Source organism: Pseudomonas gingeri (assembly GCF_013386165.1).
GTDB lineage: Bacteria > Pseudomonadota > Gammaproteobacteria > Pseudomonadales > Pseudomonadaceae > Aquipseudomonas > Aquipseudomonas gingeri_C.
The window spans coordinates 55,479-113,013 of sequence record NZ_JACAOS010000016.1; the positions used below are offsets into that span (position 1 = coordinate 55,479).

Here is a 57,535-nt window from a genome sequence, read left to right on the forward strand (position 1 = left end):
CCCCATGGGCCAGGCCGGTGACGATTCGCGCCAGGACCAGCGATTCGTAGCTCGGCGCTTGCCAAGCCAGCAGGTTGCCGAGGGTGAACAGCACCATCAGCGACAGCAGCAAGAGTTTGCGCGGGACCTTGCCGGTGAGGGCGGTCAGCACCGGAGCGCCGATGGCGACACCCAGGGCATAGAGGCTGACCAGCAGGCCGGCGGACGGGAGGTCGACACCCAGGTCGGCGCCGATGGTGGGTAACAGGCCAACGATGACGAACTCGGTCGTCCCGATGGCAAAGGCGCTGAGGGTCAGCGCCAGCAAGGCAATGGGCATGGCTGCAACTCCGGTAGGTTTGATCAGGAGCGCAGTGTCGTTGTTTCACTTGTGCGGAAAAATACAGGTAATGGCACAACATATTTGATCCGGGGGCAAATATCAGGCGCCTGACGAAACCTTGAGAGCACCGTGTTCCGTGTAGATGCCGTCTTGCCCGCGATCACTTTGGTCGATGTGTTCCCTGACGAACGACGCGGTCCATGTAGGAGCCGGCTTGCCGGCGATGAGGCCCTCGAGCCTGGTAGCGTTCTTGCTGACGCCATCGCCAGCAAGCTGGCTCCTACAGGGGATCGCGCCTCAGCACGAAAGTATCGTGCTGCCCCGAGCCGCGTTTCCAGGCGATTCCTCCACCACGCCTGCATCCGTCGGGCAGGGCAAGCGAACTTTGCCGCCCCATCAGCACTCAGTCTCTTACAGAGACGGCTGATGAGGTGTCCGGTTTTGTCCAAGCTCAATATGACGCGACTGCTAACCCTGTTCCTCCTGTGCGCCAGTGGTGGGGCGGGCGCCGCGCCTGCGGTTCTGGCCGCTGCTCTACCTGCTGCGCCCACGACTACGGCACCCGCCGCCACACCCGCGAAACCCACCGTACTGGTCCAGGGCGGATTGCTCGGCACCCTCAGTTCGAGCATCGATGACGCGCAGAATCAACTCGACCTCAACGGCCATCTGCTCGATGCCTGGCGCCTGCGGGCCGATCGGGCCGCCGACGAGATGGACCAACTGGTCAACCAGGCCCGCGAGCGTTCGCCCTGGGGCGTGGTCGGCGATTTCCTGCTGTTGTCGCTGGTGTGGCTCGGCAGTTTTGCGGCCTTGGCCGCGTTGGGGCGCTTCGCCGTGCGGCGTATCAACCAGCACCGCTGGTTGCAGCCCCGTGAGCGCAGCCAGTCCGTCCTGGGCTATCTCCTGCCTTACTTGTTGCCGGCGCCGCTTTCCCTGCCGCTGACCCTCTATGTCAGCCACTTTCTGCAGGCGTCGGCGGGACGGGCACTGGCGTTGTGTCTGTGCTACGCCACCAGTTGCGGTATTTTCACTAGTGCGGCACTGCTTTGCCTGACGGTGCTGTTCAACTTCGCTCACAAACGCCAGGCCGTGCGGATCATTCGCGCCGACAGCCCGCGCCCACTGTTTGCCATCGGCTTTCTGGCCGCGTTGAGCGACGCCCTCACCAGCCCGCAGATCGCCCTGCAACTGGGGGGCAATATCACCAGCAGCGTCGCCGTGTTCACCGCGCTGTTCGCCTCGATCCTGTTCGGCGTCCTGGTGTTCAGGCTACGGCGCCCGGTGGCTCACCTGATCCGCAACCGCACGCTGAGCCAGCGCCTGAAGCAGCCGGCGTTGCAGGAGTCGCTGCGGATTTTTTCCGGGTTGTGGTACTGGCCGATCCTGTTGATGGTGCTGGTCTCGACGGTCAATCTGCTCGGTGCCGGCGAAGATAGCCAGAAAGCCTTGCGTTGCGCCTTGTTGACCACCGTCCTGCTGATTGCCACGGTGTTTCTCAGCACCGTGTTCCAGCACCTGTTCAAATCCCGTGGCGCGACAGCGATCCAGCGCAGCAGCGTGTATAAGGAGCGCTTGCTCAGCGTGCTCCATGCGGTGCTGCGCATCGCCCTGGCGGTGGGTTTTATCGAGCTGCTGGGACGGATCTGGGGTTTTTCGCTGTATGAATTCGCCGAGCAGAATACGGTGGGCCGGGCCATCAGCGATTCCCTCAGCCGCATCGGCCTGATCCTGCTGGCGACCTGGTTGCTTTGGGTGGTCCTCGATACCGCGATCCAGGAATCGCTCAAGCCGCCAATCAACCGCCGGGCTTCGCGACAGCCGAGCATGCGGGCGAAAACCATCCTGCCGTTGCTGCGCAATGCGTTGAAGGTGATCCTGCTGGTAATCGGTGCGATCACCACCCTGGCCAATCTGGGAATCAATGTTGCGCCGCTGCTGGCGGGTGCCGGGGTGGTGGGGCTGGCCATCGGTTTTGGCTCCCAGCAGTTGGTGCAGGATGTGATCACCGGGTTGTTCATCATCATTGAAGACACCCTGTCCATCGGCGACTGGGTGGTGCTCGATTCCGGTCATGCCGGCACCGTGGAAGGCCTGACCATTCGCACCTTGCGCCTGCGTGACGGCAAGGGTTTCGTGCATTCGGTGCCGTTCGGCCAGATCAAGGCGGTGACCAATCAGTCGCGGCAATTCGCCTTTGCGTTTTTCTCGGTGCAGTTCACCTACGACACCGATGTCGACAAGGCCACTGAGCTGATTCGGGAAACCGGGCGCTCGATCAGCGAGGACGCGCTGCTCAAGTTCAATCTGCAAGGTCCGCTGGAGGTGTTCGGGGTCGACCGCATGGACCTCAACGGCGTGGTGCTGACGGCGCAGTTCCGCACGATCTCGGGTGGCCAGTACAGCATCAGCCGGGCGTTCAACGAGCGCTTGAAGAAGCGGGTGGACCAGAGCCCGTGGGTGCATTTCGCGCAGAATTATCCACAGCCGGTGATGCTGGCGCCTAGAGTACCCACCACGGAATAGGCTCCAGCCACGGTTCCTTGTAGGAGCAGCCGGTCGACGCTCGATTGCTCGCGATGGCGGCCTACCTGACCCACCGCGTCGTCTGTATCGCGAGCAAGCTTGCTCCTACAGAGAGATCGGTAGCACGATATTTTTGTGGTGAGATGCGGTCCTGTGGGAGCCGGCTTGCCGGCGATGGCGGCCGCAAGAGCGCCGCAGGACTTGAGGGCCTCATCGCTGGCAAGCCAGCTCCTACAGGGGGCCGCGTCGATCATCATTGCGCGTTGGCGGGCAAGACGGTATCTACAAAGAGCCGGTCTGTGGTGGTCTCAGAGTTTGTGCACGATCAGCTTTTTTCGGACTTCGGCGGCGGCTGTTTGATCCAGTTCCAACCAGTACACCGGCTTGCCGGCAATCTCGGCCGCAGCCGGCACCCCATCGCGATACACCAGGCGATTGCCCGCCAGTGCCGGCACCTTGTCGCCCGGCAATAAAGTCCCCGCCAGATTCAACGGATCGGCGCCGCACACCGCGACCAGGCTGCCGTCCGCCGGGCGTCGACGCACCTCGCGCAATAACGGGATCGCTTCCGGCAAGGCAAATTGCTCACCCGACAGGCCGCTGACAAAACGCCCTCCGCGAATTTCGCCCCGGGCTTCCAACCGATGAAAGGTGCGCAGCAACTCCCGCCAGCTCGGCAACCAATCCGCCTCCCGCTCCAGCAAGCGCCAGAACACCACGCCGTAACGGCGCAACAAGGTCATGGCGATATGTTCAAGCGTCTCGGCCGGCACCGGCCCATCTGCCGCCACGCTCACCGCCGGGCGTCGTAACAGGGCCCAGCGTCCGGCATCGTCCATGCCGCCGACAAAGGCCCCACGGCCACGCCGGGAACTGCGGGCCTGGCGTTTGCTGGCCGGGGTGATCAGCGCCCGTAGGCCGGCGAAGCTGTCGGCATTCACCCAACCCGCGCCCACCAACTCCTGCAAGGCGTTTTCCAATTCCGTGGGCAGCAGGTGGGCCTCGTGCAGCAGTTCATCGAAAAACAGCGCGCCGTGTTGGCTCAGCGCGGCATGGACCTTTTGCGTGCGCGGTGACAATTCTTCCACCGCCGTCTGTTCGGCCAAGCTGCTCCACAGCACGACCTGGCCACGGGGCAGCAACACCACCGGCGTCGTGCGTGAGGCTACGCTGGCGCTTTTGCCGCGAGTACTGAGGCGCGCCCAGACCAGCTTGCCCGAGCGACACAGCTCATCCAGCCAGGTCGGCGAATAGTCCTTGAGGCGCGCGGCCAGCACCTCGCTGTCCCAGGCCCCGGCGGCGACCGGATAACCTTCGAACTGGCTGGTGATCATCGCCAGGGCGGCGCTGCCCTGGCCCTGGCAGGCGGGAGAAAGGTGCTGCCAGTCGAACAGGAAACGCATGAAGTCCTGCACCGCCACCGGCTCGATTTCCCGACGCAGGCGCTTGACCGTGTAGCGGTGGATGCGCGCCAGCAGGTGCCGTTCGCACCATTGTTCCTGACGTGTGCCTGGGCTGAGCTGACCGCGTAGCACATACCCTTCGCTTTCCAGCTTCGCCAGCGCTTGGGTCAATGTGTTGTTGGACAGCGCCAGGGGCTCGGCGATCTCGGGCAGTGTCAGTGGGGCAAAACCGCTGAGGCGGGCGCGAACCACTTCGACGGCGGCCTCGTCGATCGTCCAGGGTTGATCAAAACCTGCTGGTGCTTGCAAGGGAGGTTGCAGCGCAGCCTGTGGATAAAGTGCCTGCAGGCAGGTCAGGCGTTCCAGGGCGGTCCATAGCGTGTGGGTCGCGTCGATTTGCAAGCGCGTGGCGCGACCTTGTACTGCCAGCGCCTCAAGCCAAACCGACCACAAGGGATTGGCCTGGGCTTCGGCGTCGGTGATCGCCGCCAGGCTCATCAACGCCTCATGCATTTCATCTTCGCCATTGGGCGCGGGCCAGGCTTCCTCGGCCACGGCCTGGATCGCCTCGGCATCCAGCGCGCCGAGGTCGTCGGTGCTGGTCGGGTCGCTCCAGCGTCGGTTCAGCACCGCTTGGGTACGACGCTCCTCCAGTGGCGCATCGTCGAGAAAGGTGTACGGCCGGGCGCTGAGAATTTCCGCCGCGAGGGGCGAAGGCGCCGGCAGGTCGCGGGCAATCAGCCGCACTTCGCCGGCCTCCATGCGCCGTAGCAGGGCGAGCCAACCCTCACAGTCCATGGCTTCATGCAGGCAGTCATCGAGGGTCTGTTCCACCAGCGGGTGGTCGGGAATTTCGCGCTCGCCGGCGAGGTTTTCCAGGCAGGCAATCTGGTCCGGGAACACGCAGGCGGTCAGGTCTTCGCTTTTCATCCGCTGGATCTGTGGCGCGACCTTGCGCCCGCCGATAAAGCGCGGCAGCGCCAGCGCGACCCCGGCATTCCAGCGCCAGCGCACGCCGAACAGCGGAGCGTCGAGTACGGCCTGGACCAGGACAGGTTCGGCCGTGCGACTGTTGAGGTAACGCCAGACCTCATCCAGGGCAAAGCTATGGCTGGTGGACAGCGACAGCACAATGGCGTCTTCGCTGGCGGCGGCCTGCAATTCGAAGTTGAAGGTGCGGCAGAAACGCTTGCGCAAGGCCAGGCCCCAGGCGCGGTTGATCCGGCTGCCGAACGGCGTGTGGATCACCAGTTGGGTGCCGCCGGATTCGTCGAAAAAACGCTCCATGATCAGGGTGTCCTGGGACGGCAGGGCGCCCAGACATAGCCGGGCGCGGGCCAGGTACTCGACGATCTGTTCGGCGCTGGCCGGGTCCAGGCCCAGGGTCTGGCGCAGCCAGTCGAGACTGGCTTGCAAGTCCCCCGGCGTCGCGCCCAACAGCGCATCCAACTGAGCGTGCAGGCGCGCCACGGCAAAGGACAGTTCGGCGCTGCGCCCCGGCGCCTCGCCGAGCCAGAACGGGATGCTCGGCGGCTGGCCGTGGGCATCCTCGACCCGCACCTTGCCGGCCTCGACCCGCAGGATGCGATAGGAACTGTTGCCCAGCTGGAACACGTCTCCGGCGATGCTTTCCACGGCGAAGTCTTCATGCACCGTGCCGATATTCAGGGCCTGGGGTTCGAGCAGCACGCTGTAGTCGGCGTTGTCCGGGATGGTGCCGCCGCTGGTGAGGGCGGTCAGTTGGCTGCCACGGCGTCCGCGCAGGCCATGGCTCAGGGCGTCGCGGTGAATATAGGCGCTGCGCAGGCCCTGGCGGCTATTGAAACCCTCGGCGAGCATTCGCAGCAGCGCCTGGTAGTGGGCCTCGTCCAGTTCGGCATAGGGCGCGGCCCGGCGGATCAGCGCCAGCAGCGGCTGCTCCTGCCATTCCTGGCAACTGACTTCGGCGACGATCTGCTGGGCCAGTACATCCAGCGGTGCGCGGGGAATCAGCAGGGTATCCAGTTCGCCCCGGCGTACGCAGTCGAGCAGGGCGGCGCACTCGATCAACTCGTCCCGTGAGGTGGCGAACAGTCGGCCCTTGGGCGTGCCGCCGACCTGGTGGCCGGAGCGGCCGACTCGTTGCAAAAAGGCGGCGATGGAGCGCGGCGAGCCGATCTGGCAGACCAGTTCCACCTCGCCGATATCGATGCCCAGTTCCAGCGAGGCGGTGGCGATCAGCACTTGCAGTTCACCGCGCTTGAGCCGCTGTTCGGCGTCCAGGCGTTGTTCCTTGGCGAGGCTGCCATGGTGGGCGGCCACGGCTTGTTTGCCCAGGCGCTCGCTCAAATGCCGGGCCAGACGTTCGGCCAGGCGCCGGGTGTTGACGAAAATCAGCGTGGTGCGATGCTGCCGGGCCAGTTCGGCCAGGCGTTCGTAGACCAGTTCCCAGACATCGTTGGCCATCACCGCCGTCAGCGGCACCGCTGGCACTTCAATGCCCAAATCGCGGGGGCGGGCGTGACCGATATCGATGATTTCGCAGGGGCGCCCGTTGCCCACCAGAAAGCGCGACACCGCGTCGATGGGCTTTTGCGTGGCGGACAGGCCGATACGCAGCAGCGGCTCGCTACACAACGCCTGCAAACGCTCCAGGCTCAGGGCCAGGTGGCTGCCGCGCTTGCTGGCGGCGATGGCGTGGATCTCGTCGACGATCACTGTACGAACCGTGCCCAGCATGCGTCGGCCGGAATCGGAACCGAGCAGGACATAGAGCGATTCCGGCGTGGTCACCAGGATATGCGGCGCGGTCTTGCGCAGGCGAGTGCGTTCGTTCTGCGGGGTGTCACCGGTCCGCACCGCGCTGGTGATCGACAGCGGCGGCAGGCCCAGGCGCTCGAGTTGCGCGGTGATGCCCGCCAGCGGATCCTGCAGGTTGATGCGGATATCGTTGGACAAGGCCTTGAGCGGTGAGACATAGACGATCAGGGTTTCGTCTGCCAGCTCGCCGCCCTGGGCCAAACCCTGGTGAACCAGCTCGTCGATCACCGCGAGAAAGGCAGTCAGGGTCTTGCCGGAGCCGGTGGGCGCGGCGATCAGCGTCGAGCGGCGCTGGCGGATCAGCGGCCAGGCACGGGCCTGGGCGCCGGTCACGTCCGGGAAAGTGTTGCGAAACCAGGCGCTGACGGCCGGGTGGAAACCTGCCAGGGCGTCATGGGCCGATTCGGGAAGATTCATGGGTTTATTTATGCGGTCGTGGGGCCCAAGTTGCAAGCCGATGGGCGCTTTCTGGCACTTTATCCGTGACGGTTGCGCGCAAAACCCGCAAAATGCAACGATTCTGGCTATTACCAGCGGCAAGGCCATAGGCTTTCCGCTAACCACCATCGTTCTGAACAGACCTGGGCCTGCTGACTCTATGCGAATGCGCCTTATGTTACTGGGCGGCGGAAATGCCCTTGGGCAGGCGCTGATTCGCCTGGGTGCGGAGGAAGACATCGGTTTCCTCGCCCCCCGTCCGCCGCAAGACGGCTGGGACGCCGCGACCCTCACGCAACTGCTCGACGACACCCGTCCGGATGCGTTGATCAACCTTGCCTTCTACTTCGACTGGTTCCAGGCGGAGACGGTCGGCGAAGCGCGCCTGGCCGACCAGGAACGTGCGGTCGAGCGGCTGGCCGAACTCTGCCAGCACCACAACATTATTCTCCTGCAACCTTCCAGCTACCGGGTGTTCGACGGCTCGCGGGCCACGGCCTACAGCGAAAAGGACGAACCTGTGCCCCTGGGCCTGCGCGGCCAGGCGTTGTGGCGGATCGAGCAAAGTGTCCGCGCCACCTGCCCGCAACACGTATTGCTGCGCTTTGGCTGGTTGCTCGACGACAGTGCCGACGGCGCCCTCGGACGTTTCCTGGCTCGGGCCGAAAAGCCTGATGAATTACTGATGGCCGATGACCGGCGTGGCAATCCGACGCCGGTGGACGACGCGGCCCGGGTGATCATTTCGGTGCTCAAACAACTCGATTGTGCTGCGCCGTTGTGGGGCACCTACCACTACGCCGGCCATGAGGCGACCACGCCGCTGGCCCTGGGCCAGGCGATTCTCAGCGAAGCCCGGCCGTTGCACCCGCTGGCCATCGAGGCGCCGACCGCCCAGGCCCACGCCGCGCGTCCGGATGCCGCGGAAGAGCCTCAGCACGCGGTGCTGGCCTGCAAGAAAATCCTCCACACCTTCGGGATCAAGCCGCGTGCCTGGCGGGCAGCGTTGCCGGCGTTATTGGACAGATTCTATCGTCATGGTTGATGGCTGCATTCTGATCACCGGCGGAGCCGGTTTTATCGGCTCGAACCTGGCCGAAGCGTTGTTGGAACAGGGTTATTCGCTGCGCATCCTCGATGACTTGTCGACGGGCAAGCGCAGCAACCTGGCGTTGGACAATCCCCGGGTCGAACTGATTGAAGGCGATGTGGCCGATGCCGCCCTGGTGGTGCAGGTAATGCGCGGTTGCCAGGCCGTGGTGCACCTGGCGGCGGTGGCCTCGGTGCAGGCTTCGGTGGAAGACCCGGTGCGCACCCACCAGAGCAACTTCATCGGCACCCTGAATGTCTGCGAAGCCATGCGCCAGACCGGCGTCAAGCGGGTGTTGTTCGCCTCCAGCGCGGCGGTCTATGGCAACAACGGTGAGGGTGAGTCCATCGCCGAGGACACCGCCAAGTCGCCGCTGACGCCCTATGCCTCGGACAAACTGGCCAGCGAGCAGTATCTGGATTTCTACCGCCGCCAGCATGGCCTGGAGCCGGTGATCTTTCGTTTATTCAACGTCTTCGGGCCGCGCCAGGATCCGTCCTCGCCGTATTCCGGGGTGATCAGTATTTTTTGCGAGCGGGTCTTGAAGGGGCTGCCGATCACCATCTTCGGCGACGGCGAGCAGACCCGGGATTTCATCTACCTCGGCGATCTGGTGCAGATCCTGGTGCAGGCGCTTGAGGCGCCGCAGGTGCAGGAGGGCGCGATCAACGTTGGCCTGAACCGGGTGACGACGCTCAAGCAGATGCTGGCGGCGCTGGGCGAGGTGGTCGGCGCGCTGCCTGCGGTGACTTACGCGCCAGCGCGCTTGGGCGATATTCGCCATTCGCGGGCGAACAACCAGCGGCTGCTGGAGCGCTTCGAGCTGGCCGAACCGACGCCGATGAGTGTTGGGTTGGCACGTTTGCTGGGGCGCTGAGGTCAATCATCGACAATGAAAAAGGCGCCTGATCGAGGCGCCTTTTTCATGGGGTGATGGAAAGCTGGTTTTGCTTAGAACTTGTAGCCGATACCGACCATGTAGACCCACGGATCGACCTTCACATCCACTTTGGTCTGGCCTACGCCCAGGGCGGTCGGGCCGTCGACGGTGGCGTTGGTGTCGAGGTCCACGTACCAGACCGAGGCGTTGAGCAGCATGTGATCGGTGAGCATGTAATCGAAGCCCAGTTGCCCCGCCAGGCCCACCGAGTTCTGCAGCTTCAGGTTGCTGAAGCCTTCATCCTTGCGCTGGCTGGTCAGGTCTTCACCGAAGAACATCGTGTAGTTGATGCCAATACCGCCATAAGGCTGAAACTTCGAGCTGGCATCCAGCGGGTAGTACTGCAGCGACAGGGTCGGCGGCAGTTGCTTGATATCTCCCAGTTTACCGTCCAGCGCCGGGCCGAGGCCCTTGACCGATACTTCGTGGTGGAACGGCGTGGCGGCCAGCAGCTCCAGGCCGATATGGTCGGTGAACATGTAGGCGAAGGCCAGGCCCAGCTGGGTGTCGCTGTCCACCGTGGCCTTGGTGCCGGAGATCTTCGCGCCATCGAGTTTCAGGTCGCTGCTGCTGTCGTTCGGCGAGATGGTCGCGGCACCGGCGCGGACGATCACATCACCGGCCTGGTAGGCCTGTGCAAAGGGGGCGGCGAGGGCGAGCGCAACGAGGGAGGCGCTGAGCAGGGACTTGTGCATGGGGGGCTCCAAAGGACGTTTTGAATTCACTGTGTCCAATGGTAAAGAGCCATCCGAGGCGGTTCTTGACTCAGCTCAATGGAAAGGCCAATGGCGGGAGATGGCGGGAACTTTTGTGGCGCGCCTGTCGGCGCTATCGCGAGCAAGCTTGCTCCTACAGGACCAGAGCCGATCATACGATATTGGTTCGACGCCAATCCTGTAGGAGCAAGCTTGCTCGCGATGACGTCCTTGAAAACACCCATGAACCCCTGGTCTTACTCGGGCAACTCGTACACGTAGATCTTCTGCGCCTCCATGCTGTACCCCGCATCCGCCAGGTCGCTGGTGCTCGGCTTGACCTGCATGTCGCCCTCGATCCAATACGGCTGGTACAACTCGTCGACCTTGACCCCCAGCTCACTGGTGACATGCACGATCTGATTCGACGGCGGCGGTGGGACATGGATGCAGGCGCCGAAATACGGCACCAGCAGAAACTCCGTGGTCCGTCCCTCTTCACTGACTTCCAGCGGCACGATGTACCCCGGCAGGCGCACATGCTGGCCGTTCAGCGCCGTGACCACCGGCGCATCGGGCAACGATTGCTTGGCCGCCGGCGCAGCTTCAATGTCCATGGTGCCGATTTTCGACAGGTCATGCAGCGGCGTCATCTGCGGAATTTCCGGCGGCGCATCGGGCGGAATCATGTCCTGCCAGGCCAGTTCCTTCGGCTTGTCATCGGCCCACAGCGGCGTGGCCGTCATCACGGACAGCACCAGCAGCACGCCAGCCAGGACATTCTTCTTCATCGCAACACTCACAAACGGATGGACAGGCCATCGGCCAGGGATTGTCGATAGGCGCGCCACGCCGGCACGCTGCCCATCAACAGGGCAGCGACAAGGATACCGCCGAGCAGCGTCCATTCATATTCGCTCGGCCAGGCCAGCGGCAGAAACAGCCCGTAGTTCGACTGCACATAACCTTGGGCCAGGGCGATGCAGAGGTACAACAGACCGACCCCGGCGACCACCCCGGACAGCGCCAGGGCAAAGGCTTCCAGGATCAGCAGGCTGGCGATATGCCAAGGTCGCGCACCGACCGAACGCAGGATCGCCATCTCCCGGCGGCGTTCGTTGAGGCTGGTGAGGATGGCCGTGAGCATGCCGATCAAACCGGTCAGCACCACGAACAGCGACACCACGAACAGCGCTTTTTCCGCTGTGCCCATCAGGCTCCAGAGTTCCTGCAAGGCCACGCCCGGCAGGATCGCCAGCATCGGCTCGCCACGGAATTCGTTGATCTCCCGTTGCAGGGCGAAGGTCGAGACCTTGTTGTTCAGACCGAGCATAAAGGCGGTGATGGCTTGCGGCGTCAGGTCCATATTGCGGGCCTGGTCGGCGCTGATGCGCCCCGCGCCATGGGCCGGCACGCCGTTGTGCCAGTCGATGTGGATCGCCTCCATGCCGCCGAGGCTGATATGCAACGTGCGGTCCACCGGGGTGCCGGTACGCTTGAGGATACCGACCACGGTGAAGGGCTTGTCGTCATGCTTGACCAGGCTGATGGCGGCCACACCGTGGGCCAGCACCAGCTTGTCGCCGAGCTTGTAGTGCAGCGCGTCCGCGACCTCGGCGCCGAGTACCACCTCGAACGGATCGGTGGCGAAAGGGCGACCTTCGGCCAGTTCCAGGTTCTGCTGGTGACCGTACTGGTAATGCTCGAAATAGGCTTCGCTGGTCCCCAGTACGCGGTAGCCGCGATGGGAGTCGCCGAGGGACATCGGGATCGCCCACTTCACTTTCGGGTTGCTGGCGAAGTGCTCGAAGCTGTCCCAACGAATGTTGTTGGTGGCATTGCCGATGCGAAATACCGAGTACAGCAGCAGGTTCACCGAGCCGGAGCGGGCGCCGACGATCAGGTCGGTACCGCTGATGGTGCTGGCGAAGCTGGCGCGGGCTTCGGTGCGCACGCGCTCCACGGCCAGCAGCAGGCAGACCGACAGGGCGATGGCGAAGGCCGTGAGCAGGGCGGTGAAGCGGCGGTTGGCCAGGCTGGCCAGGGCCAGACGAAACAGATACATCTCAGACCTCCGCGGGCGTGGCCGCGCGATTCAATTCGGACAGCGACAGGTGACGGTCGAACAGCGGTGCCAGGCTCTGGTCATGGCTGACGAACAGCAAGCTCGAGCCGGCCTCGCGGCATTCGGCGAACAGCAGCCGGATAAAGGCTTCGCGGGCATCGTAGTCCAGCGCCGAGGTCGGCTCGTCGGCGATCACCAGCTCCGGCTGGCCGATCAGCGCGCGGGCGGCGGCGACCCGTTGTTGCTGGCCGATGGACAGCGAATCGGCGCGGCGTTCGAGCAGGGCCGGATCGCTCAGGCCGAGGTGCGCGAGCAGGGTCGCGGCGGCTTTGTCGGCGCTGCCGTGGCGCTGGATCGCGCGACTGGCGCGCAGCTTGGAAAAGTGGCACGGCAGTTCGACGTTTTCGCGCACCGAGAGAAACGGCAGCAGGTTGAATTGCTGGAAAATATAGCCGGTGTGGTCGACGCGAAAACGGTCGCGGGCACCGGCGCCCAGTTCGGTGAGTTCCTGGCCGAGCAGGCGAATGCTGCCGCGGCTGGGTTTCTGCACGCCGCCCAGCAGGCCCAGCAGGGTGGTCTTGCCGCTGCCGCTGGGGCCTTTGAGAAACAGTGTTTCGCCCGGTTCCAGGCGGAACGCCGGGATGTCCAGCAACTGCGGATGCCCGGGCCAGTTGAAGCCCAGGTCGGACAGTTCGATAAGTGCTTGGGTCATAAAGGCCGATTCACAGGTGGAGTGCCTTTGTAGGAGCCGGCTTGCTGGCGATTCAGGCGCCGCGGTGTTTCAGGTCGACCGCGTTATCGTTCATCGCCAGCAAGCTGGCTCCTACAAGGGGATTAAGGTGTATCAGTACTTCAGGGTGGCAGCCTCTGGCGTGAGGTCAACCCCTTGTTGACCACTGCCGGAAATCAACTGCACCTGGATCTTGTGGGTGGCCGGGAAAGTCTTGAACACCTGGCCCAGGTCCAGGGTCTTCAGCGCGGCCGGAGTGGTGCAGGTGAACTGGTAGTGAGCGTGGATCTCGCTGTGGTCGTGATGGTGCTCGGCACCGGCGACCGGTGTGGTCCCGGCGGCTTCGGGAGCGTGATCGTCGTCATCATCGTCATCGGCATCGACGTCTTCAGGTGCCGGATCGCCGAACAGCGGGCTCTCCAGTTCCTGGTCGGCCACCACGCAGCCGGCGGCTTTCGGCAGGTTGAACAGATCCAGCGGTTTCTCCAGCAACGCGTGTACGGCGGCAACCTTGGCCTTGTCGGCATCGCTGGTGGCGAGGTGTTCGAAGCCCACCAGGTTCATCGCTGGGCTTTGCAGTTCCAGTTCCAGGGTCTGGCCGTCCAGCGCGGCGTTCAGCCGGCCAACGCCGTGCTCGTGGGCGCCAAGGCTGCCATGTTCGTGGGCTTCATGGGCCTGGGCGGCAACCAGCGGGAGCAGGGCAAAAGGCAGGGCGAGCAGCAGGTGGCGCATGGCGTTTCTCCAGGAACGACGACAAAGGTGTTTTGTTATGTGATCTTATAACAATTTATGTCTTGTTCGGCCACTGACTTGGCGTCTTGGATGACGCGTGGGAGCATGGGCGCTTGCTATTGCGAGGTGAGCGTTATGGTGCGAATTCGAGGCACTATCGGCCAATGGCCGGTGGATCTGACAGTAGAGCTGGATGAGGCCGATTGGGCGCGATTGGGCGCGCAGTTGCCAGTGCCGACGTCGGTGGACACAGGGGCTGCGGTGGCGGCCCGGCCGGTGAGCCAGGACGAAGCGTTGTGGCAGACCGCGAAGGACCTGGTGCGCCAGGCCGGGCAGATCGACGGGCCGCAGTTGCTGGGACAATTGGAAGGGTTGGCGGGGAGTACGGCGGCGGCCAAGCGCCTGCTGGTGCGCTTGCGCCATAGCAGCGAGATCAAGGTGGTGAGCGGGGCGGATTCGCCGCTCTACAGCTGGGTCGAGGCCTGAGAGCGGAATGTCGATCTCCTGCACGACGTACTCCTGTAGGAGCCGGCTTGCTGGCGATGCAGGCGACGCGGTGCAGCAGACAGACCGCGTTATCGTTCATCGCCAGCAAGCCGGCTCCTACAAGTTGCGTCAGTACAGCGCCGCAAACAACCGACGGCGGTAGGTGGTCACCAGCGGGTGGTCATTGCCCAGCAGGTCGAATACCTGCAGCAAGGTCTTGTGCGGCAGGCCTTCGCTGTAACTGCGGTTACGGATGAACAGCTTGAGCAAACCGTCCAGTGCGGCTTCGTATTGCTGACGCGACAGCTGCTGCACCGCCAACTGATAGACCGCCTCATCGTCCTGCGGGTTCTGCGCCAGGCGCGCCTTCAAATCAGCGACCTCCGGCAGGTCAGCCGCCTGACGCAAGAAGGTTAACTGCGCCTTGGCACCCGCCAGCGCGGCCTTGTGCTCGTCGCTTTTCACCGCGTCCAACACGGCCTGGGCTTCGCCCAACTCGCCGCGTTCAGCCAGGCACCGGCCATAAAGAATCAGCGCCTTGGCATTGCTGTTGTCTTCACCCAGCAGCACCTTGAGCAGCGCCTCGGCATCACCCATTCGACCTTCGGCAAACAGCGCCTCGGCCTGCTCAAGAGGATCGGCGACCGCCGGCGGTGGCATCTGCACATGGGGTTCGAGCATCGTGCGCACCGCCGATTCCGGCTGGGCGCCGGCGAAACCGTCGACGGGCTGACCGTCCTTGAACAGCACCACGGTCGGCAGGCTGCGAATGCCGAAACGGGCGACGATATCCTGCTCCGCATCGCAGTCGACCTTGGCCAGCAACAGTTCACCCTGATAGCTCTCGGCGATCTGTTGCAGCATCGGCATCAACGCCTTGCAGGGCGCGCACCACTCGGCCCAGAAATCCACCAGCACCGGCTTGTGGAACGAGTTCTCGATCACCGACTGGTCGAAGTCAGCGGTGGTGGCGTCGAAAATGTAGGGGATGGGCTGAGTCATCGGAATCTCGGAAAACGGGTAATGGGGCAACTATAAGGCCTGGGCGGGTTGACCGGAAGCACGAGCAACCGGTGAGCACCACCGACCTGTAGGAGCCGGCTTGCTGGCGATGAACGATAACGTGGTCTGTCTGCTGCACCCCGTCGCCTGCATCGCCAGCAAGCCGGCTCCTACAGGTCGGGATGGGGTCAGGCTCGGCTGGCGTGATACAGGCTCACGTGGCGAAACTCTTCCGGCTCCGCCAGGTCCGGCAGGGTAAAGGCCTCGAGCATTTCCAGGCGTCGATACAACGGATGGCGGAAATCCCGCACCCGCGAATCCGCCACCAACGCTTCCCGGCCCCGGCTGAGAAACTGGTCGAGCAACGGCAGGTTCTCCCGGTCATACAGCACATCCGCCACCAGAATCAGGTCGAAACGATCACTCTCGGCGAAGAAGTCCACGCTGTAGCTCAGTTCCACCCCATTGAGCGCGGCATTCGCCCGACAGGCCGCCAGGGCCAATGGGTCGAGGTCGCAGGCCACCACTTCCAGCGCCCCGGCCCGGGCCGCGGCAATCGCCGCCACACCGGAACCGGCGCCGAAATCCAGCACTCGTTTGCCCGTCACCCACTGCGGCTGTTCGGCCAGGTAACGGGCCATGGCCAGGCCGCTGGCCCAGCAGAAACTCCAGTAGGGCGGTTCATGCAGGATTCGCCGGGTTTCTTCGGGGGTAAAGGCGCGGTCCATGTTCTGCGCGTCGATCAGCCACAACTGCAACGCGGTCCCCGGCAAGGGACAGGCCACCAGTTGGGCATCGCCCAGCAACTCGCTCAAGGACTGTTGCAGGTCCGCCGGTGCACTCATGGCGCGGTAAAGAATTGCAGCTGCCCCAACGCCTGGGTGGTCGGCTCGGTGATACCGCGTGACGGTAGATGCAGGATCAATTGCCCGGACAGGCTGGCCCGCCCGCGCAATTCCACGCGGCTGCCCACCGGGAACACGTCCGGGTTGAAGCGCAGGCGGAACGGCAGGACCTGGCCGGTGCCGTTGATCTTGCTGCTGGCCAGCAACTGCTGTGGACGACCGCGCTCGTCGATCACCAGCAGGGCCAGTTCCACTTCGGCGTCCTTGGGGACGCCCTGCAAGGTGCCGCTCAATTCACGTTGAAAACTGGGCAGCGGGCCCAGTTCCTCATAGGGATTGACCGGTTTGCTCGCCTGCTGTTGGGCCGGTACTGCCGGAGCGGGCTTGGGCGGTGGGCTGCCGCAAGCAGCCAGGAGGCCGGCGAGGCTGAGCAAAACAAGCGGTCGTACGGACATGAACGGCTCCAACTGAAGGCAAAATCCGGTGCATCGGTCTGAGTAAAAGGTAGTCGGGCGACTGTATACCGCAAACCCTATGGCTTGTCTTGCCACGGGGATGCGCTACCATGGCCCTCCCATTTTTTGTTGCCTGCCACCATGCACTGTCCCTTCTGCGGTGCCAACGACACCAAAGTCATCGACTCGCGTCTGGTCGCCGAGGGCGAGCAGGTGCGCCGCCGGCGCGAATGCCTGGCCTGCGGTGAACGTTTTACCACCTTCGAGACCGCCGAACTGGTCCTCCCGCGCCTGATCAAACAGGACGGCAGCCGCCAACCCTTCGACGAAGAAAAACTTCGCGCCGGCATGCAGCGCGCGCTGGAAAAGCGCCCGGTCAGTGTCGAACGCCTGGAAGCCGCGCTGGTGCACATCAAGCACAAGCTGCGGGCCACCGGCGAACGTGAGGTCAAGTCGCTGGTCGTCGGTGAGCTGGTGATGGCCGAGTTGCAGAAACTCGATGAAGTCGCCTATATCCGTTTCGCTTCGGTCTATCGCCGCTTCCAGGACCTCAACGAGTTCCGCGAAGAGATCGACCGCCTGGCCCGCGAGCCCGCCAAAGAATGAGCCTTTCAACCGAGCAAGCCGTCCTCGACGCCCATTACATGGCCCGTGCCCTGGAGCTGGCCCGCAAGGGTCGCTACTCGACACACCCGAACCCACGGGTTGGCTGTGTGATCGTGCAAGGTGGTGTGGTGGTCGGCGAAGGCTGGCACGTGCGCGCCGGCGAACCCCATGCCGAGGTGCATGCTTTGCGCGAGGCGGGTGAAAACGCCCGTGGCGCCACGGCCTATGTGACCCTTGAACCCTGCAGCCACTTCGGTCGTACGCCGCCGTGCGCCGACGCCCTGGTCAAAGCTGGCTTGGCGCGGGTGGTCGCGGCCATGCAGGACCCCAACCCGGAAGTCGCCGGGCGTGGCCTCAAGCGCCTGGCCGATGCCGGGATCGCGGTGCACAGCGGTGTGCTGGAAGGCGAAGCGCGCGCGCTCAACCAGGGTTTCCTCAAACGTATGGAGCACGGCGTGCCGTTCGTGCGGATCAAGCTGGCGATGAGCCTGGACGGGCGTACTGCCATGGCCAGCGGCGAAAGCCAATGGATCACCGGCCCCGAGGCGCGCTCCGCGGTACAACGCCTGCGAGCCCAGGCCAGTGTGGTGCTGACCGGTGCCGACAGCGTGCTGGCGGACCAGGCGCGGATGACCGTGCGCCCCGCCGAGTTGGGGCTCGATCCCGAGCTGACCGCCCTGGCCGAACGCCGTCCACCCCTGCGGGTGCTGATCGACGGTCGCCTGCGGGTGCCGCTGGATGCGCCATTCTTCACCGCAGGTCCGGCGCTGGTGGTGACCTGCACCCCGGGCGCCGCCGAACGTTATCAAGCCCTGGGCCATGAATTGCTGGAAGTGCCCGGCGCCGAAGGTCATGTCGACCTGCGCCGCTTGCTCACCGAGCTGGCCGCCCGTGGCATCAACGAAGTGCTGGTGGAGGCCGGTCCGCGCCTGGCGGGGGCCTTTGCCCGGCAAGGCCTGGTGGACGAATACCAATTGTTTGTCGCCGGTCAGTTCCTCGGCTCCACGGCGCGCCCATTGTTGGACTGGCCGCTGGAACAGATGAATCAGGCGCCCCGGCTGAAAATCATTGAAATGCGCGCAGTCGGCAATGACTGGCGAGTCACCGCAATACCTGATCCTGCACCCGGCGTATAATTTTCGCTTGCGCCACGCGCGGGCCGTTCTCGAGGAGGACTTCATGTTTACCGGCATCATTGAATCCATCGGCAGTATCCGTGCCTTGAACCCCAAGGGCGGCGACGTCCGCGTCTACGTGGAAACCGGCAAGCTGGACCTCGCCGACGTCAAGCTCGGCGACAGCATCGCGGTCAACGGCGTCTGCCTGACCGCGGTCGAGCTGCCAGGCGACGGCTTCTGGGCCGACGTCAGCCGTGAAACCCTGGACTGCACCGCCTTCAACCAATTGAAAGCCGGCAGCCGGGTCAACCTGGAAAAAGCCCTGACCCCGACCACCCGTCTCGGTGGGCACCTGGTCAGCGGCCATGTCGACGGTGTCGGCGAAGTGGTCGCCCGTGAAGAAAACGCCCGGGCCATCCAGTTCCGCATCCGTGCGCCGAAAGACCTGGCCAAATACATCGCCCACAAGGGCTCGATCACCGTCGACGGCACCAGCCTGACGGTCAACGCGGTGAATGGCGCCGAGTTCGAACTGACCATCGTCCCGCACACCCTGGCCGAAACCATCATGGCCGACTACCGTCCAGGTCGTCAGGTCAACCTCGAAGTCGACCTGCTGGCCCGTTACCTGGAGCGTCTGCTGCTGGGTGACAAGGCGGCAGAGCCGTCGAGCGGTGGCATCAGCGAAAGCTTCCTGGCCGCCAACGGCTACCTCAAATCCTGACACCCAAATTTTGAAAGAAGGGGGTGCCGCGTGGCGCTCAACACGATTGAAGAGCTGGTCGAAGACATTCGCCAAGGCAAGATGGTCATCCTCATGGATGACGAAGACCGTGAGAACGAAGGCGACCTGATCATGGCCGCCGAATGCTGCAAGGCCGAGCACATCAACTTCATGGCCAAGCACGCCCGCGGGCTGATCTGCATGCCCATGAGTCGTGAGCGCTGCGAACTGCTCAAGCTGCCGCTGATGGCGCCGCGCAACGGTTCCGGCTTTGGCACCAAGTTCACCGTGTCCATCGAGGCCAGCGAAGGTGTGACCACCGGCATCTCCGCCGCTGACCGCGCCCGCACCGTGCAAGCGGCTGCCGCCAAGGACGCCAAGGCTGAAGACATCGTCAGCCCCGGCCACATCTTCCCGCTGATGGCCCAGCCCGGCGGCACCCTGGCCCGCGCCGGCCACACCGAAGCCGCCTGCGACCTGGCGCGCATGGCCGGTTTCGAGCCGAGCGGGGTGATCTGCGAAGTGATGAACGACGATGGCACCATGTCCCGTCGCGCTGAACTGGAAACCTTCGCCGCCGAACACAACATCAAGATCGGCACCATCGCCGACCTGATCCACTACCGGATGATCCACGAACGTACCGTTCAGCGGATTGCCGAGCAGCCGCTGGACAGCGAGCTGGGGCATTTCAACCTGGTCACCTATCGTGATTCGGTGGAAGGCGACGTGCACATGGCCCTGACGCTGGGCAGCTTCTGCGCCGAAGAGCCGACCCTGGTGCGGGTGCATAACATGGACCCGCTGCGCGACCTGCTGATGGTCAAGCAACCCGGGCGCTGGAGCCTGCGCGCCGCCATGGCCGCGGTGGCCGAGGCCGGCAGCGGCGTGGTGCTGTTGCTCGGTCACCCGCTGGATGGTGACGTGCTGCTGGCGCATATCCGCGAGACCGCTGACCAGGCCCCGGCGAAAAAACCGACCACCTACAGCATTGTCGGTGCCGGCTCGCAGATCCTGCGCGACCTGGGTGTACGAAAAATGCGCCTGATGAGTGCACCGATGAAGTTCAATGCGATATCCGGTTTCGACCTGGAAGTAGTAGAATACGTGCCCTCCGAATAAAGACTGGCTGCTCGCGGCCCTTGATTCGCGGTTCAAATATCCCTGAGGGGCGCGTACTAGGCGCGCCCCGGCTCTTTAAGAGAATTGTCGAATGACCCTGAAGACCATCGAAGGTACCTTCATCGCCCCCAAAGGCCGCTATGCCCTGGTGGTCGGCCGCTTCAACAGCTTCGTCGTTGAAAGCCTGGTGAGCGGTGCCGTTGACGCCCTGGTTCGCCACGGTGTCAGCGAAAGCGACATCACCATCATCCGCGCACCTGGCGCCTTCGAAATCCCGCTGGTCGCGCAGAAAGTCGCCCAGAAAGGCGATTTCTCGGCAATCATCGCCCTCGGCGCGGTCATTCGTGGCGGTACTCCGCACTTCGAATACGTGGCTGGCGAATGCACCAAGGGCCTGGCCCAGGTCTCCATGGAATTCGGCGTGCCGGTTGCCTTCGGCGTGCTGACCGTTGACTCCATCGAACAAGCCATCGAACGTTCCGGCACCAAAGCCGGCAACAAAGGCGCCGAAGCCGCCCTTTCCGCCCTGGAAATGGTCAGCTTGCTGGCGCAATTGGAGGCTGTGTGATTAGCGACGAAAGCGATCGTTTCAACCCGCGCGATCCGAAGCCTGAAGGCTCCGGCAAGCCCTCCAAAAGCGTCAAGCGTCGCGAGGCCCGTCAGCTCGCGACCCAGGCCCTGTACCAGTGGCACATGGCCAAGCAGTCGCTGAACGAGATCGAGGCGCAGTTTCGGGTCGACAACGACTTCACTGATGTCGATGGCGCTTACTTCCGTGAAATCCTCCACGGCGTTCCGCAGTTCAAGAGCGAGATCGACACGGTCCTCAAGCCGTGCCTGGACATCGAGATCGAAGAACTGGACCCGGTTGAACTGGCGGTGTTGCGCCTGTCCACCTGGGAACTGCTCAAGCGCGTCGACGTGCCTTACCGCGTCGTGATCAACGAAGGGATCGAACTGGCCAAGGTCTACGGTTCCACCGACGGTCACAAGTTCGTCAACGGCGTGCTCGACAAACTGGCGCCGCGCCTGCGTGAAGCTGAAGTGAAGGCGTTCAAGCGCTGATCCGCGCTTGACCTTGGCATGGGCGAGTTCGAGCTGATCCGCAACTTCTTTGCCGCCGCGCCTTGTGCGCAGGCCGGCGAGGGCGTTGCCCTGGGCATCGGCGACGACTGCGCCCTGCTGAGCGTCCCCGCCGGGGAGCAACTGGCGATTTCCACCGACACCCTGGTGGCGGGTGTGCATTTCGCCGACCCCTGCGACCCTTTCCTGCTCGGCCAGCGTGCGCTGGCCGTAGCCGCCAGTGACCTGGCCGCCATGGGCGCCACGCCCCTGGCCTTTACCCTCGCGTTGACCTTGCCGCACAACGACGCCGGTTGGCTGCAAGCCTTCGCCCGCGGTTTGAACCTGATGGCGCAACACTGCGACCTGCGTCTGGTGGGTGGCGACACCACCCGTGGGCCGCTGTGCCTGACACTGACCGTGTTCGGTCGGGTGCCGACAGGCCAGGCGCTGACCCGCAGCGGCGCGCAAGTCGGTGACCTGCTATGTGTCGGTGGCGACTTGGGCAATGCGGCGGGCGCCTTGCCGCTGGTGCTGGGCCAGCGGATGGCGGCGCCGGCGATTGCCGAACCGCTGCTGGAGCACTACTGGTCGCCCAAGCCGCAACTGGCACTGGGTCAGTTCTTGCGCAACAAGGCCACCTCGGCACTGGATATCTCTGACGGGCTCTTGGCCGATTGCGGGCATATCGCGGCGGCGTCCTCCGTCAGGTTGCAGGTCGAACGCGAAGCCTTGCCAGTGTCTTCGGCACTGCTGGCCTTTGCCGGCCAGGACGGCGCCTACGAGGCGGCCCTCAGCGGGGGTGACGACTACGTATTGGCCTTCACTCTGCCACCCGGCGAGCTGCCTGGATTGCTGGCGGCCCACAGCTCGGTGCGGGTGATCGGTCAGGTGCTGGCCGGTCAGGGCGTGGTCCTGGTGGACACCGCCGGTCGCGACATCACGCCGGCGCGGCGCGGCTACCAACATTTCCCGGAGACCCCGTGACAGATCATCCCAAGCAGACCCCGGCCGAATTCGTACCGCCGTCGGTCTGGCGCAATCCCTGGCATTTCCTGGCTTTCGGCTTCGGTTCTGGCACCTTGCCCAAGGCGCCGGGCACCTGGGGTTCGCTGGTTGCGCTACCCTTTATACCGTTATGGCAGATGTTGCCCGACTGGGGCTACTGGCTGATGCTCGGCGTCACCATGCTGTTCGGCTTCTGGCTGTGCGGCAAGGTCGCCAACGATCTGCGGGTACACGACCACGAAGGCATCGTCTGGGACGAGATGGTCGGGATGTGGATCACCCTCTGGCTGGTGCCGGACGGTTGGTACTGGTTGCTGGCGGGGTTTTTGCTGTTCCGCTTCTTCGACATCCTCAAGCCCTGGCCGATCCGCTGGATCGACCGGCATGTCCATGGCGGCGTCGGCATCATGCTCGACGACGTTCTGGCCGGGGTATTCGCCTGGCTGGTCATGCAAGGGCTGGTGCACCTGTTTACCTGAGGATTCAGGCATGTCTGGTTGTCGGTTGTGGGTCGTACTGCTCTGCCTGTTGGCGAGTGGCGTTGTAGGCAATGTCGTTCAGGCGAGTGAAGAAACCTCTTCGCCTGGGCTGATCCATCTCGCCAGCGAGGAATGGGCCGACTACACCGGCGCCGACGGTCACGGCCTGGCCTGGGATCTCATGCGGCTGATCTTCGAGCCCAAGGGCGTCAAGGTGCTGATCAGCACCGAACCCTATGTCCGGGCGATCGGGCTGGTGCAGCGCGGCGAGGCGGACGCCTGGGTGGGGGCTTATCGCAGTGACGTGACGGGGGCCCTTTATCCGCGCTGGCATTTCGACGTCGATCATCTCTATGCCCTGGGGCTGGCGAGCAATCCGCAGCCGACCCTGGAAACCCTGGGTATCTACCGTCTGGCCTGGATGCGTGGCTACAGGTACCAGAACTACCTGCCCAATGTCCGCCACTACAACGAAATCGTGCGCCGGGACGGGATCTTGTTGATGCTCTCGCAAAGCCGTGCCGACTACTACATCGATGCACTGTCCGAGGTGAAAGGGGTGCAGGGGCGCGCCGCGCACCCGGAGATGTTCCGGCGTAGCCATTTGCTCGACCTGCCGCTGTACCTGGGGTTTGCCGACAACGCGCGGGGCCGTTCATTGCTGGCCCTGTATGACCAGCGGATGGAGGAGCTGGTCAAGAGTGGCGAGTTGCGGGCTATTTTCGAACACTGGAAGCAGCCATATCCGTTCGACAGCCTGCCGACGCCGGTGCCACCGCCGGTGCCGACGCATCAAACTTATTGATAGTTATCATGGACAATTCAGCCTAAGCGTCTGTAGGAACCTACTGTTACAATGCGACCTCTGCGAATTTCCAGTCCTCATACTGATCAGGAGCACACGGTGCCCGTCGTTTTCGTCGCCGCTTCCAAACTGCCAACCCCCTTTGCGACCTTCACCATGAATGGCTTTCTCGAAGAAGCCACCGGTCGTGAACACGTCGTGCTGACCCTGGGGGACGTGGCGGATGGCGCACCGGTTCTTGGCCGTGTGCATTCCGAATGCCTGACCGGCGATGCCTTGTTCAGCCAGCGCTGCGATTGCGGCTCTCAGTTGGAGGCTGCCTTGCGGGCGATTGCCAAGGAAGGTCGGGGTGCCTTGCTGTACCTGCGCCAGGAAGGGCGCGGCATTGGCCTGATGAACAAGATCCGTGCCTATGAGTTGCAGGATGGCGGGGCCGACACCGTCGAGGCCAACGAGCGCCTGGGTTTTGCCGCCGACCTGCGGGACTACGCGATCTGCCGGCCAATGCTCGAACACCTGGGCATCAAGTCCCTGCGCCTGATGACCAACAACCCGCGCAAGGTCAAGGCCTTGACCGACATGGGCATCAACGTGGCCGAGCGCGTGCCGCTGCAGACCGGGCAGAACCCGCACAACAAACTCTACCTGGCGACCAAGGCCGACAAGCTCGGCCACATGATGGGCAACGAGCACCAGAGCGAGGCTGATCCGGCGTGACCCGTGGCCAGGTGAAGCGTCGGCTGGCGGTGGGCTGGTACAAGCAACTGCTGCTGAGCGTTCTGCCACTGTTTGTCGCGAACTGGCTTTTCGGGCAGACGGATCCGCTGTTGCCGGTACTGGCGATGCCGTTCTTCATTGCTGGCGTGGCTTCGATGTTTGTCAGCCTGCGCTTTTTCGGGGCTTACAAGCGCTCGTTGATCGCGACCCAGGCGGCGCTGGATACGCCGGAAGAGCCAGCGGCGTGGATCGAGCTGGCCGACGTGCGCCGCAAAGCCCTGGTGGTGGCCGCTTTGCCGACCTGGATCGGTACCCTGGCGGTGTTTGTCGGGTTGGAGGCGGTGCCGTTGATGTTGCTGGTGCTGTCCAGCGTGGTGCTGTTCTATCTGTACCGCATTCCGCGTCAGTTGGGCTGATCAGCTCGACGCTGCTCCCCCCTGTAGGAGCGAGCTTGCTCGCGATGGTCGCCAACGATAACGCGGGGCACCTGAAGCCCCGCAGTGGCTGAACTACCATCGCGAGCAAGCTCGCTCCTACAGGGAGGGTGTCTTTACAGGTTGAGCAGTTTCATCCGCTCGGTCACCGATGCTTCGATTCCCGCCACATCCAACCCGCATTCGGCCAGCATCTGCGCGGGTTTGGCGTGCTCGACATAGCTGTCCGGCAAGCCCAGGTGCAGCACCGACTTGAGCAGGTTGTCACGGGCCAGGAACTCGCTGACCGCCGCGCCGGCACCGCCCATGATGGCGTTTTCCTCGATAGTCACCAGCAACTCATGGCTACCGGCCATTTCACGCACCAGGGCTTCGTCCAGTGGTTTGACGAAACGCATGTCGACCACGGTCGCATCCAGCTTTTCAGCCACGATCAACGCTTCGGTCAGTTGCACGCCAAATACCAGCAGGGCTACTTTGCTGCCCCGACGGCGAACCACGCCCTTGCCGATCTCGATCGGCTCCAGGTCTTTCTCGATGGTCGCGTTCGGTCCGGTACCGCGTGGATAACGCACGGCTGCGGGACCTGCGTACAGGTGCCCGGTGGTCAGCATCTTGCGCAGTTCGTTCTCGTCGCTCGGGGTCATCACCAGCATGCCGGGGATGCAGCGCAGGTACGACAGGTCGAAACTGCCGGCATGGGTCGGGCCGTCTTCGCCCACCAGACCGGCGCGGTCGATGGCGAACAGCACGTCGAGGTTCTGCACCGCGACGTCATGGACCAACTGGTCATAACCGCGTTGCAGGAAGGTGGAGTAGATCGCGACCACCGGCTTGGCGCCTTCGCAGGCCATGCCGGCGGCAAAGGTCACCGCATGTTGCTCGGCAATCGCCACGTCGAAGTAGCGCAGCGGGAAACGTTCGCTGAACGCCACCAGGTCCGAGCCTTCCTTCATCGCCGGGGTAATGCCTACCAAGCGCGGGTCGGCGGCGGCCATGTCGCACAGCCATTCGCCGAACACGCCGGAGTATTTCGGTCCGCTGGCTTTCTTCGGCGCGGCGGCCGGGGCGTTCAGGGGCTCGAGCTTGGTGATTGCGTGGTAACCGATCGGGTCGAGTTCCGCTGGAGCGAAACCCTTGCCCTTCTTGGTCACCACGTGCAGGAACTGCGGGCCCTTGAGGTCACGCATGTTGCGCAGGGTGGCGATCAGAGTCGGCAGGTCATGGCCGTCGATCGGGCCGATGTAGTTCCAGCCCAGCTCTTCGAACAGGGTGCCGGGGACCAACATGCCCTTGGCGTATTCTTCGGTGCGGCGGGCGATTTCCCAGGCGCCGGGCAGGCGCGACAGCACTTTCTTGCTGCCTTCGCGCATGCTCGCGTAGGTACGGCTGGAGAGAATCTTCGCCAGGTAGTTCGACAGGCCGCCGACATTGCGCGAAATCGACATGTCGTTGTCGTTGAGGATCACCAGCATGTTGGCGTCGACTTCCGGCGCGTGGTTCAGCGCCTCGAACGCCATGCCGGCGGTCAGCGCGCCATCGCCGATCACGGCAATGGCCTTGCGATCGCTGTTCTGCAGCCGGGCGGCGATGGCCATGCCCAGGGCGGCGCTGATGGAGGTGCTGGAGTGACCGACGCCAAAGGTGTCGTACTCGCTCTCCGAGCGGCGCGGGAAGGCGGCCAGGCCGTCCTTCTGCCGCAGCGTGTGCATGCGCTCACGACGACCGGTGAGGATCTTGTGCGGATACGCCTGATGACCCACGTCCCACACCAGCCGATCGTCCGGGGTGTCGAAGACGTAATGCAGCGCGATGGTCAGTTCGATCACGCCGAGGCCGGCACCGAAGTGCCCGCCGGTCTGGCCGACCGAATAGAGCAATTCCAGGCGCAGCTCATCGGCCAGGGTTTCCAGCTCGGCTTCACCTAACCGGCGCAGGCCGGCCGGCGTTTCGGCACGATCCAGCAGGGGCGTGGTCGGGCGCTTGCGGGGAATCTCATGGAACGTCGTGGGCATCAGGCGAATCGTTATAGGTATAGAAGAGGCGGCAGTTTACCTGATGCATCGCACGCTGCCCACGCAGAGCGTCGAAGTTGGCTGATATGCGCGCTTGAAGGCGGTGCCTGGGATCAGCTGCGACGTTCGACGATATAGCGGGCCAGCTCGCGCAACGGTTCGGCGCACGCGTCAAACGGTCGCAGGGCATGCAACGCCTGATCCCGCAGTTCCAGGGCGTAGGCCTTGGCGGCATCCAGGCCGAGCAGGGCCGGGTAGGTCGGCTTGTCGCGGGCGATATCGGCGCCCTGGCGTTTGCCCAGGGTCGCGGTGTCGCTTTCCACGTCGAGAATATCGTCCTGCACCTGGAAGGCCAGGCCGATGGCCTGGGCGTAGTTCTGCAGGGAGCGCAATTCGTCTTTTTCTGCCTGGCCGCTGGCCAGGGCGCCGAGTTTGACGCTGGCTTCGATCAGCGCGCCGGTCTTGTGCCGGTGCATGTATTCCAGGGCTTTCTGGTCGAGCTTGAGGCCCACTGAACCGAGGTCGATGGCCTGGCCGCCAACCATGCCGGCCGGGCCGGCGGCATGGGCCAGGGCGCTGACCATGGTCAGGCGGATATCGGCATTCAGGTCGCTCAGGCGCGGGTCGAGCAGGGCGCTGAAGGCCAGGCTTTGCAGGCCGTCGCCGGCGAGGATCGCACAGGCTTCGTCGAAGGCCTTGTGGGTGGTCGGCTGGCCGCGACGCAGGTCGTCGTCGTCCATGGCCGGCAGGTCGTCGTGGACCAGCGAGTAGGCGTGGATCAGCTCCACCGCGCAGGCCGCGCCGTTGGCCTGTTCAGGCTTGCCGCCGAGGGCTTCGCAGGCGGCATAGGCGAGCAGGGGACGCACGCGCTTGCCGCCGTTCATCACGCTGTAGCGCATGGCTTCATAAAGACGCGTGAGTTCGGCGCTGGGGGCGTTGAACAGGGTATCGAGTGCGGCGTTGACCCGGGCCTGACTGCTGGCCTGATAGGCTTTGATCATTCTGCTGATTCCGCGTCGAAGGGTTCTTCGGCCAGTTCGCCGTCGCGCTCGAGGAGGATCTGCACCTTCTGCTCGGCCTGGGCCAGGGCGCCCTGGCAGTCACGGGTCAGGCGGATGCCTTGTTCGAAGGCGGTCAGCGAGTCTTCCAACGACAATTCGCCGTTCTCCAGACGTTCGACCAGGGTTTGCAGGTCGGCAAGGGATTGCTCGAAGTCCAGGGAAGCTTTTTTGCGGGCCATGGCGGCGATCTCGGTAGGCGTTGAACGGGCGCGACACTAGCAGACAGCGGGTTTAGGGGCAAATGCGAGGGTGTGCTACTCACGGGTCTGAAAGGCTGACACGGTCCTTTGTAGGAGCGAGCTTGCTCGCGATGGTAGCCCAGGCTCCGCGGTGTATCAGGTCCCCCAGCGTTATCGTTAACGACCATCGCGAGCAAGCTCGCTCCTACAGAGGGGGGCGATTCCGGGGCAGGGGATTGTCCCGATTTACGGTGCGGGGTATCCCGGTTTGTCCCGCTAGTCGGCACAAAGTCGTCTCTTTTATAGTAGTCCATCGATCAGGGATGAATGATCGACATGGACCTCCCTCTCGTCGCCCCGATATTTCCCTGCGCTTCTACCCATAAGGCTGTCCTCCATGGCGTCTTCTTCCGCTCGTGTTGCCGGTTCCGGCGTGCTGTTGCTGATCATCCTGGCCTGCCAGTTGATGATTGTGCTCGACGTCACCGTGCTCTATACCGCCTTGCCGCATATTCAAAAGGCCCTGGACCTCTCGCTTCCCGACCTGACCTGGGTGCAGAACGCCTACACCCTGGCTTTTGGCGGCATGATGCTGCTCGGGGCCCGGGCCGGCGACTTGCTGGGCCGGCGCCGGGTGTTTCTGGTGGCGGTGACGGTGTTCACCCTGGCTTCGTTGCTGGGCGGTTTGGCCCAGTCGGCCCATGAGCTATTGATCGCCCGGGGCGTGCAGGGGATTGCCGCGGCATTCCTGGCGCCCTCGACCCTGGCGCTGATGCTGACTCACTTCCCTCCGGGACCGCAGCGTCTGCGGGCCATCAGCTTCTATACCGCCGTGTCCGGTGGTGGCGGTGCGCTGGGGCTGGTGCTCGGCGGCGTGCTGACCGACCTGCTGTCCTGGCGTTGGGTGATGTTCATCAATCTGCCGGTGGGGATTGCCCTGCTGGCCCTGGCCTGGCGTTATCTGCAGGAAACCGAGCGGCACACCGGCCATTTCGACCTGGCGGGAGCACTGACCGTCACCTTCGGCATGAGCGCGCTGGTCTATTGTTTCGTACGGGCCGGCGCCCAGGGCTGGGATGACGCCCTGACCCTCGTGGCGCTGGCCTGTGCCCTGGTCTTGCTGAGCCTGTTCGTCTGGATCGAACGCCGTGCCGAACAACCGATCATGCCGCTGCACCTGTTCGCCAGTGCCGAGCGTTCCGGTGCCTATGTCAGCCGCATGTTGCTGGTGGGCGGGATGGTCGGCACCTACTTCTTCCTGATCCAGTATGTCCAGGAAGTGCTGGGCTACACCGCGCTCAAGGCCGGTGAAGCGTTTCTGGCGCTGACCCTGACCCAGTTCGCCATGTCGGTGTACGGGGTGAAGTGGCTGGCACGGCACATGAGTCCGGCGGTGATGCTGTTCTGCGGGCTGGCGACGGCGCTGGTGGGGATGGCGCTGCTGACCGGGCTGGGCTCGGACGTGGCGTACTTTCCGCATTTGATGCTGCCGTTGATCATTCTCGGGATCGGTTGTGGCGCGGCGTTCGTGCCGCTGACCAGCGCCGGGATTGCCGGGGTGGAACCGCAGAATGCCGGGGCCGCATCGGGTCTGGTCAACGTCGCGCACCAGGTCGGTGGTTCGCTGGGCACGGCGGTGATCGTGGCGATTGTCGGCATGGCGGCGCGGCTGTCACCGGCTCCGGTAGGTCTGGACGCTGACGCCCAGGCGCGGTTTGCCTTGAGTCATGCGCTGTCCGTGGGCGCCACCAGTTCGGCGGTATTTTTCGGCTTGGCGCTGGTGGTGGTGTTTTTCACCTCGCGCCATGCCCGTCGGCGGGAGCGTCTTCAGGCGGCTGACGCGGCGTCCTGAACGCGCCTGGCCACCTCGCTCAGTTGTGAGCGCAGCCAGCAGTGGGCCGGTTCGGCGTCATGGTGGGTGTGCCAGATGAGGTCCAGCGACCTGGGTGCCGAGGGGTAGGGCAGTTCCTGGGTGACCAGGTCGAGTGTTCGGCTGAACAAGACCGCCAGGGGGCGCGGGACGATGGCCATCAACTCACTGTCTTCCAGCAGCATCGGAATCGCCATGAAGTGCGGGATCGAGACCTGCCGGCGTGGTCGCAGCCCGAGGCTTTCAAGGGCGCTTTCGAGGGCCGGGCGGTCGTAGCCGTCGGCGAGTCGAGCCAGGCCACGCTCCAGGATATAGCTCGGTGGCGCCCCGTCGGCGGCGGTGCCGAGAGACATGACCACCAGTGAATAGCGCGCCAGGTCTTGCAGGGTGACGGCGCGCTGTGCGGTGGGATGCCGTTTGCAGGTCACCAGCACTTCTTCCTGCTGCCACAAGGTTTGCGAGCGCAGGCGCTCCGGCGGGTCCTGAAACATGCCGAGGGCGATGTCGATGCGACCGAGGTCGATCTGCTCGGCCAGGTCCAGGCGGGTTGAGGGTGTGATCACCAGATTGATGCCCGGGGCTTCGGCGGCCAGCAGGCGGTTGAACGGCGGCAGCAGGACCGTCGACGAGTAATCGCTGGCAGCGATCACGAACGAACGCCGGGCTGAGGCAGGGTCGAAGGCGCTGGTCGCCCGGGTCAGCACGGCGTTGATGTTCTGCAGGGCTTCGCGCACCGCAGCGCTGATCTCGAAGGCGTAGTGGGTCGGGGTCATGCCCTTGCCGGTACGCACGAAGATCTCTTTGCCGACGCTGTCGCGCAGACGTGAAAGCGCATGACTGACCGCCGACTGACTCAGGTGCAGGCGCTGGCTGGCACGCAGGACACTGCGCTCCTCCATCACGGCGTCGAAGACCCGCAGCAGGTTGAGGTCGAGGCGGTCGAAAGCAATCATTCGTGGGGCTCCGGTGGCGGTGGGGAATTCTGTGCCGAGCGGGGGCCGTGAGCAATCCGTGATGTCTTGGTTTTTTTGCCGGCGCCGCGCGTGCTAGAGGCGTGCACAGACTTGGCGTGTTTTTAGAAGTGAATCCTGTGCACTTCAACTGTGCAGGAATGTCCCTTCAGCCAGGCGGGGCCGTATGTGACCCTATGGCCCACGCCGCACAGTCGGTTTCAACAGGTGGAAAAGCGCGATGTTCGACAATGTGAGGAATCATCGAACCCTCTGTGCCGATCCGAAGGTGCAATGGCAGCCGGCCGCGCAACTGGGGCCTGGGCTTGAGGCACCCATTGCGGACTATCTGCTGAATTCGGGGTCATTGACCCAGCGGTTGATCGAGGTTTCCGGCGGTCGCTTCGCGGTTACGCCTTTATATGAGCGCGAAGCGCCTTTACTGGACAGCGAAAGCACTGCGTTGCACCTGCCCCCTGGCAGTCGTGGTTGGGTCCGGGAGGTCTATCTGACCGGGCAGGGCGCTCCCTGGGTGTTCGCCCGGACCGTGATCCCGGAGGCGGTGCAACGCAGCACCGGTCTGGACTTTCGGGCCTTGGGCGATCAGCCGATTGGTCCATGGTTGTTCGGCGAACTGGATTTCCGCCGTGGGGCGATAGAGCTCTGTCGCTACGAGGACTCAGTTCGACATGGTCAATTGGCCGCATCGCCACTCTGGGCACGGCGCTCATGCTTCGAGCGGGGCGAACTGGCGATTCTGGTCTTGGAGGTGTTTTTGCCAACGTTCTGGGCGAGCCTGGAAATATCGGGCAATGCTGCATTGGAAAAGCGCAGGGCTTGAGTACTGAGAGGTGGTGACGCCGGAGTTGTCGCCTGCTTTGCCTCCCCGGAAATCACCGCAAGGCAATGTGTTTTGATCGATATTTGATGCGTTAAATAGTGGCCATTCGCCTTGTTTTTTCGGCGTTTTCCCGTCTCTAAGCAGCGATCGCGATTGATTTGATGAGCCACCTCACAAATACAGCTTTGCCTCCATTGTCTAACAACCTTCGAATCGCTAACCTTTGCCGCTTCCCCCGCCTGTCATCGACAGGTCTTCTCTGACCGATACCGTGTCATGAGTGCGCTGTGGATCCGGCGCAGGGTTTGTGATGCATGGCAAGGAGGCTGTTGATGCGCCGGTTTTTCCCCATCCTGATCGCCCTTTGGGCTTTGAACGCCTGGGCCGAGCCCTCGGCCGAGCTTCAGGAACCGACCGGTGGCTGGCGTTACGCAGGTCTCCTCAACCGTAACGACGCGCCGCAGGTGGCCTACCCGAATCCGCCCATCGACCGGGGTATCCAGCGCAGCCGCACGCCCATCGAAGGCCGCATCAATCCGCCTTCCGGCCCGCGCCAGCCGCACGTCCTGTCGGTCAACGGCAACCCCCTGAATCTCTACACCGACGACGCCGGTCGCTTCGTCCGTCCCTACGCGTTCGGGGCCGGCTCCAACAGCGTCGAAGTGCGCAGTTCCACGGGAAAATCCCTCAAGCGTGTGCAGTTCTATGAGGCCAACAAGCAGATCACTCCGGCGCGTATCCGCGTGGTCCTCGGTTGGGACGACCCCAAGGCCGAACTCGACCTGCACATCATCACCCCCGACGGCCAGCACGCCTTCTATGCGAACCCGGCGCTGACCAATGGCGGCGGCCTCGACCCGGATGGCGTCGACGGCCCCGGCCCGGAAATGTTCACCATGACCGCGCCGCTGCACGGCACTTACCTGATTTATGTGAACTATTGGGGCAACTACAGCGCCAGCGACGGCTATAACTTTACCGAGCGCGCCAACCAGAACGAGGTCATCACCTCGCAGATCAACCTGGTGCTCAACGAAAACACCGTCGATGAAAAGCGCGAGAGCTTCACCGTGCCCCTGCGTGCCATCGGCGACCTGCTGCTGGTCAAGACCTTCAACTATTGAACATCCCGCTCCACGGATGAATGGGCTTTGCGAACATGAGCGATAACACAGCTTCCCCGGACGCCGCTGTACCGGCTGCCCCTCAACCTGCCGGTTCGCGCCGTTGGCTGGGCCTTGTGCTCGGGCTTTGCGTGGTCGGCACGGTGGCGGGCGGCCTGGGCTGGTTTTTCCACCACAAGCCCGCCGCCCCGGCGCCGGAACTGGCCCTGGAAAAGCTCGGCGTGAGCCGTCCGGACGCGCTGCTGGAAACCGCGTCACTGAGCCAGTTGCCCAAGGACCTGCTCAGCGTGCCGTTCCTGCGCGACACCCTGACCGAGGATTTCGTCTTCTATTACGAAACCCACGGCGACCGCCTGGGCCTGATCGGTAGCCTGCGCCGGATCATCTACGAGCATGACCTCAAGCTGCAGGACAACCTGATCGAGCAACTCTTCGACCAGCCGGCCGATATCGCCCTGTGGCGCGGTGCCGATGGCCGGCTCAAGGATTTCCTGCTGGTGATGGACCGTGGCGGCCTGGCCAAGCTGCTTGAGCCCCTGGCCCATGTCGCGTTGGACGACACCCAGTTGACCAAGGTCGGCGAGGTGAAAGTCGGCGGTGACAGCGTGCCGCTCTATCGCCTGGCCTACAACGCCAGCAAAGCTCTGCTGTTCGCCTCCCGTGGCGACAAGCTGGTGGTGCTGTCCAATCCGGACCGGCTCTACGAGCAAACCAGCGATGACAGTGAAGTGGAACCGGGCGAGGTGTCGACCCAGGCCCTGGCGGCGCTGCTCAACGGCGACAAATTGTTCCCTGAAGCCTTTGGCCTCAAGCCTCGCGAAACCCTGGTGAAGCAGCGCATCTCGATTGCTTCGAGCGTCCTCGCCATGGGTTACCAGCGTTTTATCCCCAACTTCGCCGGCCTGCGCCTGGACATGGACGACAAGGGCTGGCACAGCTTCCTTGCCCTGGATGAACAGGACAAAGCCGCCGACTTCGACTTCAAGCCGATCTGGCAAGCCATGCCCGTCGGCGCCAGCGCCTGCGTGGCCTTGCCACTGGCCGCCGAGCAGCAGCAACCGCTGCTGGTAAAACTGGGTGCCGATGAAGCCACCGCGAAGAAACTCACCGAACACATGAGCGGTGCCGCCGGCCTGTGCTGGTACGCCGACTCGCGTCTTTACACGCCGTTGCTGGTGGCCAACCTGACCAAAGACAACGACAGCCTCGATGCTGACCTGGGCAAGCTGTTCGGCTCCATGGTCGGGAGCAAGGAAAGCAATGTCGACGGCGGCCTGTTCCCCGTCGCCGAGCAGCAGAAAGACAGCGTCCACCAGTGGAAGCGCCAGGTCAGCTCGACCTTCGGCCAGTACGCCGCCAAGGAAGCCGAGAACCCTGACGCCATCACCGGCAAGGGCTTTTTCCGCGTGAGCCTGGCGCGGCACGGCTCGACCCTGCTGTTCTCCCTGGACGACAAGCTGGTGGACAAGGCCCTCGGCACCCTCGACAAGCACTTCCCGCCGTTGGCCGACGTGCTGCCCAAGGATGTGTTGATGCCGGTCTACCTCGGCCCGGATTCCCTGGCGCAACTGATGCAACAGGAAACCCTCGACAGCCTGCCCCAGGACATGGAGCCGGTGTTCCGCAACGCTGCGCAGACCCACCTGATTCCCAAGCTGCAAAAGCTCGCCGGTTTCGGCAAGTACGCCCTGACCTTGCCGGAAGGCAGTGAGCCGGACGGCCACTGGCAATGGCTGCCGTTGCAATGGCGGGCGATGTGACAGCTATGCTGCGAATGGGCACAACTGTGGTGAGCGGGCTTGCCCGCGCTGGGCTGCGCAGCAGCCCTGAATCACGCGCGCGCGATCTACCTGACACAACGCGGTGGCCGGTTTTGCGACTGCTGCGCAGTCGAGCGTGGGCAAGCCCACTCGCCACAATGGAGGGGCTGGCTCGGAAATATCTTTGTGTGCTGACGCTGTTGTTCAGTGCGCCCGCATTCGCCCTTGAAACAGCGTCCCTCGATGTCGAGCAGTCCCAGGTATTCCGCGCCTGGTTCGTGCGCATCGCCGAGGAACAGTTGACCCAAGGCCCGAGCCCGCGTTGGTACCAGCAGGACTGTGCCGGCCTGGTGCGTTTTGCCGCCAACGAGGCACTGAAGACCCATGACGACAAATGGTTGCGGGCCAACGGCCTGTCCAACCGCTACCTGCCGCCCGAACTGAGCCTGAGCGAGGGCCAGCGCAACCTGGCCCAGCAATGGCAGCAGGGCGGCGGCAAGGTCGGGCCCTACGTCAATGCGATCAAGCTGATCCAGTTCAACAGCCAACTGGTCAGCCGCGACCTCAACCAGGCGCGGCCCGGCGACCTGCTGTTCTTCGACCAGGGCGACGACCAGCACCTGATGATCTGGATGGGCCGCAATATCGCCTATCACACCGGCACCACCACCCCCACCGACAACGGCATGCGGTCCGCCAGCGTGCAGCAACTCATGACATGGAAGGACACCCGATGGATACCCGATGCAACGAACCCCAACTTCATCGGCGTCTACCGGCTGAACTTCCTCTCTCGATGAACGGGTCTCCCATGATGCGTCTGTTTTCCCGAATGGTTTTCGCCCTGGCGGTGCTGCTGCCGGTGGTCGCCGGTGCCGCCGACGACTCGGTGCCGCCGAGCAACTACACGCCGGTGTCCGGTGAGAGTTTCTTCCTGCTGGCCGACAGCAGTTTCGCCAGCGACGAGCAGGCCCTGGTCCGCCTCGAAGCGCCGGGCCGCGACTACCGGCGTTTCCGCATGGAGCCCTACGGCGGCGCGGACATCCGCGTGTACCGCATCGACCAGCCACTGGAATTTCTCAAGCGCCAGAAGAACCTGCACCGGGTGGTCAGCGACGGCCAGTTCAAGGGCGAAGGCCTGTCCAACACCCTGGCCTACCTGTGGGACAACTGGTACCGCAAATCCCGTCGCGTGATGCAGCGGGCGTTCTCCTACGAGTCGCGCAAGCAAGTGACCGAGGAAGTGCCGGAACTGAAAATGGGCCAGGCCATCGCCGCGCCGACCCCTTACGACAACCCGCCGCAATACGCGCCGCTGCCCGGCCTGCCGCTGGTCAGCCAGTTCCGCTACCCGCTGTGGGACGCCAAGCCGATCCAGCCGCCGAAGGGCGTCGACCTGTCCGGCTCGTCGAGCCAGTTCATCAGCGTCGCTCCCGGCAATGTCTATATCCCGCTGGGCAAACTCAAGCCGGGCCTGTACCTGGTGGAAGCGCTGATCGGCAAATACCGTGCGACCACCGTGGTGTTCGTCTCCAACACCGTGGCCGTGAGCAAGATTGCCGGCGACGAACTGCTGGTCTGGGCCGCGCGCAAGCATGAAGGCAGCTCGGTGCCCAAGGTCAAGGTCCTGTGGACCGATGGCCTGGGCGTGATGAGCAGTGGCGAGACCGATGCCGATGGCCTGTTGCGCCTCAAGCACGTCAGCCCGGAACGCTCGTTCATGATCGGCGAGGACGACGAGGGCGGTGTCTTCGTCTCCGAGAACTTCTACTACGACAGCGAAATCTACGACACCAAGCTCTACGCCTTCACCGACCGGCCGCTGTATCGGCCGGGGGATTGGGTGTCGCTGAAAATCGTCGGCCGTGAATTCAAGAACGCCCGTGATTCGGTCAACCCGACCACCGCCCCGGTGCGCGTCAGCGTGCTGGATGCCACCGGCACCACCTTGCAGACCCTGGACCTGAACCTGGACGCCAAGTCTGGCACCCAAGGCCGTTTCCAACTGCCGGACAACGCCGTGGCCGGTGGTTACGAGTTGCGCTTCAACTACCGCGACCAGACCTACAGCAGCGCCTTCCGCGTCGCTGAGTACATCAAGCCGCACTTTGAAATCTCCATGGACCTGGCCAAACAGGACTTCCGCACCGGCGAGCCGATCAAGGGCAAATTGCTCCTGCTCTACCCGGACGGCAAGCCGGTGGCCGATGCGCGTGTGCAACTGAGCCTGCGTGCCCAGCAACTGTCCATGGTCGACAACGAGCTGCAATACCTCGGGCAATTCCCGGTGGAACTGAGCAGCACCGAACTGACCACCGATGACAAAGGCCAGGCCGTGCTCGACCTGCCGGCGGCGGAAAAGCCGAGCCGCTACATGCTCACCGTGTTCGCCAGCGATGGCGCGGCGTATCGGGTCAAGACCACCAAGGAAATCCTCATCGAACGCGGCGCGGCCCGTTATCGCCTGTCGGCACCGCAGCGTTTCAGCGCCACCGGCGAGAAGGTCGCGTTCAGCTACGCCAGCGAGTCCACCGTCGAACAGCCCAACGCCGGTAAACCGAGTGCCTACAGTTGGGTCCGTCTGGAAGACCAGTCCACCGGCAACGGCAAACTGGCGGCTGGCGACAAAGGCTTCAGTGTCATCTTCGACCGTCCCGGCACCTACAACCTGTCCATCAAGGACGACCACGACCGTATTCTCGGCGCGGCAGGCCATTCGGTGACTGGCGACGGCGTGAAAGCCGTACCCGGCACGGTGGAAATCCTCCTCGACAAACCCGAGTACCAGACGGGTGACGAAGCCTTGGCATTGATCACTTTCCCGGAGCCGGTCAGCGACGCGCTGTTGTCCCTGGAACGTGACAAGGTCGAGGCCACCGCGTTGCTGTCCAAGGGCGCCGACTGGCTGCGCCTGGAAAAAATCAGCGACACCCAATACCGTGCGCGGATTCCGGTCAAGGACAACTATGCCCCCAACCTGACCTTCTCGGTGCTCTACACCAAGGGCGGCGAGTACAGCTTCCAGAACGCCGGCCTCAAGGTCACCACGCCGCAGATCGATGTGGCCATCGCCACCGACAAGGACAGCTACCAGCCGGGCGATACCGTCTCGGTGGACCTGACTACCCAGTTCGCCGGCAAGCCGATCCCGGCCCATCTGACCGTCAGCGTGGTGGATGAAATGATCTACGCGCTGCAACCGGAAGTGGCGCCGAGCATCGACCAGTTCTTCTACCACCCACGCCGTAACAACGTGCGCACCAGCGCCAGCCTGTCGTTTATCAGCTACGACGTGGCGTTGCCGGGCAGCCCAGGCGCGCCGGGCAAGGCCAACCGCAGCGAACGCGGCGTGAAAGTGCTGGAGCGGCCGCGTCGCGAAGACGTCGACACCGCTGCCTGGCAACCGGAGTTGGTCACCGACGCCAACGGCAAGGTGCGTTTCACCTTCCGCATGCCGGACTCCCTGACCCGCTGGCGCATCACCGCCCGGGCCATCGCCGATGCCGGGCAAGTGGGGCAGAAGAACCAGTTCATCCGTTCCGACAAACCGCTGTACCTGAAATGGAGCGGCCCGACCCACTTCCGTACGGGCGACCAGCCGAAACTTGGCCTGTTCGCTTTCAGCCAGGCCGACAAGCCGGTCAAGACCGAACTGGTGATTCGCTACGCCGGCCAGGAACAGCGCCTGCCGTTGTCCCTGAACAAAGGCATCAACTACATCCCGCTGCCGGCGACCCCGCTGAGCAGTGGCGACTGGAGCGCCGAACTGCAACAGGACGGCAAGCCCCAGGACGCCCTGGCGGTCAACCTGAGTGCCGTGGGTGATGGCTGGCAAGTGACACAAAGCCAGAGCCTCAACGTGGCCAGCGGCGACACCCCGCTGAGTCTGCCGGCGGACGCCAGCGACATTCGCCTGCGCCTCGACGACAGCCCGCAAGCGCTGTTCCGCGCCAACCTCGACGATCTGCTCAGCTACCCCTACGGCGGCGTTGAACAGACCGCCAGCCAACTGCTGCCGTTGAGCATCGCCTACCCGGCGCTGTCGGCCAACGCCCAGGTTCGCGATCGTCTGCGGCTGATCATGCAGAACAGCCGTTTGCGTCTGGTGTCGATGGCCGGTCCGGATGCGTGGTTCACCTGGTGGGGCGAAGATGTCACTCCGGATGCTTTCCTGACCGGTTATGCCTATTACGCCGACTGGCATGCCAGCAAGGCCCTGGGCATCAGCCTGCCGCCGGATCACTGGCAGCGAGTGCTGGATGTCTACGGCAAACAGGCTGCGGTCACGCCGCTGCTGCAACGGGCGTTGGTGCTGTCGTTCGCCAAGGACATGCAACTGCCGGTGAACACCTTGCTGAGTGGGCTGATGGACGAACTGGCGAAAGCCGGCGAGGGCGCTGATGCCGACCTGATGGACGACGGCCAGGACAGCGTGGTCATGGGCGCACCGGATTCGGCCCTGGGTCTGGCCAGTGCGCGGGTACTGACTGCCGCCCTGGCCCGCCAGAGCAAAGTCGCCTTGCCGGATGCGTTCAGCAAGCAACTGCCGGCAGCCGAACAGCGCCTAGGCGCCAGCTCGCAGCCGTTTGCCAGCGCCTTGAACCTGTCGATCAAACCGTTCAACGCCGACCTGGCCCAGGACCTGTTGCAGCGCCTGTTGCCGCAGCAATCCACCCTGGAACGCGCCTTGGCCCTGACCTGGCTGCAACGCAGCGTCGAGCAGACCCCGAAAACGGTCAGCCTGACCCCGGGCGAAGGCTGGAAAGCCCGCGAGGGCGGAACCGGTGAAAACTACTGGCAATGGCAGGGCACGGGCGTACCGAGCGTGCTGACCGTGAGCGGTGCACAGGAGCGTCCATTGCGGGCCAAGCTGAGCTACCTCAGCCAGCAGAAAGTCCCGGACGACCTGCCGGTGCAGATCAAGCGCCGCCTGCTGGAACTGGTGCCGGGCGACGACGCCTACACCTTCAGCCTCAAGGCCGTGGGCGACAAGCCGTTGTCCAGCGACAGTCTCTATCTGGACGAAGTGATCCTCACCACCAAGAGTCCCAAGCCGCTGCGCTACGGCATGCTCGAAGTGCCGTTGCCGCCGGGCGCGGACGTCGAGCGCACCACCTGGGGCGTCAACCTCGCCGGGTTGGCCGGTGCCGAAGCCACGCCGCTGGAGAAGGCGCACTTCGAACCGGGGCAGATGGCCTACGGCGTGCCGGTCAACAGCCTCAATGGTGAAGTACGTTTGCGCCACCTGATCCGCTTCTCGCAGAAGGGCCAGTTCAAGCTACCGCCGGCGCGTTTCAGCCAGATCTATGCGCCGGAGCACCAGGCCCAGGAACAGAAGCCGGCCCTTGGGCAGATCACGGTCGAATGACATGAGCCGCCTACTGGTCTGGCTACTGTTGTGCATCCTTCCTCTGCTGGCGACGGCAGAGGAAGCGCCCTTGCGCCTGGCTTGGAAAACCGCCGACGGCTACGAGTTGGTGCAGTTGAACACCACCCAGGTGCTCAGCCGCGAGCCGTTGCCGGCGGACCTGCAAACGCCGTTGGGCAGCCTGTGGAAACTCTTCGTTTATGCCTGGTTGGTGGACACCGACCAGAAAGAGCCGGCCTACGACTGCCACGGTCAGGATCACGAGGAAGTCTATTGCTGTACCCCGGGCGGCAGTATCGCCCGGGATGCGGCTTTGGTCCGTTCTTGTGGCCTTTACTTTGATCCCTCGCGTTTGAAGATCGATGCCAAGCAATGGCGCGATTACTGGCAAGCCCGCCAGGCGCCGGCTTGGCTGCTGAGCTTCAATCAGTTGCAACCGCAAACCCGTGTCCCGGTGGTGCAGTTACTGGAGGCACTGCGCACGCTGCCGTCTCAGGAACAGGCGCGCAAACTGCTGCTGGACGTGGTGCTCAACGCCGCTGACGGTCAGGCGGTGGCGCTGTTGGGCGGGCGAGTGCGGGTCAAGACCTGGAGCTGGCTCGGCGACCAGGATGCGCAGTCGCGCCAGGGTGGTTTTGCCGGTTGGTTGGAAGACGGTACGCCGCTCTGGGTCGGTGGCCGTGGCACCAGTCAGATGGTGCTGCGGCATTACTCGGATGTGCTGGGTAGCTTCCTGCCGTCGCCGTCGTCCGAGGATGTCGGGCGTTGCGTGCAGGTCGATCTGTTTTCCCGCTATCCACTCAAAGGCGTCACTCGCGCCGACGGCCAAGCCGCTCCCAACGGAGCTTTGCAAGGTCACTACCGGGTCGACTTCGCCAACGGCAACCAGTTGGAAATCGAAAGCGCCGGTGAACTCTTCCTGCTGCAGAACGCTGGCCAGCTACAACTGGTGGCGCGGTTGGACCGTGAGGAATACGTCGCCCGTGTGCTGCAACGTGAAGCCAAGACTGAACCGGTCGAAGCCGCCAAGGCCCTGGCCGTAGCGATCCGCACCTACCTGTTGCAGAACGCTGGCCGTAGCGGCGACTGCCTGAGCATCGACGACAGCAGCGGTCGCCAGCGCGTCGCCCCACGTCCGGCCACTGCCGAAGCACGGGGGATCGCGGCCTGGACCAGTGACCTGGTGCTGGCGGGCAGCCCGGTGACTTACCACTCTGACCTGTCTGCCCCGGACAAGCTGTCCTGGCAACAGGCGGTGGAGCAGGCCAACGGCGGCGAGCGTTACGACCAGATCCTCCAGCACGCTTACCCGCGTGCGAGTTTGAGCCGCTGGGACAACCCGGTGGCCTCGTGCGAGCCGTTGCCGGCAGCGCAGGAGTGGTTGCTCAAACAGCGGCGTGTCTGGCGCCAGCGCCTGGATCAGGAAGTCGGCTATAACGAATTGAGTCAGTTTGCGGTCTGCCGGGTCTCCTACGGCCGGCCTTATGTCGACCGCGAACGCCAGCGCATTTACGTGCGCGGCGTGCTGACACAACAGGACCGCCTCGACCTGACCCATGAATACCTGCACCTGGCGTTCGAGGCCCATCCGAATGGCCAGGACGAAGATTACGTCGAAGGGCTTGCCCGTCACCTGTTACTGGAATAGGCCATGAAATTGCGCATCTCCACCGTTGTCCTGTTCCTCAGCGCCCTGATTGTGCTGAACGTGGCCCATGCCGACAGCGGCATCCAACTCGACACCCCCAAGGGCGGCTGGCACGCCGGCTCCCCGGACGGCGAGCACTTCCGCCAGACGGTCAACTACCCGGCCTCGTCGGTCAACACGCCGGCGGGGCAGGCGGACACGGCGCGGATCATGGGCATGATCAAGGGCGCTCCGAAGAGCGCCAAGGTGCCGGGGAACCTGATCATCAATGGCGTGAGCATGCCGTTGAAGATCGATGAGGCGGGGAATTTTGATCGGCCGTTTTCGTTTCCCAATGGCAGTAATAGCGTTGAAGTGCGCAGCCCGGATGGACAGCAGCGTAAGCGGGTGCAGTTTCTGAATGTGGGTGGCGGGGCGACACCGGCCAAGTTGCGGATTTTGTTGTCGTGGGATACGGACGGCACTGACCTGGACCTGCATGTGGTGACGCCGGATGGCGCGCATATCTGGTACGGCGATCGTGTGGCTCCGAATGGTGCGGCGTTGGATGTGGACGTGACCACGGGTTACGGCCCGGAGATATTCTCGATGCCGGCACCGATCAAGGGGCAGTACCTGATTTATGTGAACTACTTCGGTGGTGGTTATCGCAGTGACGATGACGAGAGCGGCGGGCAGGAGAATGCCGTACAGCCACTGACCACGGCGAAGGTCACGGTGATTACGGAAGAGGGGACGGTGAACGAGAAGATGGAGTCGTTCATTGTGCCGATGCGGGCGCCGGGGGAATTGACGTTGGCGAGGCGGTTTAGTTATCCGTGAGCATGCTGAATGGGTGAGAGGCCTGAAGGGCGACCGCGGAAGTCACCGCGGAACTCGACGCGGAAGTCGAGGGAAATGCCTTTCGGTTTGTGTTGTTCGCTCTGGGTGGGGGGATAGGCTTTATCACCATGGAAGTCATTGTCCCTAGGTGGATGTCTCATCACTTGCCAGTTCGCGCTCGGTCTGCATCACCAGAATGTTGCGCAACCAGTAGCGTCTACTGGTGATAACAGGGCAATTGTGCAGCAGCCCGTTGCACAAACTCTGCGCCTAGAAAATCAATCTGCCCTGGTTTACCCAATTCAGGCGATTTAGCTAACGTAATCTCGAAAGCTCGCCCGAAAATCCAAAGGTTTCAGATGCAGGCGATCTGTCAGGTCTCCGCGAAGAATGAACAGCTTCGGCGCGTTGCGTAGATCGAATACCCGGTAGAGCGAGAATTGCTGCTCCATCTCCTTCGAAAACTGCAGCTCGTTATGGCTGATAATGAAGGGCGCCGAGATGCCGTTGTTGGTGGTTTTTACCTCGATGTAGCGGTGCTGCGAGGGTGAGTCGAACGACAAAATATCGAAGCCCGCACCATCGCCTTGGGTCTCCGAAATCCACTCCAGCTTTTGAATCAGCTCGGCGTAGCCCGCTTCCTGCAAGCGATGGTGCTCGTAGCCAATAACCCATTCCTCTCCGCAGCGGCCAAGCGTTCGATTGGCTTCGTCCCTGGCCGCGTAGTTGAGTTTGCGTGGTACTCGAATGCGAGGCCCGCCATTGGCGGTTTTGAGCAGTGTTTCTTTCTCAGGAGCGTCCACTACGACGCCTTTGTAGGTTTTCTGACCCGGTGCTTTCACGTCCTCAAAAGCATCAACGATCTTGAGCATGATGCCTTGGTTGTTCGTGACATAGGTTTGTACGGCCTGGCGTAGCAAAAGCTGACTGTTGCCTCGAGGCTTGTAGCCATCAATAAATGGCAAATCCAGCCCGTTCAGAATGCTGCTGATATTCGCGTGTTTGAGTTCGACCGAACCTTTGCTTCGTCCATTAAGCTGAGCTCTCAGCGCTTTGTTGTGCTCGGTTTTGTTGAATGATCGCTGCTCGGCTTCGAGTCGGAGCATTTCAAAGTAGTCGGCAACTGTAGCGTCAACTTCTGCCTGGGACCAACTCTCACCAATCCGAACCGTCTCGAATCCAAGCGGCTCCAGCTTGGCGGCAAGAGCTTTTTCACTTTCCGGGATGTCCGCGGCGGTCAGTTGGCCATCTGCTGGGAATTGCACACCATAGGCCACTGCGACTATGGCCTTGATGTCGCATTCTTCACGATTAAGCGGGTTGCGGACGCGGTATGACTTCGACTTGCCAAAGCCGTATCGTTTCAGGAATGACGCTTGCCCCAGATTTGAAAATTCATTGAGGGCGCTCTGTACGGCGCTAGGGCTTTGTAGTCGGGAGAGGAGGGACATTTCGCTTCGTGCGCCGATAGTGTCGGTTTGATCCGGAGGGTGTGTAGGAGGTTTTACACGTATTTCTGATTATTAGAAATAGCCTTCATGCTAAAGAAAAAATTCTTAGAACAAGATGAAAGCTCTTACAATCCAAAGGCTGGGCATTGAGCTGAGAGTTCGGAGGCCTTGTGATGAATTTTATAAACATCTAAAACCCGAATGGTTTTTTTGCCAATATCGAAAGGAACGATATGTCTAACGGAATTACCCAGCACCAATTCGACGACTTGGCGCTACGCTATTCACACGTTTTCCATCACAGTTTCAGTTGGCGTGGAGTGCGTCATTGGCAGATGCGAGTGTCTCTTTATCTGTTTGTTGCTATGTTGTTATGTTATTTTCCTTATTTTTGGGCGGTTGGACGTGGCTGGCAGGTGCAGGGCTATTATTTGATCGCGGTTACGATATTTCAGTTGATGGGGATGTTCATGTGGCTTCTGTGCTGGGAGCCGGTGTTACGAGGAGTGCGCGTTCATGGCGCCGGATTGCTAGGCATTGGCGGGCAATACCGAAGGAAAGATTTGGCACTCTATAAAACGCGCTGGTTAGCGCGAGAGTTAGGAGTTGGCCCCGATCAATACATGCCACTGATCAAAGCCTTGCGTGAGGCGCGCGAGCTGACGAAACAGTCCGTGAAGCTGGTTAAACCTCTCGGTGATCGCCTGCTTGCAAGCTTTTTCAGCCTTAAGCCGTTGGTGAGTGTTTCTTTGGTGCCTGTGTTTTTCGGATTGTTAGTGACAGTGTTGCGTTCTTCATTTTTTGATTTTGGGAGATTTACTGAACAGGTTGGTAGTCAGTCAGGTGATATTTTGAGCTGGGCCAAGTCGGGGGTAATTATTTTTGTTTCGGCTGTTATCGTGGTTGGGTTTTGCTTTAATGCCGTTGTGGCCATTCGCAGTGTGGTGTTGGATCTGTGTGTTAAACGTTGTTCAATACAAAGTCGTGAGCGTTTGGTAAGAGAGTTGTTGCGTCGTGCGTTGTTAGTTTAAACAAAGGGGAGCAAAGCTCCCCTTTGTACTGAGCACGCTTCGGTCAGGTTGTTATCCCTGCTGGTTGTTTATCTATCACTGAATCCACCTGCCGCTGAGCCAACTCGATCAGATGCACGACCCCCATCGCGATCTTGCGATTCGCCCCCGTGAGATTGTCCGCATTTTCATAGGCAGTCGCGGCGGCTGACTCCAGTATTGAGCTGGCGTTGACGAGGGCTTCTTCTCGGCTTTGTGGGGCAGGGGCTTTGTCTTGTGTTCCGGTGATGTCAGGACGTTTTGGACTGCCGCCCTGAGGCAATATGTAGTGCGCCAAAGCGCGGTCTGCGGCTTGGGGGTCGATGCTTTCGATACCGGAGGTTCCCGGCGGGTTGGGGGTGACTTTGTACATGGCAAATCTCCAATCTCACGGATGGAGCCGTCACCAGTATCGCTACCAAACGATTGAGGGTGGCGGCTGTACACAGGTTGGTAGACCGGAAGATTGGAGAAACCGGCGCGCCCGAAGGTGCCCTGCGCACAGCCACCATAAAATACAGGCAATAAAAAACGCCTGATTCCAAGGGGGCGCTGTGCGCCAATCTATACCGGGCTACCAAACCCGATCACTGAATAAGCAGTGACGGACTGAAGACTAGCCAGCGAAATTGGCAGGCACAAGCGCTCAGGATTTTCTAGGAAACTTCATTCAAAGGAAAGCGAGTTGTCTTGCTGGCCTTGCAAGATCACCGAGAAAACGGCTCTCGAATCGTCTCTTACCTTATTCAATTGACAGTCATCTCTGGTCTTCAAGACATGGTGCTTATGGGCTACAACTTTCAAGGGTTTGTGCTTTTTTGAGGCCCTTGGGCTGCATTTTATTGCTCGGCCGCTAAGCCTGATGAAGCCTGGTAGACCCATAATCAGCATTGCGCTGTTGTGCCTCCAGGGCTACAGTAATTGAAGGTTACGTATTTTTTGATGCCTGAGGGCTACAAATGAGCACCTTGTTCGATGTGGCGCATATGCTGAAGGAAGCTCGTCGTGAGGCTCATCTCAGCCAGGAGGCGATTGCGAGCCGTGCCGGCGTGGCGCGTTCGACCGTCGCTCGCATGGAAACCTTGGCTAAAGGCGATATGAGTGTTTCTGCTCTGGTGCGCTTGCTGGAGGCGGCAGGTTATGACTTGAAGCTGGTAAAGGCCGGCCATCAGCGCACGGTCGAAGATATTCTCGCTGAGCAGAAACAGGGAGTGTTTGAACAATGATCCTGGATGTCCATGTCAGCGGAAGAGCGGTGGCCAAGCTGTATCGCGAACGAGACGAATACGTGTTGAGGTACGTTCCCGGTACTGCGGCGGCAGACTTCGTCAGTTTGACTCTGCCCGTACGTGAAGAAGTTTGGCGTTGGCCGCGAGACCTGTTTCCGTTCTTCCGGCAAAATCTGCCTGAAGGATATTTGCTGGGCGTCATCCGTGAAGAATTCGGACCATTGCTCGACGGCACCGACTTGTCTCTGCTGGCTGTCGTTGGTGGCGCGGGTATCGGTCGAATTGCAGTGACCCCAGAAGGAGTAACGCCAGGGCTGGAAACGGATCCGCTGGATATCGACCACCTTTTGACCGCTGAAAATACCTCCGCTCACTTCGCCAACCTGGTCCGTCGCTATGCTCGGGCGGCGATCTCGGGAGTGGTTCCCAAGTTTATCGCCCCACAGGCCCAGGCAGGCGATCTATCTTTGGGTAAACCGACATTGCGCACGGGATTCCACATCATCAAAGGATCGGATGACAACACGCCTTATCTGGGCTTCAACGAGTTTTACACCATGCGGGTACTGGAGCGACTGAATGTCGTTCCGGTTGCCAAATGCCGTATGTCAGATGACGGCCGCGTGCTGGTCGTGGATCGCTTCGATGTCGATGAAAACGGTGTGCCGCGATGCGGATTGGAAGATGCTTGCGGGTTGCTGGGCTTGCCGCCTCACGAGAAGTACGCGACCACGATGGAAAGAGTCTGGAATGCCACCCGGGCCTATGTTGACGCACAACATTTGCGTGAACAGCGAGAGCATTTCGGTTGGCAACTGCTGAGCAACTATGTGGTACGTAACGCAGACTGCCACGCCAAGAATATCGCGCTTTATTACACCTCGCGAACCGATGTGGCCTTTACACCCGTCTATGACTTGGTCACTACTCAGGCCTATCCGCGCTTCGCGGATAACGCTCCTGGGTTATCTGTTGGAGGACGTCAGACCTGGACTCCAGGGCGAACGTTGGAGATGTTCTTCAATGCCCGTCTGGGCATCGCCCCGCGCCGTTACGCCGAAATGGTCGAGCAACTGTGTGAGTCAGCAGTCGCGGTGGGGGCCGAAGTTATCGAGGCGGCGAAGAACGAGCCTGCGTGGCGAGAGGTTGCCAAGCATATGGTGCATGCCTGGAACGATGGCATGGAGTCATTACGTAGTCAGAAATCAGCTCCGCACTTGCGAGGGCTAGAGGCTGCCATTATGGGCTCTGGGTTCTCAGGCCCTCGGCCGCCAGAGCGACACCGGGAACAGATTGGCCGTTCTGAGTTGTTGGCGCCTAAAAAGCGTTAGGGATATTGGGTCCACTGGCCTCGGTCTCCGGATGACTGTTGTCAGAGCCCTACACCCGCCGATGCTCCGTCATCGCCGACAGCACCACCGAAGTCGCCGCCGTACGCGTCTCCACCCCCAGCTTGATATACACATGCTCCAAATGCTTGTTCACCGTCCGCGGGCTCAGATCCAGAATGGTGCCGATATCGCGATTGGTCTTCCCGCAGGCCACCCAACGCAGCACTTCAACCTCACGCCCCGTCAGTTGAAAGCGCGCCGACAACACCTGGCTCGCCGGCTCATCATTCAGGCTCAAGGCCGCCACTGGCTGTGACGCCGCCCGCGCCGACAACAGGATGCGTGAAGTCCGCAGATGCGCCGCCACCCGCGCCAGCACTTCATCGATCTGAATCGGCTTGGTCACATAGTCACAGCCACCCACTTCAAAGCCCTGAACCACATGCCGACTCTCTGTCAGCGCAGTCATGAACAGCACCGGAATATCAGCACTCTCCGGCTGAGCCTTGATCCGCCGACACGTCTCAAACCCATCCAGGCCCGGCATCATCGCGTCCAGCAGGATCAGGTCTGGGCGCCGACGCTCAATCCGGTTCAGCGCACTCAACCCATCGAGAGCCACCAACACCATATAACCGGCCTCATCGAGGGCGTCGGACAGCAGGGCGAGATTGTCGGGGGTGTCGTCCACAATCAGCACGACACCGGGTTCAGCGACTGTGGTCAGCGCATTCATCTTCGGCCTCCTTGAGGGCGCGGTTGATTTCGTCCAGGCGAAAGTTCTTCAGCAGCTTGCGCAGCGAGCCGATAAACGCCGCCGTGTCGGGCGTCTCGGCCTGGATAATGTCGAGCTTTTCCTGCAGACCACGGACATAACCGATGGCACTGAGTTCGCCGAGGGCAACAAGGTCCATGTGCGAAGGCAGGACCCAGGGTTCGGGGACTACTGCGGGCGTCGGTTTCACCCGGCGCAGCCAATGCAGGTCGAGTTGTTTCTGAATCCGCTCCAGCAACTCCGGGGTGCGCACCGGCTTGGCCAGGTAGTCGTTGCAAGCGCTGGCCAGGCTGCGCTCGTCGTTGAAGGCATTGGCCGAGATGACGATGATCGGCGCCGTGGACAGCGCGTTACGGCGGATCAGCCGGCTGGTTTCCCAACCATCCATGGTCGGCATCGACAGGTCCATGAGGATCAGGTCCGGCCTCAGCAAGGCCACCTGGCGAATGGCGTCCTGGCCGTTGCTGGCCTGGACCACTTCGAAGCCCAGCGGCGTGAGCATGCCGCTGAGCACCTTGCGATGATCGACATGATCGTCCACCACCAGCACCCGACGCCGTGGTCCCTGGTAGCCGATGATGTCGTGCTCGACATGGACCACGGCTCGGGGCGCGCGGACCTGGGAGAGAAACAGCCGCACCTGGAAGCAGGTGCCCTTGTCCTGTTGACTCTTGACCTGCAATTCGCCGCCCATCAACGAGGTGAGCATGCGGGTGATGGTCAGGCCCAGGCCGACGCCCTTGTCCTGGCGCATCAGGTCGCCGCGCTCGAACGGCTGGAAGATCCGCTCGATATGTTCGGGGTCAATGCCGATGCCCGTGTCGATAATGTCGAAGGTCGCCGTCTCGCGCCGGTAATTGACCCGCAGGCAAACCTCGCCGCTATCAGTGAAGTTGACCGCATTGCCCAGCAGGTTGATGAGGATTTGCCGCACGCGTTTCTCGTCGCCGCGCACCACCGCCGGCATGGTGCCGATCAGTTCCAGGCGAAAGCGCAGGCCTTTTTCCTGGGCTTGTGGGGTGAACATCAGCTCCAGGTCGTGGATCAGTTCCGGGAAGGGAATTTCCGTCAGTTCCAGACGCAGTTTGCCGGCCTCGATCTTGGCCACGTCGAGCAGGCCGTCGATCAGCGACAGCAGGTGCGAGCCGCTGCGCAGGATGGTCGCCAGGGCATCCTGGTGCTGCTCGGGCATGGCCGCGTCGCGCTGCAGGTTCTGGGTAAAACCGAGGATGCTGTTGAGCGGCGTGCGCAGTTCATGGGACAGCCCGGTGATGTAGCGGCTCTTCGCCGCGTTGGCCGCCTCGGAAGCTTCCTTGGCATCTTGCAAGGCCTGGTCGGTGACGCGGTGGGCGGCGATTTCCTGCATCAGCAACTGGGTCTGGCGGGTCGATTCCTCCTGGGCCACGTGACGGCTTTCGCGGGTCAGGACGATCCACCAGGCGAGCATCGCCGCCAACATCGAGAGGGTCAGGAACGCCTTGAAAAACGCCTGGTAGAGGGTCGCCGAATGGGGCAGACCCTGGGAGGCCTGGCCGTAGATCAGCGCCAGGGCAGCGCTGAGCATCAGGATCAGCACCAGCAGCAGACCGAGGTAATGCATCAACCGGGTATGCAGGCGCGGGACCATGGTGTTGGGCAGCAGCCAGCGCAACAGCGACTCGAACTGAGCGGACAGGCGTCCCTGGGGTTTGCAGCGATCACCGCAACGCGCATCCAGCGAACAGCACAATGAGCAGATGGGCGTGCTGTAGGCGGGACAGAACGCTAGGTCCGCGACCTCGAACGGGTTGCTGCACAAGCCGCAGGTGACCTGGGTACTCGGTGCCACCGGCCGCAACAGCAACGGGTCGCTGGTCCGGGCGATGTAATAGCGGCTGCCGGTGGCCCAGGCGAGCAGCGGCACCATGATCAGCGCCGTGCCGAGGGCGACGAAGGGCGGCGCGGCCTGGGCCAGGGCACCGAACAGGCCGAAGTGGGCGAGGATCGACAGCAGTGAGGCAATCACCATCGAGCCGACGCCCACCGGGTTGATGTCGTAGAGGTGGGCGCGCTTGAACTCGATGTGTTTCGGCGACAGCCCCAAGGGCTTGTTGATCACCAGGTCGGCGACCACCGAACCGATCCAGGCCGTGGCGATATTGGCGTAGAGGCCGAGCACCTGGTCGATGACATCGAACACCCCCAGCTCCATCAGCATCAGCGCAATCGCCACATTGAACACCAGCCACACCACCCGGCCCGGATGACTGTGGGTGACCCGGGCGAAGAAGTTCGACCAGGCCAGGGAGCCGGCGTAGGCGTTGGTCAGGTTGATCTTCATCTGCGAGACGAACACGAACAGCACCATGGCGCCCAAGGCCCACTCCGGCGAAGAGAACACATAACGGAAGGCCACCAGGTACATCTGGGTCGGTTCGGCGGCGCGCTCCATGGGGATTTCGTGTTGCAGGGCAAGAAACGCCAGAAAGGCGCCGGCGGCCATCTTCAGTGCACCAGGAATGATCCAGCCGGGGCCGGCGCAGAGCAGGGCGGCCCACCAGCGCTTGCGGTTGGCTGCGGTTTTTTCCGGCAGAAAGCGCAGGTAGTCGACCTGTTCGCCGATCTGCGTAACCAGCGACAGGGCCACGGTGCAGGCGGCGCAAAACTCCAGCAGATTGAAGTCGCCGCCGCTGGAGCTGCGGCCCAGGAAGCTGGTCCAGTCGCTGAACGCCTGGGGATTTTTCACCAGCACGAACAGGTAGGGCAGCACCAGCAGCACCAGCCACAGTGGCTGGGTCCAGAGTTGCAGGCGGCTGATCAGGGTCACCCCATAGGCCACCAGCGGGATCACCAGCACGGAACAGATCACATAGGCGAAGGCCAGCGGGATATGGAAATACAGCTCCAGGGCCAAGGCCATGATCGCCGCTTCGAGGGCGAAGAACAGAAAGGTGAAGCTGGCGTAGATCAGCGAGGTGATGGTCGAGCCGATGTAGCCGAAGCCGGCGCCACGGGTCAGCAGGTCCATGTCGACGCCGTAGCGGGCGGCGTAGTAGCTGATGGGCAGGCCGGTGAAGAAGATCACCAGGCTTACCGCGAGAATCGCCCAGAAGGTGTTGGTAAAACCATAACTCAGGGCCAGCACCCCGCCGATCGCCTCCAGGGCAAGGAACGACACCGCGCCCAGGGCGGTGTTGGCGATGCGCAGCTCCGACCACTTGCGAAAGGATTTCGGCGTGTAGCGCAGGGCGTAGTCTTCCATGGTTTCGTCGGCGACCCAGCTGTTGTAGTCGCGACGGATCTTGGCGATGCGCTGGGTGCCGGGTGGTAGCACGGTGGAAGACTCCTGCGGTCAAGGCGCTCCGTGCCTGCGGGTGGTGTGGTGAAAAAGTGAGCAATTTTCATGCCCCGTGCCGTTTGGCCGCCTTCGCGCCTGCTGGCCTGCGTCTCTGTGCAACGCCAAGCGGGCCGGGCCTCGGGCGCTAGCCTGCGCCACCTTGGTGCGTTTTTCCCTACGTCAAATGACGTATGCGTTTACGTCAGGCTGCGTATACCGGTCGTGGTCGCTCGCCGCCATGCTGATGCCATCACCGTTGCTGGCCGCCCCCGAGGCGAACCGCAGCGCCACCGCAGAGGAGTAGCAGCATGGAACCACGATTGATCCGCACCAAAGGTCTGTTGCCGCGCCGTCTGGCGCTGGGAGCGGCGGCCCTGTCGTTACTGGCCGCCAGTGTGTTCAGCCAGGGCGTCATGGCGGACGAGGCCAACACCACCGGCCTGGCCGTGACCCCGACCGAAGTCACGGTCGGCCAGTTGCACTCGGCCACTGGCACCATGGCGATTTCCGAAACCGGTTCGATCCAGGCCGAACGCCTGGCCATCGAGCAGATCAACGCTTCGGGTGGCATCCTTGGTCGGCAGATCAAGGTGATCCAGGAAGACGGCGCCTCCGACTGGCCGACCTTCGCCGAGAAGGCCAAGAAACTGCTGGTCAACGACAAGGTAGCCACGGTGTTCGGCTGCTGGACCTCGGCCTCGCGCAAGGCCGTGCTGCCGATCTTCGAGAAGGAAAACGGCCTGCTCTACTACCCGACTTTTTATGAAGGGTTGGAGCAGTCGAAGAACGTGATCTACACCGGCCAGGAAGCCACCCAGCAGATCCTCGCCAGCCTCGACTGGATCGCCAAGACCAAGGGCGCCAAGACGTTCTACCTGGTGGGTTCGGACTACATCTGGCCACGCACTTCTATGAAGATCGCCCGCAAACATATCGAGAACGTGCTGCACGGCACGGTGGTCGGCGAAGACTACTACCCGCTGGGCAACACCCAGTTCGGTTCGCTGATCAACAAGGTCAAGCTGAAGAAACCTGACGTGGTCTTCGCCGCCGTGGTCGGTGGTTCCAACGTGGCTTTCTACAAGCAGCTCAATGCGGCGGGCGTCAATTCCTCCAAGCAGACCCTGCTCACCCTGTCGGTGACCGAAGACGAACTGTTGGGCATCGGCGGCGAGAACATGGCCGGCTTCTATGCCTCGATGAAGTACTTCCAGAGTCTGGACAACCCCAACAACAAAGCCTTCGTCGAAGCCTTCAAGGCCAAGTACGGCAAGGACTCGGTAATCGGCGACGTGACCCAGGCGGCCTATCTCGGTCCATGGTTGTGGAAAGCCGCGGTGGAGAAGGCCGGCAGTTTCGATGTCGACAAAGTGGTCGCCGCCTCGCCAGGTATCGAGCTGAAAACCGCGCCTGAAGGCTACGTGAAAGTGCACGAAAACCATCACCTGTGGAGCAAGACCCGCATCGGTGAAGTGCAGCCCAACGGCCAGTTCAAGGTGGTGTACGAGTCCGGTTTGATCGAGCCGAATCCGTTCCCTAAAGGCTACCAATAACCTTCGGGCCCTATCGCCGGCAAGCCGGCTCCTACAGAGGCCAGGTACGACGAAACCTCTGTTGTGGAGCCCCTATTTGTAGGAGCTGGCTTGCCGGCGATGACGGCCGATCAGGCGCTGCAAGGCTTTCGGGCCTTATCGCCAGCAAGCTGGCTCCTACAGGGGGCTGGTTTGCCGGGGATGCGGTTTTTTATTTCTACCTCCCAGCAGGAGACCATCATCATGGAATGGCTATCGGAATTTGGTGCCATCGCGGCCATGCAGGGGTTCAACGGCTTGTCCGTGTTCTGCGTGCTGCTGTTGATGGCACTGGGGCTGGCGATCATCTTCGGGCAAATGGGGGTCATCAATATGGCCCACGGCGAGTTCCTCACCATCGGTGCCTACACCACCTATGTCTGTTCGAGCCTGACCAGCCATTTCGCCCCGGCGTTCCAGCCCTACTATTTTTTCTTCGCTATCGCCCTGTCGTTTCTCATCGCCGGTGCCATCGGCTGGCTGGTGGAGTGGGCGATGATCAGCCGACTCTACAAGCGTCCGCTGGACACGCTGCTGGCGACCTGGGGTTTGTCCCTGGTCATGCAGCAGACCTTCCGTTCGGTGTTCGGCGCCCGTGAAGTCAGCGCCGTGCCGCCGGAGTGGCTGATGGGTTCGTTCAACCTCACGGACGCCATCGAGATCCCGCGCAACGGCCTGTTCATGATGGCCCTGACCTTGCTGCTGACGGCGGGCATTTTTGTCCTGCTCTACCGTTCGCGCTGGGGCCTGCATGTTCGCGCCACGGTGCAGAACCGCTTGATGAGCCGGGCCGTGGGCATCAACACCCGCAAGGTCGACCGCATGACCTTTGCCCTCGGCTGCGGCGTGGCCGGAGTGGCGGGAGCGGCCTTTACCACCATCGGTTCCACCGGGCCCACCGCCGGCTCGCAGTACATCGTCGACACCTTCCTGGTGGTGGTTTTCGGCGGTGCGCAAAGCCTGTTCGGCACCATCGCGTCCGCGTTCGTGATTGCCCAGACCCAATCGATCTCGGAGTTTTTCCTCAGTGGCTCGATGGCCAAGGTGCTGACCCTGTCCGGGGTCATCCTGATCCTGATGTTGCGCCCCCAAGGGCTGTTCTCCATCAAAGTGCGCAAGTAGAGGCGAGCCGATGAACGTTCTAGACAAGATGCTGGCAGGCAAGCCGAACCTGCTCGGTATAGCGCTGTTGGCGCTGCTGATTTTCGTGGTGTTCCCGCTGACCCTGGATGCCTTCCGCCTGAACATGGTCGGCAAGTACCTGACCTACGCCTTCGTCGCCGTCGGCCTGGTGTTGTGCTGGGGTTATGGCGGCATTCTCAGCCTGGGGCAGGGGGTGTTTTTCGGGGTGGGCGGCTACTGCATGGCGATGTTTCTCAAGCTCGAAGCCTCCGACCCGATCAGCACCAAGATCCAGACCACACCGGGGATTCCGGACTTCATGGACTGGAACCAGATCACCGAATTGCCCTGGCTCTGGATGCCGTTCCATAGTTTCAGCTTCACGCTGTTGGCGGTGATCGTGGTGCCGGTGCTGCTGGCTTTTATCATCGGCATGGCGCTGTTCAAACGACGGGTCGGGGATGTGTATTTCTCCATCGTCACCCAGGCCATCGCGCTGATTCTCACGGTACTGATCGTCGGCCAGCAGGGCTTGAGCGGTGGGGTCAATGGCATCACCGACCTCAAGACGTTGCTCGGCTGGGACCTGCGCACCGACAGCGCCAAGCTGGTGCTGTATTTCATCAATGCGGCGTTGCTGTTTGGCTGCATTTTTATCGGTCGTTTTGTCCTCGCGTCCAAGCTGGGACGGCTGCTGATGGCGATGCGCGACAAGGAGGAGCGCGTGCGTTTCTCCGGTTATGACGTGGCCACGTTCAAGATCTTCGTGTTCTGCATGGCCGCCGCTTTCTCGGCCATTGGCGGGGCGATGTTCGCCTTGCAGGTGGGCTTTATGTCGCCCACGTTCGTTGGCATCGTGCCGTCCATCGAGATGGTGATCTTTACCGCGGTCGGCGGGCGCATGTCGCTGCTCGGCGCGGTGTACGGGGCCTTGCTGGTGAACTACGGCAAGACCTATTTCTCCGAATCCTTGCCCGAGCTGTGGTTGTACCTGATGGGCGGGCTGTTCATTGCCGTGGTCATGTACTTCCCCAATGGTCTGGCCGGGCTTTGGGAGAGTCATGGTCGCCAGGCGCTGGCTCGATGGCTGCGGCGTTCTCCTCGCTCATTGCCGGTGGCCGCGTCGTTGCCGCAGACCGTGCGTAGCGAACCGAAAGCCCCGGCCCCTGAACGTCCTTCCCTGGAGACGCAGCCATGACCGCCATCGGTTTTCAAATGAACAAGCCGGTGCTGGCCATCGAAGGGCTGACGGTGTCCTTCGACGGTTTCAAGGCGGTGGACAACCTCAATTTGTATATCGACCGCAATGAAGTGCGGGTGGTGATCGGACCCAACGGCGCCGGCAAGACCACGGTGCTCGACCTGATCTGCGGCAAGACCCGCGCCACCAGCGGCAGCATCCAGTTCGACGGGAAGGAACTGACCAAGATGCACGAGTACAACATCGTCCGCGCCGGTGTCGGGCGCAAATTCCAGAACCCGTCGATCTACGAAAACCTCACGGTGTTCGAGAACCTGGAGATGTCCTATCCGGAGGGGCGCAAGGTGTTCGGCGCGTTGTTCTTCAAACGCAGCGCCGCGGTGATTGCCCGGGTGGAAGAGGTGGCCCGGGAGATCTTTCTCGGTGAGTTGCTGGAGCAACAGGCCGACCTGCTGTCCCACGGCCAGAAGCAGTGGCTGGAGATCGGCATGCTGCTGATGCAGAACCCCGACCTGCTGATGCTCGATGAGCCCGTCGCCGGGATGAGCGTCAACGAGCGGGTGCAGACCGCCGAATTGCTCAAGCGCATCAGCCAGGGCCGTTCGGTGTTGGTGATCGAGCACGACATGGAGTTCGTCAAGAGCATCGCCCACAAGGTCACCGTGTTGCACCAGGGCAAGGTGCTGGCCGAGGGCAGCATGGAGTCGGTGCAGAACAATCCGAAAGTCATCGAAGTCTATCTGGGCCATTGAGGAAGCAGGCATGTTCAACGTCAACAAGCTGTCCTGTGGTTACGGCCAGAGCCAGATTCTCCACGACCTCGACCTGGTGGTGGCCAAGCAGGAAATCGTCGCCGTGATGGGGCGCAACGGCATGGGCAAGACCACGCTGTTCAAGAGCCTGATGGGCATTCTTCCGCAGTGGGGCGGCCAGGTCAGTGTCGATGGTCACGAGGTGTCGAAGCTGGAGACCCACGAGCGGGTCGAGCACGGCATCGCCTATGTGCCCCAGGGGCGGATGATTTTTCCCAGCATGACGGTGCTGGAAAATATCCAGACCGGCTTGCCGGCCTCGGCCCGGGGGTTGGTGCCGGAAGACCTTTATGCGTTGTTCCCGGTGCTCCACGACATGCGTTCGCGCAAGGGCGGCAACCTCTCGGGCGGGCAACAGCAGCAACTGGCGATTGCCCGGGCGCTGGCGACCAATCCCAAGGTGTTGTTGCTGGATGAGCCCACCGAGGGCATCCAGCCGTCGATCATCAAGGACATCGCCCGGACCCTTAAGGAGATTCGCACCCTGCGGGATTTGACCATCGTGGTCTCCGAGCAGGTGCTGTCGTTCACCCTGGAAATCGCCGATCGCTTCCTGGTGATCGAGAAGGGCCGCTTCGTTATCGAGGAGACTCGCGACAAGGTCGACGAGGCCACCATCAGCCGTTACCTCTCCGTTTGAAGGGGTACGTCATCCGACGTATTGGCCGATTCGCGCTGCCATTCGAGACTGACTCCACGCTGCATACCCCTACTGTCCAGGAGCTTTGCCATGACCGATACCTTGATCAAAGTCGACCTCAACCAGCCCGCCACCGAGAACGAGCAGATCCACAACCGCTGGCATCCGGACATTCCGATGGCCTGCTGGGTCAAGCCGGGGGATGACTTCATTCTCGAAACCTACGACTGGACCGCCGGCGCGATCAAGAACAACGATGACGCGTCTGACGTGCGCGATGTCGACCTCTCCACCGTGCACTACCTCTCCGGCCCGGTGGGCGTGCACGGCGCCGAACCCGGCGACCTGCTGGTGGTCGATCTGCTGGACATCGGCGCCAAGGCCGAGTCCCAGTGGGGCTTCAACGGTTTCTTCTCGCGGCAGAACGGCGGTGGCTTCCTGACCGACCACTTCCCCAGCGCGCAGAAAGCCATCTGGGATTTCAAGGGCATGTTCACCAGCTCGCGGCACATCCCCGGGGTCAACTTCGCTGGCCTGATCCACCCCGGCCTGATCGGTTGCCTGCCGGACCCGGTGATGCTCGCCGACTGGAACCGCCGCGAACAGGAACTGATCGACACCAACCCGACCCGCGTTCCACCCTTGGCCAACGCCCCCCTGGCCGCCACCGCACACATGGGCCGGCTCAAAGGTCAGGCCCGGGATGACGCCGCCGCCACCGGCGCGCGCACCGTGCCGCCACGCGAGCATGGCGGTAACTGCGATATCAAGGACCTGTCCCGCGGCTCGAAGATTTT

Annotated in this window: 50 protein-coding genes (2 of these 50 only partly in view); 32 read left to right on the forward strand and 18 right to left on the reverse strand. The window is 62.6% G+C overall.

The genetic code is table 11. The features are described 5' to 3' along the window. A protein-coding gene (locus HX866_RS16585; protein WP_177140115.1) for an MFS transporter crosses the window boundary here: on the reverse strand, positions 1–319 show its beginning. Its footprint begins 893 nt before the window's first position; only the first 319 of its 1,212 coding nucleotides appear in the window; its start codon is at positions 317–319; its stop codon lies off the left edge, out of view. 459 nt (positions 320–778) lie between these two features. On the opposite strand from HX866_RS16585, the gene HX866_RS16590 reads away from it, so the two are divergent. Beyond that, complete coding sequence (locus HX866_RS16590; RefSeq protein WP_177096921.1) at positions 779–2,848, forward strand: mechanosensitive ion channel family protein; 2,070 nt, start codon at positions 779–781, stop codon at positions 2,846–2,848. A gap of 308 nt (positions 2,849–3,156) precedes the next feature. Here the strand turns inward: HX866_RS16590 and HX866_RS16595 are convergent, their stop codons facing one another. Beyond that, entirely contained in the window at positions 3,157–7,467 is a 4,311-nt protein-coding gene (locus HX866_RS16595) for a DEAD/DEAH box helicase (RefSeq protein ID WP_177140116.1), read from the reverse strand. A gap of 181 nt (positions 7,468–7,648) precedes the next feature. Here HX866_RS16595 and HX866_RS16600 point away from each other — a divergent pair, with 181 nt between their 5' ends. Next, positions 7,649–8,533, forward strand: coding sequence for a sugar nucleotide-binding protein (locus HX866_RS16600; RefSeq protein WP_177103226.1), 885 nt, complete (start codon positions 7,649–7,651; stop codon positions 8,531–8,533). Then, entirely contained in the window at positions 8,526–9,455 is a 930-nt protein-coding gene (locus HX866_RS16605; protein ID WP_177140117.1) for an NAD-dependent epimerase/dehydratase family protein, read from the forward strand. The genes HX866_RS16600 and HX866_RS16605 overlap by 8 nt, the downstream gene beginning before the upstream one ends. Positions 9,456–9,529: 74 nt before the next feature. Here HX866_RS16605 and HX866_RS16610 read toward each other — a convergent pair whose 3' ends face one another. The 5 genes from HX866_RS16610 to HX866_RS16630 form a co-directional block, all read right to left on the reverse strand. Beyond that, positions 9,530–10,213 carry an OmpW/AlkL family protein gene (locus HX866_RS16610; protein ID WP_177095642.1) on the reverse strand — a complete coding sequence of 228 codons (684 nt, stop codon included), beginning with the start codon at positions 10,211–10,213 and terminating at the stop codon, positions 9,530–9,532. A 257-nt stretch (positions 10,214–10,470) separates the two neighbouring features. After that, positions 10,471–11,004: a DUF3299 domain-containing protein gene (locus tag HX866_RS16615; protein WP_177140118.1), complete on the reverse strand. Its 534-nt coding sequence runs from the start codon at positions 11,002–11,004 to the stop codon at positions 10,471–10,473. Positions 11,005–11,012: 8 nt separating this feature from the next. Next, positions 11,013–12,278 carry an ABC transporter permease gene (locus tag HX866_RS16620; RefSeq protein ID WP_177095646.1) on the reverse strand — a complete coding sequence of 422 codons (1,266 nt, stop codon included), beginning with the start codon at positions 12,276–12,278 and terminating at the stop codon, positions 11,013–11,015. A 1-nt stretch (position 12,279) separates the two neighbouring features. Next, complete coding sequence (locus HX866_RS16625; protein WP_121135067.1) at positions 12,280–12,990, reverse strand: ABC transporter ATP-binding protein; 711 nt, start codon at positions 12,988–12,990, stop codon at positions 12,280–12,282. 132 nt (positions 12,991–13,122) lie between these two features. Beyond that, a complete protein-coding gene (locus HX866_RS16630) occupies positions 13,123–13,740 on the reverse strand; it encodes a DUF2796 domain-containing protein (RefSeq protein ID WP_177095648.1) in 618 nt (205 codons plus the stop codon). Between the two features lie 135 nt (positions 13,741–13,875). Between HX866_RS16630 and HX866_RS16635 the strand changes: the two genes are divergently transcribed. Continuing rightward, positions 13,876–14,226 carry a hypothetical protein gene (locus HX866_RS16635; protein ID WP_177124420.1) on the forward strand — a complete coding sequence of 117 codons (351 nt, stop codon included), beginning with the start codon at positions 13,876–13,878 and terminating at the stop codon, positions 14,224–14,226. A 129-nt stretch (positions 14,227–14,355) separates the two neighbouring features. Here the strand turns inward: HX866_RS16635 and trxA are convergent, their stop codons facing one another. The 3 genes from trxA to HX866_RS16650 all read right to left on the reverse strand — a co-directional run bounded on the left by trxA (position 14,356) and on the right by HX866_RS16650 (position 16,528). Next, entirely contained in the window at positions 14,356–15,228 is an 873-nt protein-coding gene (gene trxA, locus HX866_RS16640) for a thioredoxin (RefSeq protein WP_177140119.1), read from the reverse strand. A gap of 188 nt (positions 15,229–15,416) precedes the next feature. Continuing rightward, positions 15,417–16,073 (reverse strand): class I SAM-dependent methyltransferase, encoded by a 657-nt coding sequence (locus HX866_RS16645; protein WP_177140120.1) that lies wholly within the window; start codon positions 16,071–16,073, stop codon positions 15,417–15,419. Next, complete coding sequence (locus HX866_RS16650) at positions 16,070–16,528, reverse strand: YbaY family lipoprotein (RefSeq protein WP_177095657.1); 459 nt, start codon at positions 16,526–16,528, stop codon at positions 16,070–16,072. Before HX866_RS16650 ends, HX866_RS16645 begins: the two co-directional genes overlap by 4 nt. Positions 16,529–16,669: 141 nt before the next feature. Between HX866_RS16650 and nrdR the strand changes: the two genes are divergently transcribed. From nrdR to HX866_RS16705, 11 genes are all read left to right on the forward strand, one after another. After that, on the forward strand, positions 16,670–17,134 hold the full coding sequence (gene nrdR / locus HX866_RS16655) for a transcriptional regulator NrdR (protein WP_177095659.1): 465 nt from the start codon (positions 16,670–16,672) through the stop codon (positions 17,132–17,134). After that, a complete protein-coding gene (gene ribD, locus HX866_RS16660) occupies positions 17,131–18,270 on the forward strand; it encodes a bifunctional diaminohydroxyphosphoribosylaminopyrimidine deaminase/5-amino-6-(5-phosphoribosylamino)uracil reductase RibD (RefSeq protein ID WP_177140121.1) in 1,140 nt (379 codons plus the stop codon). The genes nrdR and ribD overlap by 4 nt, the downstream gene beginning before the upstream one ends. A 43-nt stretch (positions 18,271–18,313) precedes the next feature. After that, entirely contained in the window at positions 18,314–18,976 is a 663-nt protein-coding gene (locus HX866_RS16665) for a riboflavin synthase (RefSeq protein WP_177095664.1), read from the forward strand. Positions 18,977–19,006: 30 nt separating this feature from the next. Next, complete coding sequence (gene ribBA, locus HX866_RS16670; protein WP_177095666.1) at positions 19,007–20,098, forward strand: bifunctional 3,4-dihydroxy-2-butanone-4-phosphate synthase/GTP cyclohydrolase II; 1,092 nt, start codon at positions 19,007–19,009, stop codon at positions 20,096–20,098. 91 nt (positions 20,099–20,189) lie between these two features. Continuing rightward, entirely contained in the window at positions 20,190–20,666 is a 477-nt protein-coding gene (gene ribH, locus HX866_RS16675) for a 6,7-dimethyl-8-ribityllumazine synthase (protein ID WP_040071241.1), read from the forward strand. Next, positions 20,663–21,163, forward strand: a complete 501-nt coding sequence (nusB, locus tag HX866_RS16680) for a transcription antitermination factor NusB (protein ID WP_121135059.1) — start codon at positions 20,663–20,665, stop codon at positions 21,161–21,163. Before ribH ends, nusB begins: the two co-directional genes overlap by 4 nt. Before the next feature lie 18 nt (positions 21,164–21,181). Beyond that, positions 21,182–22,147 carry a thiamine-phosphate kinase gene (gene thiL / locus HX866_RS16685; RefSeq protein ID WP_177140122.1) on the forward strand — a complete coding sequence of 322 codons (966 nt, stop codon included), beginning with the start codon at positions 21,182–21,184 and terminating at the stop codon, positions 22,145–22,147. Then, positions 22,144–22,647 carry a phosphatidylglycerophosphatase A family protein gene (locus HX866_RS16690; protein ID WP_177095670.1) on the forward strand — a complete coding sequence of 168 codons (504 nt, stop codon included), beginning with the start codon at positions 22,144–22,146 and terminating at the stop codon, positions 22,645–22,647. The genes thiL and HX866_RS16690 overlap by 4 nt, the downstream gene beginning before the upstream one ends. A 10-nt stretch (positions 22,648–22,657) precedes the next feature. Beyond that, on the forward strand, positions 22,658–23,452 hold the full coding sequence (locus HX866_RS16695; RefSeq protein ID WP_177095672.1) for an ABC transporter substrate-binding protein: 795 nt from the start codon (positions 22,658–22,660) through the stop codon (positions 23,450–23,452). Positions 23,453–23,551: 99 nt separating this feature from the next. Continuing rightward, positions 23,552–24,169: a GTP cyclohydrolase II gene (gene ribA, locus HX866_RS16700; RefSeq protein WP_177095675.1), complete on the forward strand. Its 618-nt coding sequence runs from the start codon at positions 23,552–23,554 to the stop codon at positions 24,167–24,169. Next, on the forward strand, positions 24,166–24,585 hold the full coding sequence (locus tag HX866_RS16705) for an MFS transporter (protein ID WP_177095677.1): 420 nt from the start codon (positions 24,166–24,168) through the stop codon (positions 24,583–24,585). The genes ribA and HX866_RS16705 overlap by 4 nt, the downstream gene beginning before the upstream one ends. 134 nt (positions 24,586–24,719) lie before the next feature. Here the strand turns inward: HX866_RS16705 and dxs are convergent, their stop codons facing one another. From dxs to HX866_RS16720, 3 genes are all read right to left on the reverse strand, one after another. Further along, a complete protein-coding gene (gene dxs / locus HX866_RS16710; RefSeq protein ID WP_177140123.1) occupies positions 24,720–26,618 on the reverse strand; it encodes a 1-deoxy-D-xylulose-5-phosphate synthase in 1,899 nt (632 codons plus the stop codon). A gap of 113 nt (positions 26,619–26,731) precedes the next feature. Further along, the gene (gene ispA, locus HX866_RS16715; RefSeq protein WP_177103249.1) at positions 26,732–27,619 is read right to left on the reverse strand and encodes a (2E,6E)-farnesyl diphosphate synthase; all 888 of its coding nucleotides are present in this window, start codon (positions 27,617–27,619) and stop codon (positions 26,732–26,734) included. After that, positions 27,616–27,858 carry an exodeoxyribonuclease VII small subunit gene (locus tag HX866_RS16720; protein ID WP_177095682.1) on the reverse strand — a complete coding sequence of 81 codons (243 nt, stop codon included), beginning with the start codon at positions 27,856–27,858 and terminating at the stop codon, positions 27,616–27,618. Before HX866_RS16720 ends, ispA begins: the two co-directional genes overlap by 4 nt. Positions 27,859–28,255: 397 nt before the next feature. Between HX866_RS16720 and HX866_RS16725 the strand changes: the two genes are divergently transcribed. After that, the gene (locus HX866_RS16725) at positions 28,256–29,710 is read left to right on the forward strand and encodes an MFS transporter (RefSeq protein WP_177095684.1); all 1,455 of its coding nucleotides are present in this window, start codon (positions 28,256–28,258) and stop codon (positions 29,708–29,710) included. Here the strand turns inward: HX866_RS16725 and HX866_RS16730 are convergent. Continuing rightward, positions 29,686–30,681, reverse strand: a complete 996-nt coding sequence (locus HX866_RS16730) for a LysR family transcriptional regulator (RefSeq protein ID WP_177095686.1) — start codon at positions 30,679–30,681, stop codon at positions 29,686–29,688. The genes HX866_RS16725 and HX866_RS16730 overlap by 25 nt on opposite strands. 238 nt (positions 30,682–30,919) lie before the next feature. On the opposite strand from HX866_RS16730, the gene HX866_RS16735 reads away from it, so the two are divergent. From HX866_RS16735 to HX866_RS16765, 7 genes are all read left to right on the forward strand, one after another. Then, positions 30,920–31,519: a chorismate--pyruvate lyase family protein gene (locus HX866_RS16735; RefSeq protein ID WP_177124411.1), complete on the forward strand. Its 600-nt coding sequence runs from the start codon at positions 30,920–30,922 to the stop codon at positions 31,517–31,519. Between the two features lie 332 nt (positions 31,520–31,851). Continuing rightward, the gene (locus tag HX866_RS16740; RefSeq protein WP_177124410.1) at positions 31,852–32,643 is read left to right on the forward strand and encodes a YfaP family protein; all 792 of its coding nucleotides are present in this window, start codon (positions 31,852–31,854) and stop codon (positions 32,641–32,643) included. A gap of 35 nt (positions 32,644–32,678) precedes the next feature. Then, entirely contained in the window at positions 32,679–34,403 is a 1,725-nt protein-coding gene (locus HX866_RS16745) for a DUF2138 domain-containing protein (protein ID WP_177095692.1), read from the forward strand. A 158-nt stretch (positions 34,404–34,561) separates the two neighbouring features. Then, positions 34,562–35,203, forward strand: a complete 642-nt coding sequence (locus HX866_RS16750) for a DUF1175 domain-containing protein (protein ID WP_177095694.1) — start codon at positions 34,562–34,564, stop codon at positions 35,201–35,203. After that, complete coding sequence (locus tag HX866_RS16755; protein WP_177124409.1) at positions 35,200–39,771, forward strand: alpha-2-macroglobulin family protein; 4,572 nt, start codon at positions 35,200–35,202, stop codon at positions 39,769–39,771. Before HX866_RS16750 ends, HX866_RS16755 begins: the two co-directional genes overlap by 4 nt. A gap of 1 nt (position 39,772) precedes the next feature. Further along, positions 39,773–41,419: a DUF2300 domain-containing protein gene (locus HX866_RS16760; RefSeq protein ID WP_177124408.1), complete on the forward strand. Its 1,647-nt coding sequence runs from the start codon at positions 39,773–39,775 to the stop codon at positions 41,417–41,419. Between the two features lie 3 nt (positions 41,420–41,422). After that, positions 41,423–42,241, forward strand: coding sequence for a YfaP family protein (locus HX866_RS16765; RefSeq protein ID WP_177140124.1), 819 nt, complete (start codon positions 41,423–41,425; stop codon positions 42,239–42,241). Positions 42,242–42,552: 311 nt separating this feature from the next. Here HX866_RS16765 and HX866_RS16770 read toward each other — a convergent pair whose 3' ends face one another. Continuing rightward, the gene (locus HX866_RS16770; RefSeq protein ID WP_177140125.1) at positions 42,553–43,692 is read right to left on the reverse strand and encodes a DUF3883 domain-containing protein; all 1,140 of its coding nucleotides are present in this window, start codon (positions 43,690–43,692) and stop codon (positions 42,553–42,555) included. A 233-nt stretch (positions 43,693–43,925) separates the two neighbouring features. On the opposite strand from HX866_RS16770, the gene HX866_RS16775 reads away from it, so the two are divergent. Beyond that, positions 43,926–44,723: a hypothetical protein gene (locus tag HX866_RS16775; RefSeq protein WP_177140126.1), complete on the forward strand. Its 798-nt coding sequence runs from the start codon at positions 43,926–43,928 to the stop codon at positions 44,721–44,723. Positions 44,724–44,766: 43 nt separating this feature from the next. Here HX866_RS16775 and HX866_RS16780 read toward each other — a convergent pair whose 3' ends face one another. Further along, the gene (locus HX866_RS16780; protein ID WP_177140127.1) at positions 44,767–45,114 is read right to left on the reverse strand and encodes a DUF6124 family protein; all 348 of its coding nucleotides are present in this window, start codon (positions 45,112–45,114) and stop codon (positions 44,767–44,769) included. Positions 45,115–45,700: 586 nt separating this feature from the next. On the opposite strand from HX866_RS16780, the gene HX866_RS16785 reads away from it, so the two are divergent. Together HX866_RS16785 and HX866_RS16790 are read left to right on the forward strand one after the other, a co-directional pair. Next, positions 45,701–45,967, forward strand: coding sequence for a helix-turn-helix domain-containing protein (locus HX866_RS16785; RefSeq protein WP_177095707.1), 267 nt, complete (start codon positions 45,701–45,703; stop codon positions 45,965–45,967). Next, positions 45,964–47,301, forward strand: a complete 1,338-nt coding sequence (locus HX866_RS16790) for a type II toxin-antitoxin system HipA family toxin (RefSeq protein WP_177095709.1) — start codon at positions 45,964–45,966, stop codon at positions 47,299–47,301. The genes HX866_RS16785 and HX866_RS16790 overlap by 4 nt, the downstream gene beginning before the upstream one ends. Before the next feature lie 49 nt (positions 47,302–47,350). Here the strand turns inward: HX866_RS16790 and HX866_RS16795 are convergent, their stop codons facing one another. Both HX866_RS16795 and HX866_RS16800 read right to left on the reverse strand, forming a co-directional pair. Beyond that, positions 47,351–48,037 carry a response regulator transcription factor gene (locus HX866_RS16795; RefSeq protein WP_177095710.1) on the reverse strand — a complete coding sequence of 229 codons (687 nt, stop codon included), beginning with the start codon at positions 48,035–48,037 and terminating at the stop codon, positions 47,351–47,353. Continuing rightward, positions 48,012–51,389, reverse strand: coding sequence for an ATP-binding protein (locus HX866_RS16800; RefSeq protein WP_177140128.1), 3,378 nt, complete (start codon positions 51,387–51,389; stop codon positions 48,012–48,014). The genes HX866_RS16795 and HX866_RS16800 overlap by 26 nt, the downstream gene beginning before the upstream one ends. A 311-nt stretch (positions 51,390–51,700) precedes the next feature. Here HX866_RS16800 and urtA point away from each other — a divergent pair, with 311 nt between their 5' ends. From urtA to fmdA, 6 genes are all read left to right on the forward strand, one after another. Continuing rightward, positions 51,701–52,945, forward strand: a complete 1,245-nt coding sequence (gene urtA / locus HX866_RS16805; protein WP_177095714.1) for an urea ABC transporter substrate-binding protein — start codon at positions 51,701–51,703, stop codon at positions 52,943–52,945. A gap of 222 nt (positions 52,946–53,167) precedes the next feature. Then, on the forward strand, positions 53,168–54,085 hold the full coding sequence (urtB, locus tag HX866_RS16810; protein ID WP_177095716.1) for an urea ABC transporter permease subunit UrtB: 918 nt from the start codon (positions 53,168–53,170) through the stop codon (positions 54,083–54,085). 10 nt (positions 54,086–54,095) lie between these two features. Then, positions 54,096–55,283: an urea ABC transporter permease subunit UrtC gene (gene urtC, locus HX866_RS16815; protein ID WP_177103276.1), complete on the forward strand. Its 1,188-nt coding sequence runs from the start codon at positions 54,096–54,098 to the stop codon at positions 55,281–55,283. Beyond that, positions 55,280–56,038 carry an urea ABC transporter ATP-binding protein UrtD gene (gene urtD, locus HX866_RS16820; protein ID WP_177095720.1) on the forward strand — a complete coding sequence of 253 codons (759 nt, stop codon included), beginning with the start codon at positions 55,280–55,282 and terminating at the stop codon, positions 56,036–56,038. The genes urtC and urtD overlap by 4 nt, the downstream gene beginning before the upstream one ends. A 10-nt stretch (positions 56,039–56,048) precedes the next feature. Then, the gene (urtE, locus tag HX866_RS16825) at positions 56,049–56,738 is read left to right on the forward strand and encodes an urea ABC transporter ATP-binding subunit UrtE (RefSeq protein WP_177124402.1); all 690 of its coding nucleotides are present in this window, start codon (positions 56,049–56,051) and stop codon (positions 56,736–56,738) included. Between the two features lie 90 nt (positions 56,739–56,828). Continuing rightward, positions 56,829–57,535: the 5' portion of a formamidase gene (gene fmdA, locus HX866_RS16830; protein WP_177140129.1), read on the forward strand. The gene runs 523 nt beyond the window's last position; only the first 707 of its 1,230 coding nucleotides appear in the window; the start codon lies at positions 56,829–56,831; its stop codon lies off the right edge, out of view.

Bases quoted from the DNA above. Each gene is read 5' to 3' on its own strand.
- urtA (WP_177095714.1), top strand. From the start codon at position 51,701: ATGGAACCACGATTGATCCGCACCAAAGGTCTGTTGCCGCGCCGTCTG.
- nrdR (WP_177095659.1), top strand. From the start codon at position 16,670: ATGCACTGTCCCTTCTGCGGTGCCAACGACACCAAAGTCATCGACTCG.
- thiL (WP_177140122.1), top strand. From the start codon at position 21,182: ATGGGCGAGTTCGAGCTGATCCGCAACTTCTTTGCCGCCGCGCCTTGT.
- HX866_RS16725 (WP_177095684.1), top strand. From the start codon at position 28,256: ATGGCGTCTTCTTCCGCTCGTGTTGCCGGTTCCGGCGTGCTGTTGCTG.
- urtD (WP_177095720.1), top strand. From the start codon at position 55,280: ATGACCGCCATCGGTTTTCAAATGAACAAGCCGGTGCTGGCCATCGAA.
- HX866_RS16695 (WP_177095672.1), top strand. From the start codon at position 22,658: ATGTCTGGTTGTCGGTTGTGGGTCGTACTGCTCTGCCTGTTGGCGAGT.
- HX866_RS16765 (WP_177140124.1), top strand. From the start codon at position 41,423: ATGAAATTGCGCATCTCCACCGTTGTCCTGTTCCTCAGCGCCCTGATT.
- urtB (WP_177095716.1), top strand. From the start codon at position 53,168: ATGGAATGGCTATCGGAATTTGGTGCCATCGCGGCCATGCAGGGGTTC.
- HX866_RS16600 (WP_177103226.1), top strand. From the start codon at position 7,649: ATGCGAATGCGCCTTATGTTACTGGGCGGCGGAAATGCCCTTGGGCAG.
- HX866_RS16790 (WP_177095709.1), top strand. From the start codon at position 45,964: ATGATCCTGGATGTCCATGTCAGCGGAAGAGCGGTGGCCAAGCTGTAT.
- HX866_RS16785 (WP_177095707.1), top strand. From the start codon at position 45,701: ATGAGCACCTTGTTCGATGTGGCGCATATGCTGAAGGAAGCTCGTCGT.
- HX866_RS16760 (WP_177124408.1), top strand. From the start codon at position 39,773: ATGAGCCGCCTACTGGTCTGGCTACTGTTGTGCATCCTTCCTCTGCTG.
- HX866_RS16650 (WP_177095657.1), bottom strand. From the start codon at position 16,528: ATGTCCGTACGACCGCTTGTTTTGCTCAGCCTCGCCGGCCTCCTGGCT.
- HX866_RS16740 (WP_177124410.1), top strand. From the start codon at position 31,852: ATGCGCCGGTTTTTCCCCATCCTGATCGCCCTTTGGGCTTTGAACGCC.
- HX866_RS16590 (WP_177096921.1), top strand. From the start codon at position 779: ATGACGCGACTGCTAACCCTGTTCCTCCTGTGCGCCAGTGGTGGGGCG.
- trxA (WP_177140119.1), bottom strand. From the start codon at position 15,228: ATGACTCAGCCCATCCCCTACATTTTCGACGCCACCACCGCTGACTTC.
- ribD (WP_177140121.1), top strand. From the start codon at position 17,131: ATGAGCCTTTCAACCGAGCAAGCCGTCCTCGACGCCCATTACATGGCC.
- HX866_RS16665 (WP_177095664.1), top strand. From the start codon at position 18,314: ATGTTTACCGGCATCATTGAATCCATCGGCAGTATCCGTGCCTTGAAC.
- urtE (WP_177124402.1), top strand. From the start codon at position 56,049: ATGTTCAACGTCAACAAGCTGTCCTGTGGTTACGGCCAGAGCCAGATT.
- HX866_RS16770 (WP_177140125.1), bottom strand. From the start codon at position 43,692: ATGTCCCTCCTCTCCCGACTACAAAGCCCTAGCGCCGTACAGAGCGCC.
- HX866_RS16645 (WP_177140120.1), bottom strand. From the start codon at position 16,073: ATGAGTGCACCGGCGGACCTGCAACAGTCCTTGAGCGAGTTGCTGGGC.
- HX866_RS16595 (WP_177140116.1), bottom strand. From the start codon at position 7,467: ATGAATCTTCCCGAATCGGCCCATGACGCCCTGGCAGGTTTCCACCCG.
- HX866_RS16615 (WP_177140118.1), bottom strand. From the start codon at position 11,004: ATGAAGAAGAATGTCCTGGCTGGCGTGCTGCTGGTGCTGTCCGTGATG.
- ispA (WP_177103249.1), bottom strand. From the start codon at position 27,619: ATGATCAAAGCCTATCAGGCCAGCAGTCAGGCCCGGGTCAACGCCGCA.
- HX866_RS16775 (WP_177140126.1), top strand. From the start codon at position 43,926: ATGTCTAACGGAATTACCCAGCACCAATTCGACGACTTGGCGCTACGC.
- HX866_RS16755 (WP_177124409.1), top strand. From the start codon at position 35,200: ATGAACGGGTCTCCCATGATGCGTCTGTTTTCCCGAATGGTTTTCGCC.
- HX866_RS16735 (WP_177124411.1), top strand. From the start codon at position 30,920: ATGTTCGACAATGTGAGGAATCATCGAACCCTCTGTGCCGATCCGAAG.
- HX866_RS16610 (WP_177095642.1), bottom strand. From the start codon at position 10,213: ATGCACAAGTCCCTGCTCAGCGCCTCCCTCGTTGCGCTCGCCCTCGCC.
- HX866_RS16635 (WP_177124420.1), top strand. From the start codon at position 13,876: ATGGTGCGAATTCGAGGCACTATCGGCCAATGGCCGGTGGATCTGACA.
- HX866_RS16625 (WP_121135067.1), bottom strand. From the start codon at position 12,990: ATGACCCAAGCACTTATCGAACTGTCCGACCTGGGCTTCAACTGGCCC.
- urtC (WP_177103276.1), top strand. From the start codon at position 54,096: ATGAACGTTCTAGACAAGATGCTGGCAGGCAAGCCGAACCTGCTCGGT.
- HX866_RS16605 (WP_177140117.1), top strand. From the start codon at position 8,526: ATGGTTGATGGCTGCATTCTGATCACCGGCGGAGCCGGTTTTATCGGC.
- dxs (WP_177140123.1), bottom strand. From the start codon at position 26,618: ATGCCCACGACGTTCCATGAGATTCCCCGCAAGCGCCCGACCACGCCC.
- HX866_RS16780 (WP_177140127.1), bottom strand. From the start codon at position 45,114: ATGTACAAAGTCACCCCCAACCCGCCGGGAACCTCCGGTATCGAAAGC.
- HX866_RS16750 (WP_177095694.1), top strand. From the start codon at position 34,562: ATGGAGGGGCTGGCTCGGAAATATCTTTGTGTGCTGACGCTGTTGTTC.
- HX866_RS16795 (WP_177095710.1), bottom strand. From the start codon at position 48,037: ATGAATGCGCTGACCACAGTCGCTGAACCCGGTGTCGTGCTGATTGTG.
- HX866_RS16620 (WP_177095646.1), bottom strand. From the start codon at position 12,278: ATGTATCTGTTTCGTCTGGCCCTGGCCAGCCTGGCCAACCGCCGCTTC.
- ribH (WP_040071241.1), top strand. From the start codon at position 20,190: ATGACCCTGAAGACCATCGAAGGTACCTTCATCGCCCCCAAAGGCCGC.
- HX866_RS16630 (WP_177095648.1), bottom strand. From the start codon at position 13,740: ATGCGCCACCTGCTGCTCGCCCTGCCTTTTGCCCTGCTCCCGCTGGTT.
- HX866_RS16720 (WP_177095682.1), bottom strand. From the start codon at position 27,858: ATGGCCCGCAAAAAAGCTTCCCTGGACTTCGAGCAATCCCTTGCCGAC.
- HX866_RS16745 (WP_177095692.1), top strand. From the start codon at position 32,679: ATGAGCGATAACACAGCTTCCCCGGACGCCGCTGTACCGGCTGCCCCT.
- HX866_RS16730 (WP_177095686.1), bottom strand. From the start codon at position 30,681: ATGATTGCTTTCGACCGCCTCGACCTCAACCTGCTGCGGGTCTTCGAC.